This window comes from Sphingomonas populi (assembly GCF_004208535.1).
GTDB classification, from domain to species: domain Bacteria; phylum Pseudomonadota; class Alphaproteobacteria; order Sphingomonadales; family Sphingomonadaceae; genus Sphingomonas; species Sphingomonas populi.
The window spans coordinates 111126-168310 of the sequence record NZ_SGIS01000004.1 but is presented as its reverse complement, the minus strand read 5'-3'; the positions used below and the strand labels follow the sequence as shown (position 1 = coordinate 168310).

The following is a 57185-nucleotide window of genomic DNA, read 5'->3' as shown; positions in this document are numbered from 1 at the left end:
GGTAGTGGACGATCTTGACGATGCTGACGAGGGCGAAGTCCGCGCCGCGCCTCGCGGGCAACGCTCGATCACGACGAATTACATTCGTGACCTCTGCGGTCGATCGGACGATTATTCGCGGTCGTTCGAGCGTCAATTGATCGAGGATCACGCCCGCGAGCCGTTCTCGCGTCGTGAACTTGAGCAGCGTTGCCGGGATGAGCTTTACCGCGTTCGGCAACGCGGAAGCGTCAGCAGCCGCACGGGCGGCGAGTTCGACGCGGTACTCGCCGACCAGCAGGTTGGACAGTCCAGCCTGATGGCGCGGATGGAGAACGCCCTATATGCGCGTATGAGCGGTCGCGCCCCAACCGACGACGCGCGCGAGTTCATGGGCGCGCGCATGGTCGATCTAGCTCGCGGGTTGATGGAAGCGCGCGGGGAAACGGCGCGGTGGGACAGCCCGAGCAAGATCGTTCAGCGCCTCGGGCAGCACACGACCAGCGATTTCCCGATCATCCTCGGCAATGCCGCCGCGCGGTATCTGCTCGACGTTTTTCAGGGCTATCCCTCTCCCCTGAAGGTCCTGGCGAAGCCGCGTAGCGCCAACGACTTCAAGGCGCTCACCATCGCGCGTCTCTCGGCGAACCCGGCCTTGCTGCTTGTGCCGGAAAACGCCGAGTTCAAGCGCGGCACCGTCGTAGAGGCGGCAGAAAGCTACGCCCTGCAAACCTATGGCCGTATTTTCTCGATCAGTCGGCAGGCGATCATCAATGATGACCTCGCAGGCTTCACATCGGTGTTCAGTGCGTGGGGCCGAGCGGCAGGCGAGTTGGAGGCGAATTTGCTGGCTGGCTTCATCAACGGAAACGGCCCGGTCATGCATGACGGGAATTGGCTCTACAGCGCAGCGCATGGCAACCTTGCCCCGGCTGGATTGCCGATCACAGTCGGCTCCCTTTCGGCCGGCCGGCAGGCCATGCGCCAGCAGACCGATATCGACGGCGCAACCCCGCTCAACATCGCGCCGAAGTATCTGGTGGTCGGCGCAGCGAAGGAGACGGAAGCCGAGCAGGTTCTCGCGCAGCTCGCGGCGGCGACGACTGCGGACGTTAACCCGTTCAGCGGCAAGCTTGAGCTAGTCGTCGATTCTCGCCTCACCGGCAACGCGTGGCGTCTCTTCGCTGATCCATCGGCATGGCCTACGCTGGAAATCGCGCGGCTGGCCGGACAGGAAGATGTCTATGTCGAGACGCGGGCGGGGTTCGACGTCGATGGCGTGGACACGAAAGCACGGCTTGATATCGGTGCCGCCGCGATCGACTGGCGTGGCACCTACCAGAACCCCGGCCAATAAAGAGAAGCGAAGCGCGGATGTCCGCGATCAAACAGGACCGCGCTCGGTTGGTTGACCGGCATCATCCTGTCGCGGCGGCTTAGGGATGCCGTAGCCCCTCCGACGATCCTCTCGTCGGAGGGGCGCCCATAGCGCACCGCAACCAATCTGAACCTGCATGCTCCCAATTAGGAAACAGAGGGAGGTGCATTGTTCCTTCCGGAAGGTGTTGAAAATGAATAAAGCCAAATTGTCAGATGATCACATTGCCGGCGCTATCGCGGCATCGATGATCGATTCTCTCGGCAATGATCTCGGCGCTGAGCGCCTTTCCGTCGTGATGATGAAAGCCGCGCTAAAACTGGCCGAAGATGCCACCGACAAGCACAAAGCTTGGTTGCAGCTTCAAAAGGTCGCCGACCTAGCTGCCGATAACGCTCGGCGATTGGCCCATCCCGGCCCTTGGGGCGTGTCTTGATCCTGTCCCACCTCCTTATCAATGCGCCACCTGTCGGCAACGAATAGGATATACCATGCTTGGAATGCTCGCCTCGCTCACCGTGTCGCTTGCTGTGAAAGACGCGGCCTTCAAGTCGGGCATGGGGGCGGCAAGGGATGAAGCGCGCCGAACAGGGCAGGACTTCGACAAGGCCGGTCGCACCATGTCGGACGCGATGAACCGCGCTGCGGAGCAAGCCAACTTGGCGCTGGTGAGCATCGCGGCTACGGCGACCGAAACCGCGCACAAGATTCAAATGGCTGGCCTTGCGATGTCGGCGGCGATGCTAGCTCCACTGACAGTGATCGGTAAGAAATCGAACGACGCCGCCTCGGACTTCGAGAAGGCGATGAACGACGTTCATGCGGCTATGCTCGACGCCTCGCCGGACCAGTTGAACAAGCTGCGCGTCGCGGCGATGGCGCTCGGCCCCGCATTTGGACGCAGCGCGATGGAGGCGGCCGGGGGCATCGCCGCGCTGGCGCGCAACGGCATGTCGGCGGCGGACATTCTCGACGGTGGCTTGGTCGCGTCGCTGAAGCTCGCCGCCCTGGGGCAGACCGATCTTTCGTCAGCGGTGGACGTCACGAGCGACATCCTCCAGCAATTCCACCTCCCGGTTTCGCAGTTGCCGACCCTCGTCAACAAGGTGAGCGGCTCGCTCGATGCTTCCAAGCTGTCGTTCGACGACTTCCGCGACGCTATCGCACAGGTGGGCGGCGTTGCCGGTGGCCTTGGCTACAGCTTCGACGATATGAACACGGCGCTTGCCACGCTCATTCCCCTGATGGGGGGTGGTTCAGACGCTGGAACGAGCTTCAAGACTTTCCTGCTCTCGCTAAATCCGTCGTCGGACCAAGCAAAGCGAGATTTGGACACTCTCGGGATTTCGTTCTTTAACGTGGCACAGAATGGCGACAAGAGCGCCAAATCGCTATCCGAAATCGCCGATATCTTGAATCAAAAAGTCGCCAACCTCAACGATATGAAGAAGCGGCAATTCCTCACGGATGTATTCGGCACTGATGGGATGCGTGCAGCTATTGCCCTGATGGATGCGGGCGCAAAAAAAGTCGGCGAGATGCGCAGCCAGATCGACAAGGCATCTGCCGATCAGAAGTTGTCAGCGCTGATGCAGGGCGAGGCAAATGCCACGATGCGAGTGGCGAATGCTTGGGAGAAGCTCAAGATTGTTATCGGCGACTCGGGGCTGATACAGGCAATGACTTGGATCAAAAACACCTTTGCCGATGCGATCAACTGGCTCGCCAGCTTCCCGCCTTGGGTCTATATCACGGCGGCGGCGGTACAAACTCTCGGCGCGGCCTTCTTCGCGCTGGTGCCGTTCATGGCGAAGGTCGTGGCAACGGGCATCCTGATGCGGTTTGGGCCAATCGCTACCGCTCTCGCCGCGCTGGTAAACCCGATCGGCGTCGCGATCCGGCTATTCGGGGCGTTGGCGCTACAGATGGGGGCCACGCGCCTTGCGGCGATGGCGATGAATGCAGCGATCATGTCGAATTGGGCGCTCGCATTGGCGGCGGGGGTCTACCTCGTCTACCAGCAATATTCGAAGGTTCCCGAGGCGTCCGACGCGGCAAAGGCTTCTTTGGACGCGGCGACCGCAGCGAACAAAGAAGCAACGGATTCGACGTACCAGTTAATCACCGCGACCGGAAAGCTGCGGGTGGAATTACTCGCAAAGGCCAAGCTGGATCGAGCGGCGGCAGCCGACGCGCTCAAGAAGGCCGATGCGGACCTAGAGGCCGCGCACGCCGCGTATACCCGCGCGAAGGCGGAGAGCAGAGACCCTGGCAACTACCCCGCGATCGGTGGTTCAGCCATGTCCGTCGGTAGCGCGGTATATGGCACCGGAAAGAAGCTTGCGCAGGCGCGCGCCGACCTTGAGGCGAACATCAAGACGGTCGGGCAGCGCATCGAGAAGCTGAACACGATCCGTCACAACATCGGGATCGCCGAAGCGCCGGTAGGACCGAAGCTAGACCCGAATTTTGACAGGCCGGAGAGAACGAGGAACGGCCCCAAGGGCCGCGATACCTCAGCCGACGCCTATGACTATGCTGCGAAGCTCGCGGATGCCCGGCAGGACGTTCTCGATGCCAATGCTGATATGACCGACAATCCCCGCGCCCGGTACAAAGCCGACATGGGCGCGATCGAGAAGGAGCGCGCCGAATACGCTCACCAGCTTGCCACCGACCAAGCCATTACCAGCGCGCAGGCCGACAAGCTCATAGCCATAAAAGAGCAGGCCTTTGAATACAGAAAGGGCATCGCCAACCAGCGTCTATCCGATGCCGTCAATCAGCAAGAATATGACCTCGCCATCGCCGTGAACGATGCCGAACAGACGCACCTCTCCGCGATGCTCGACCTGGCGCAATCGACGGAGGAACGGCGCAAGCTGAGTGACCAGATCCTCGCCAAGCAGAAAGAGGCGGAGCTAAAGAAGCTCGACCTCACTCTCGCGACCGCGCCGACCAGCTCGGCCGAATGGACAAACGCGGCGCGCGCGAAAGACCGCCTCGATGCGGTCTATGCCGACAAGCAGGCGAAGCAGGACCGGGAGAACGAAAGCCCGGCGGCGAGCTACATGCGCTCGCTCAACCAGACATCGGGCCAGATCGCGGACACGGTGCAGAGCGGCGCCGTTGACGCGCTGAAGGATTTGAACACCGGGCTTTCCGACGCCATCCTCGGCGCGAAGTCTCTGGGCGATGCGTTCGCCGACATGGGCAAGCGCATCATCGCGTCGCTGCTCGACATCGCGATTCAACAAGCGCTCATCAAGCCGCTCGCCAACACACTGTTTGGCGGCATGGGCGGCGGCGGTGGCCTGATTGGCAGCATCAGTGGCTTCCTCGGCCAAACGTTCGGCGGCGGGCGTGCGACCGGCGGCAGTATTCAGGCGGATCGCTGGTACACTGTCGGCGAGCGGGGACCGGAACGGTTCTATCCCGGCATCAGCGGGACCGTCGTGCCGAACGGTGGTCGCGGCGCTGGGCCGTCCTCGACGCCATCGGTGGTGCAACTGGTGGTCGGGCCGGGCCAGCTATTCGAGCCAACTGTCCAAGCGATCTCGGGCAACGTCTCGGTGCAGACGGTCAGTGGTTATGCGGGGAAGGTGGCGACCCGGCAGGCACGGACCCTGCGCGGGTGAGCTTAGGGTCCTAGGTGAACATACCCTTGGTCGGTTTACTACTGCCTGAGAACCCGCCTGAGAGCCGCCGTGTTACAAGGCGGCTCTCAGGCGGGTGTGGTTCGACGCGTCACAACCGATCCTTCCAAAGATCGAAGTCGTTCAAGGGTTTTTGCTGAGCGCCAGCCACCAAGCGAACCGCTTCTATCAAGTCCTCGCCCCGCTTGTCGAAGACCCGGATTGCGCCCTCTGCTGAAATCTCGAAACCGCCGACGTCGATGCCGCATTCACGCGCCGCTTCCACGGCACGTTTTATGTGAAACTTCGACGGATATGACACGACCGATTCTCAGTCCGTCTTGGGTTCGAAATGCGCCGCGACGATCTGCCGTATCGCTTCGGGGCGGGACAGACCACCTGGCTGCGCCGCAATCCAAGCGTCGACCGTGGCCAACAAATCGGGTTGAAGCCGCACCGTTATCGGCGCTCCCTTTCCGGTCGCCGGACGGCCCCGCGATTTTATGACGTCACGATTTGACATGTGTAATTTATGGTGTCACACAAACGACGACCCGAAGCAAGGCGGCAACCTCACTCCGGGCCTAACCGAATCGCAAGGAACTAACCCATGCAACAGGCTGAAGGGGCGGATAGCACCCGCCACCCGCATTCGTCAGCGGGAAAAGCTGACCCGGTTTCCCCTACTACCGTGTACATCGTCGATCTGCCGTTGGAGGACGTCGCCGAGCCGATCCACGCAGTGCATTGCGGGCTCGATAATGTCGCCGCGCTGATCGTCGCCATTCAGAACGCCTGCGATTGTGTCCCAGATTTGCCGGGCGCGTTGTTCTTCAAACCGCATTTCGCCCATATCCGTTCGCTGGCTTCGATCGCCGACGGTGAGATCGAGCGGATGGCGGAGAACGTCACCGTGGTTGATGATACCACGCATAGCCATTCGTACCCGAGGCGGGCAGCATGAGCCGCCGTGTAACACGGCGGCTCATGCTCGCTGGCGGCATGGCCGCTTCCGCCGCCGCTGTGATGCCGGCGATTGCTGCGCCGAAATGGGACGCTGCGGACTGGATACGGCGTTGGAACAGGCTGGGGTGCGGCTTGACGGTCGGCGGCAACGCTTTGAGCCTCAAGGGGCGGCTCAACGGCGACCGAGCCGCGATCGGTGCGATGCTGATTGAGATCGCGCCGGCGGACCGGCAAACAGCGGTAATTGATTTGTGGGAACGAGAGCTTGCTTGGACGCAACCGGCGGAAGACGCAGCTCTCGTCGCCGTTCGCCGCCTCGAACAGGTGGATCGCGAGTTTGTGAGCGAGGCAAACGATCCTGCAGGTAACGCAGCGTGGCTAGATCGCCGGGATGCGGAGGTGCGAAAGCTGCGCTGGACGCCCGCTAGCACGAAAAAGGGGATCGTGGCTAAGATACGGCACGGCATCGATATCCAATCGGATCTGGGCGATGAGATTGTCAAAACGACGCTTGCGCAATTGGAGCGGATGTCATGACCGCGATTTCGTCGTTGCCAACACGAAATGCATGCGTCATATCGTGTTGGGCAACTCGAAAGGTCGTCATGATATCCTCCAGCAGCTTTCGCAACCTCCGTGTCGGCCCTGTGGCGGAAGCCGCGGCGATGAACGACGGCACGCTGCGCACATGGGTCAAGGTCCACAACCTGAGGATTGGTGATCGAGCAGATCGCGACGCGGGCAATCCGCGCTATGATCTAGCGGATTGCGCGCGCATGGTGATGCTTGACCTTTTGGTGATACAGGCCGGTATGCCTGCGGCCTCGGCTATATGGGCAACCAATGCTGCTTACACGCACATTGCGCTCATCGCCGAGGCTGAGCTTGCAGCGATCGACAGCGGGTGCGCTCCCAAATGCGCTCGCTACATCCTTCGGTTGCCAGTGTCGGCGATGAAGACGCAGACCAATCCAACTATTCGCCGTTTCAACGACCCCGATGAGACATCAGATCGCGAAAGCGCTCGTGGCCTCATGGGTGAATTCCAAATGGACCTCCGCGAAGTCGTGCGAGCGGCCCGCGACCGACTGGCGGGAGTGCTTGGACATTCACCGAGCGAATTGCGGAACGACTTCGCGGACGCGCCTGATTCCGGGTACAAAGCCGGCCCTTCCACAATGGAACCATCAGCCCCGCAACCTCCAAGTGGGTCCGGGGCGCGTCATGGCTGATCCCGCGTCCTTCCCCGATTGGCCTCGACTGATGGCGGTCGAACTCGCTGCGAGCTATCTCGGCGTCAGCGCATCCACATTCCGCACCCTCGGCATCGTACCGCTTAACATCGGCAAGCGCGTTTTGTGGGATCGTATCTCGCTAGATATTTACGTGAACCGCATCTCCGGCCAGCCTCTTTCGGATCACGACACCGAGCGGGCGGCCGCTGAGCAAGAACGCGCTTTCTTAGCGAAGTTCTCCCGTGGCTAGGCAGCACCCCAAATACACATACGCGGTGAAGGGCGGACGCTACTGGCGGTTTCGGCATCGCCTCGTCGGTGACGTCCCCCTGCCCGGCTCGCCCGAAAGCGCCGACTTCCACATCAAGTACGGCCAACTGCTACAGAAAATTGGCCGGCCGACCGTTGAGGTCAATCAACGCAGCTTCACCTGGCTCACCAAGCAATATGCAAAAAGCGTCGAGTTCAAGCGGCTCTCTGATCCTACCCAGATTGATTATCAACGCACGCTAGATCTGATCGCGTTTGAGCTGGGCGACCAAGAGTTCCGCATTACGACGCGCGCGATGATAAAGGCGGTGCGCGACAAATACGCCGCAACCACGCCTCGCAAGGCTCACAAAATCAAGCAGATGGTCAGCCGGCTATACGGTTGGGCTGGTGAAAACAGCTACGTCCCTGACGACTTCAACCCGGCACGCGGCATCAAAGAACTGAAACCAAAGGGCGGCGTGCGCGAAATTACCGTCTGGTCTGATTACGAGATAGACCTGTTCTGCTCGAAATGCCCGCCGCATGTCCTGACGCCGGTATTGCTCGCGCTCTACACCGGTCAGCGCCGTGAGGATGTTGTGCGCATGACGTGGCAGCAGTTTCAGGGGGGCGTCGTGCGAGTGCGTCAGAGCAAGACGCGCACGCTGCTCGATATCGGATGCCATAGCGCGCTCCGACGCCACCTGGAGGCGCTGCGGAGCAATGCCAAGGGCATTGTCATCTGCACGTCGATCGAAGGGCGGGCGTACACGGTAAGCAGTTTGTCACAGGCGCTGCGGCGGGCTGTAACCATGATCGAAGGTATGCCAGCCGATCGCTCCATGCACGGCCTGCGCTACGCCGCCGGCTCGCGCATGGATGAAGCTGGCTGCACGATCGCTGAGATCGAGGCGGTCCTAGGCCACCGCACGCATGCTATGGCGATGAAATACGCATCGCAGCGCCTGCGCGCGAAGTCGGCCGTCGAGAAAACGGAGGCGCGTGATGCATCCTGATTTTCGGAAAACTGCGAACTCGTATTTAAAAAGTGCGAACTCTCGGTTGACGGCGGGCCAAAATCCGCACAAATGCGCGCCTCCGGCCCGATGGCGGAGTGGTGACGTAGAGGACTGCAAATCCTCGCACCCGGGTTCGATTCCCGGTCGGGCCTCCACTTCCACGCGCTGCCCCTGCTGGCGCGCCCCTGACAGAAAGCCCTTCGCGCGAGGGGCTATCGTGTCCTAAGGGTCGGTCGTGACGACGCTCCCGACTGTAACCGCCCTGTACCGCTACCCGGTCAAGAGCCTGCGTGGCCATGCGCTGGATGCGGCGACGATCGGCGCGCGCGGGATCGACGGCGACCGGCGGTGGATGATCGTCGATGCGGACGGGCGCTTCCTCACACGCCGCGAGATGCCTGACATGGCGGTGTTCGACGTGCGGATCGAGGGCGATGCGCTGGTGTTCGATCATCCTCTCGTCGGTACGCATCGGGCGCCCTGCCCCACCGAGACCGCTTTGCGGATCGATGCGCGGATCTGGAACGATAGCGTCAGCGTGCGGATGGCGGATGCGGAGACCAACGATTATCTCTCGCGCGCTTTGGGGAGGCCGGTGCGGGTGGTGTTTCAGGGCAACGAGGGCGTGCGGCCGGTCAGCCCCAAACATGCCGTGCCGGGCGATCATGTCAGCCTGTCGGACGGCTATCCTTTGCTGATCGTGACGCGCGCCTCGCTCGACGCGCTCAACGCCGCGCTGGTGGTGCCGGTGCCGATCGCGCGGTTTCGTCCGAACCTCGTCGTCGATGGCGGTGACGCGTGGGGCGAAGATCGCTGGCGGCGGATTCGCATCGGCGCGGTGACGTTTCGCACACCGAAGCTGTGCTCGCGCTGCGTCATCGTCACCCAGCAGCCTCTGACCGGGGAGCGTCTGGAGGGGAATGAGCCGCTCACTACATTGCGGCGGCTCGGTCGGATGGCGAAGAGCGGCGTGGTGTTCGGGCAAAATGCCATCCCGGAGAACGACGGGGTGATCGTGCCGGGCGACCGGGTCGAGGTGCTGGAGGCGGGCGAGTCGGTGCTGGGTTAGCGCGTTACCAGAGCAGGCGCGCGGCGGTGCCGATCAGCGCCACGCCGATCGCCGGCACGGTTGCGAGCACCAGCCGACGCCGGGGCACGCCCGCATCGACGAGGAACGCGACGGCGAGGCCGGCGGCGAGCATCGTCCAGAGGTGATAGCGCAGGTCCGAGGCGACGCTCAGCACGAGATAGCCGCCGCCATAGAGCGCTGCGGATAGCGCCAGCGGCATCGCCATGCCCGGCACGCCACGGCTTGCGAACACCATGCCGAGCGCGAGCGCGATCCAGCAAATCGGCCAGCCGAGCGGGGTGCGGCAACTCTGCACGGCCAGCCAGTCGAGCGCGCGCTGGAGCGGGTTTTGCGTGATTCGGTAGCCCCAGTCGTTGGGGGCGGATTGGGGTTGCACGGGCCGTTCGATTTCGTGGCCGATCACGAAGCGCATGTTCTGGTTGGCGTGGCGCAGGCGGTGTTCGGCATAAGCGATGGGGTGCGCGGCGATTGCCTTTAGCCAGAAGACATAGGGGCTTTGGTGGTGCGCGGCGAAGGTGTCGCGGATCAGCGCGAAGCCGATCGGGCATGGCTCGGCGACCCACCATGCGTAGCTGTCCCACCGGACCGGGTCGTAGCAGCGATGGTTGACCGCGACCGGTGATGCGACCGGCAGCGGCGGGAAGGCGTCGACGCCGCTGTGTTCGGTGATGCCGCCGAGATCGAAGATCACCAGCGACAGCGCGACGCCGCTGGGTTTTGCGCCGGTCGCGTGGTTGGCGAGCGGCATCGCTGCCGCCAGCGCGAAGCCGCCGACGAGCGTGCAGGCGGCCAATCGCGCGGGCGTGCGTCGCCAGCTCGCCGGCAGCACCGCGACGAGCAGCGGCAGCGCGGCGAGCAAGGCGTTGAAGCGCAAGGTCGCGGCGAACAGCAGCAAGGTGATGGCGGCGATGCGCAGGCCCCAGCGGCCTTCGCGACCGGCCCATGCCGCCAACCCCACCGCCGCGAGCAACGCGCCCGCCATCAGACTGTCCTTGAGCACCGAGCCGAGCGTCGCCAGCGCGAACGGCAGTAGCGCCACCAGCACGACCGGCCATCGCTGCCGGGCGCGCGCGGCGAGCAGGGCGAAGCCGAGCCAGTAGAGCCCGGCTTGCAACAGCAGCATCGGAGCGGGACCGGGATGCAGCGCGATCATTTGCCGCCACACCCATTCCATCGCCGGCGGATGCCAGTCGTCGAAGGCGCCGCTCACCGCCTGGCCGTATTGGCGCACGGCATCCCAATACATGATGCCCGGCCAATAGGCGGCGAGCTGTAGCGCGGCGGCCAGCACCAGCGCGGCCACGACGATGCGGGGGCTGCGGGCGGTCAGGCGGGTTCGACCCGTTTGGCGACGAGCGCGCCGACTTCGCCCGCCTGCCACGCGAGGATCGCCGGCACGCCGATGATGAGATCGCGCGCGCGCTTGAGCAGCGACAGCGCGAGCGCGGTGGTCGGCGGCAAGCCGAACACCGGGCCGATCAGCGCATAAGCGGCTTCCTGAATACCGATCGCGCCGGGGACTGCGAAAGCGACGCTGCGCAGCGTGAAGATCAGCGCCTCGATCGTCAGCGCCGCCCACAGCGGCACATGCGACCCCATGAACCACAGCGCCACCCACGCCCCCGCCGCACTGCCGATCCACGCGAGCAGGTTGAGCGCGAAGGCGGCGAGAATCCGCCTGGGTTCGCGGTAGACCGCGTCGAGTTGCAAGCGCACCGCATCGACCGCCTCGACCGAACCGGGGATCATCCGTGCGCCCACCGCGCCGACCAGCCTGAGCACCGGGCGCTGCCCGGCGATGAAGGCGATCATCAGCACCGCCATCACGCCCAGCCCACCGATCGCGAGCGACACCAGCCCGGCGTGGACCGGGCCGCTGGTCAGCACGACGAGCAGGGTCGCGACCCCGGCGATGGTGAACAGCAATTGCGCCGCCATTTCGGTGGTCATGTCAGCGACCATCGAGGCGTAGATCAGCGAATCGGGCACGCCGCGCGCCGCGAGCGTACGCGCGCCGACGACGAGGCCGCCGAGTTGCGAGAAAGGCAGCACGTCGGTCGCCGCCTCGCGGGTGGTGCGCGCCCAGACGAACAACGGCAGCCGACGCAGTGGCTCGCCAGGCGCGGTGACGAGCCACGCGCCGCCGAGCAGCAGCAGCACGCCCACCGAGCAGAGCAGGAACGCGCCCATGCCGAGCCAGCCGATCGCCGCCATGCCCGCGAACACCTGCCGCGCGCCGACCGCCCCGACCGTCCAGCCAGCGACCGCGATGCCGATCAGGGTGGCGGCGAGCAGGCCGGCGCGCGCGAAGCGGTTCATGCGGTGGCCGGGGTCTTCTTCCGCATCAGCCTCAGCACGAGCCGGATCGCGCCGGGCACGAATTTGGGGCGGATCAGCCGCGCGTCATACGGCGCGAGCCGGCGGTCGTTCTCGGCGAGGCAAATCGCGGCGAGTTCGGGAAATTCGATCTCGACGCCCAATTCCTTCGATCCGTTGAGCGTGAAGTTGTTTTCCTGCGCCTTGGTGTTCTCGCCCATGCCCTTGGCCATGTCCAGCCGCTCCCAAATCAGGAAACACCAGACCGCCCAGACCTTGAGTTCGAAATAGGGCCGCCGCCACCACGGCATGTTGCGCCGCCACCACGCCACCCAGTTGACGAAGAACAGGATGTGCCGCCCCTCCTCGCGCATCACCGGCTCGAACGTGTCGATCAGTTCGGGCGGGAAGAAGCCGGTGTCCTTGGCGATCTTAAACAGGCCGAAGCCGAAGAAGCTGTCGATACATTCGGAGAAGCCCGAACGCATGAACGCCCATTCGGCGTCCTTGGGCTTGATGTAGGGCGGCTCGGGTTCGAGCACGATACCGTAATGCTGGACCATGTCGGCGAGCACGATCTTGTGGCGCTTCTCCTCGAAGGCATCCATTTCGAGCGCGGTCTTGAGTTCGGGATCACGCACGAAATCGGCGAAAGTCTGGACGAACAGCCCCGTCCTGCCCTCGGTTTGAACCGCCATGTCCCAGATCGGCAGCGACACGATCTTGGCGCGCACGTCGTCTTCCAGCACCGGCCAGTCGATCAGCGCGGGCGTGTAGGGATCGTGGGTATCGAGCAAAGCGCGACAGAACAGGATCTTGTGCGCGTGGCTGCCGAGCCTGACGCGCTCACCGAGCGCGGGGCCGGCGGCTTCGATTCTGCCGGGGATATAGTTCATACGCGGGTTCCGTCTACAGATCGGCGAAGCGCGCCAGCCGGATGCCGCCGCGCGCGATGATGTCGCGTGCAACCGGATCGAGCAGCGCCGCCAATTCTTCCTGATAGTGATACCCCGGTGCGGCGAGCGGATAGTCGCCCGTGGCGGGGTGAAGATAGATTTCGCTGACCCCGTCGGGCAGATGCCGGAGGATGCCGCGCAGCCGGTCCGGCGTCATCCCGCCCGACCAGGCGAGGCCGAAGACGTGATCGGGCGCCTTCATGCCGGCACGGCGCAGCTTGGTGCGGACGCGGCGCGCGAAGGGCGCGGCGATATCCATGCCCTTGACCGGCTCGACCTTGCGCAGCACCGCGCGCGGCTCGATTGGCGCACGCCCGGCGCGCATCCCGAAGCGCTGGCCGACGGCGATGACGGTCGATGCGATCGCCGGGTGCATGTGCATGTGCTTGTGCGAATCGACATGGTCGAGCGGTAGCCCGGTCGCGACGAACAGGCGGAACTGCGCCTCGATCTCGGCGGTGAGCTGGCGCCGCACCGCCGGGCGCAGCAGGATCGCGAGGCTGGTGGCGAGCGCCTCGATACGGAACATGCCGCCCGCATCGACGAGATCGGGAATGCGCTCGGGCGGGAGCGCGGGCGGCACCTCGGCGAGCGCGATGTGCAGGCCGACGCCGAGATGCGGCATCGTTCGCGTCCTCGCTACCGCATCCGCGTACGCCTCGCCCGTCACCATCAGGCTGGTGGTGGTGAGGATGCCGTCGCGGTGCGCCTGCTCGATTGCATCGTTGACCGGGACCGACACGCCGAAATCATCGGCATTGAGAATGACCGTCTTCACGTATCCGCCTCACACCGCGCCGACGCCGTAGAAGGCGGGATCGGCGAGCACGATATCGGCGACGCGCGGCGCGTTGGGGATGCCGATCCGGCGCAGCAACAGCACCATCGTCGCGCGGTCGCCCGCGCGCACCGCGCGTTCCCAATCCTCGAACAGCCCGCGCGCGGCGAGCCGTTCGTTGACCGTCATATCCGAAGCCGTGCTCACGACAAACGCCTTGTCATCAGGGGTTTACGCGGCCTCTTTGCGGCGGCGCAGGAAGTCGAAGAACTCGACGCCCTCGCGCAGACGGCGCTTCATCATGTCCCAATCACGCAGCATTTCCCACACGATCGAGCCGATCTTGGAGGGGCGGAAGTAGAAGCGCTTGTAGAATTCCTCGACCTTGTCGAAGATCACCGTCGCATTGAGATGCGGGTAGGATAGCTGCGCGATCTGGTTGCCGTCGTCGGTCAACAGGCTGTTGCTGTTGTCGAACCAGCCGTTCTCGGTCGCCTGCTTGTAGAGGAAGGTGCCGGGATAGGGCGCCGCCAGCGACACCTGGATGGTGTGCGGGTTGATCTCCTTGGCGTAGTTGATCGTCTCCTCGATCGTCTCTTCGGTCTCGCCCGGCAGGCCGAGGATGAAGGTGCCGTGGATGACGATGCCGAGCTCATGGCAGTCCTTGGTGAACTGCTTGGCGACGTCGACGCGCAGGCCCTTCTTGATGTTGTGGAGGATCTGCTGGTTGCCACTCTCATAGCCGACGAGCAGCAGGCGCAGGCCGTTCGCCTTGAGGATTTCCAAGGTCTTGCGCGGCACATTGGCCTTCGCGTTGCAGCTCCACGTCATCGGGAAGCCGGGCTTGCCGAAACCCAGCTCGCCGAGCGCGACGGCGATTTCCTCGACGCGCGAGTGGATGTCGGTCAGCGTGTCGTCGTCGAAGAAAATCTCCTTGGTCTCGGGGATGTTCTCGATGATGTACTTCACTTCCTCGACCACCTTGGCGACCGAGCGGCCACGGTAGTTGTGCCCGCCGATGGTCTGCGGCCACAGGCAGAAGGTGCAGCGGCTCTTGCAGCCACGGCCGGTATAGAAGCTGACATACGGGTGCTTGAGGTAGCCGCCGAAATATTTCTCGATCTGGAGGTCACGCTTGTAGATCGGCGAGACCATCGGCAGGTCGTCCATGTTCTCGATCATCGCGCGGTCCTTGTTGCGGACGAACGATCCGTCGGGCGCGCGCCAGGTGATGCCGTCGACTTCGGCAAGCGGCTTGCCCTCGGCGATATCGAGGATCGTGAAATCATATTCCTCGCGCGCGACGAAATCGACCGAGGCGGTGGCGGCGAGGCTCTTGTCCGGCTCGACCGCGACCTTGGCACCGACGAGACCGATCAGCGCGGTAGGGTTGCGCGCGCGGATCAGCTCGGCGCACTTCACGTCCTGCGCGAAGCTCGGCGTCGAGGTGTGCAGGACGATCAGCTCCATGCCATCGACCTCGTGCTTGATGTCGTCCCACGACTGGTCATGCGCGGGCGCGTCGATCAGCTTCGATCCGGGCACCATCGCGGCGGGCTGCGCGAGCCAGGTCGGATACCAGAACGACTTGACCTCGCGCTTCATCTGATAGCGCGCGCCGGCCCCGCCGTCATATCCGTCGAACGAGGGGCCTTGCAGGAAAAGCGAACGCATCATGGTAAAGTCTCCGGGGCCGCAGCGATGCGGCCGTGTGGTCCTATTCTAAGCGTCGCGCCGCGCCAATCAACCGAGCGGACGCAGAAGCTGGCGCAATAGACCGCAAATCCGAAAGTGTCGCGTATCGGCAACACCCAGAGCGGCGCAGCCTGCGCGCCAGCGATCCGTTCCACCGAAATTGCGGCGAAAAGGCGGACGGCGAGCGCGATTCCGGCGAGCGTTAGCCCTGCGGTGGGCCACCACAAAGCGGCGAGCAGCGCGATCGGCAGCGGGAAGGTCACGATCAACCCGAGGTACGGCGCGAGGCCGAGATCGCGTACCGTGACGCCCCAGCGCAGTTCGTGCCGCCACAGCGCGCGAGCGGAGCGTTCGTCGAAGGCGTGCGTCACCAGCAGCGGTGGCACCAAGACGGCGAGGCCGAGATCGCGCACCGCCGCGCCGATCGCATAATCATCGGCGAGCACGTCGGCGAAGCGCGCGAAGCCGCCGATCCGCTCCAGCGTGTCGCGGCGCATCGCGATGGTGGAACCCATGCACGGTGTCGCGAGGCGATTGGCGACACCGAAGATCAGTCCGAGCAGGAATTGCCAGTCGATTCCGGCCGCGCCGAGGCGCGACCAGAAGCCGGCGTCGCCGCGCCCGTGATAGGCGCAGGTGACGATACCGACATTGGGCTGGTCGAGCGCCGCCAGCACTTGCCGGATGTAATCGCGGCCGACCGCGATGTCGCTGTCGCTGAGCATCACCACCGGATGGCGGATGTGCGGTTCGAGATTGGCGAGGTTGGAGATCTTGCCGCTCGATCCGTGACGGGTCGAGTCGATGACGAGATCGATCACGGCTTCGGGGTGGCGGCGGCGCAGCGCGTCGATCGCGCGAATCGCTGGGTCATCGGCGCGCTGCACGCCGCACAGGAACTGGACCGGGCCGGTGTGCGACTGGGTGAGGAAGCTCGCGAGCGTGTCGAGGAAGCGCGGTTCGGTGCCGTGGAGCGGTTTGAGGATGGTGACGCCGACGATCGCGTCGGCCGCCGGCGCGGGGTGCGCGAAGAAGCGGCGCAGCACGAAGGTCGCCGCAAGCATCCAGCCGATGCCGATCGCGGCAAGTAGCACCGCGAGCGAGCCGAGGATTGCGGTGATGTACCCCACGTCAGAACGTCCCAATCGCCGCGCGCCGCAAACGCCCCAGCCGTTCGTCCCGAGCGAAGTCGAGGGACACGCGGTTACGTCTCGCCATGTGCCTCGACTTCGCTCGGCACGAACGGCTGGGGAGCGTTCGATCCGTGCCGCCCCCTACCCGCCTCACGCGCGAATGTCAGCGCCTTCCTTCCGCCATGACTTTGGGTAAAGGGGCGCGGATGGACAGCAGCGATCTGGTTCTCGTCACCGGCGTCTCGGGGTTCGTCGGCTCCGCGGTGGCGCGGCGGCTGGCGGCACAGGGTCGCAGCGTGCGCGGAGTCGTGCGCGCGAGCAGCGCGCGCGCCAATCTCGTCGATTTTCCGGGCGAACTGGTCGAGGGCGATGCGCGTGACCCGCACGCGATGGCGCGCGCGATGGCGGGGGTGCGGCACCTGTTCCACGTCGCCGCCGATTACCGGATCTGGGCGCCCGACCCGGAGGAGATCGTCCGCAACAATCTCGCCAGCACGCGTGCCGTCATGGAAGCGGCGCGCGATGCCGGGGTCGAGCGGATCGTCTATACCAGCAGCGTCGCCACCCTCCTGCCCGACCCTGCCCGTCCCGCCGACGAAACCCGGCCCGCCACGCCCGAACAGGCGGTCGGCGCGTACAAGCGCAGCAAGGTGGTCGCCGAGCGGCTGGTCGAGGCGATGGCGGCGGCGGGGCTGCCGGTGGTGATCGTCAACCCCTCCACCCCGATCGGCCCGCGCGACGTGCGGCCGACGCCGACCGGGCGGATCATCGTCGAGGCGGCGTCGGGCAAGATGCCGGCGTTCGTCGATAGCGGGCTGAACCTCGTTCACGTCGATGACGTGGCGGAGGGGCATTTGCTCGCGCTGGCGAAGGGGCGGATCGGCGAGCGCTATATTCTGGGCGGGCAGGACGTGTCGCTGGGGGCGATGCTCGGCGAGATCGCGGCGTTGGTTGGGCGCAAGGCGCCGACCGTGGCGCTGCCGCGTGGGCCGCTGTACCCGCTGGCGTGGGCGAACGAGTTGCTCGCGCGGGTGACGGGCAAGGAGCCGTTCCTGACGATCGATTCGCTCAAGATGGCGGGGCATGCGATGTATTATTCGAGTGCGCGCGCGGAGGCCGAGCTTGGCTACCATGCGCGGCCGCATGTCGAGGCTTTGCGCGATGCGATCGACTGGTTCCGGGGCGCGGGGATGATCCGGTGATCTGGCTGGGCGCGCTGACGGTGGCGATCTGGCTGGGCATCGCGCTCGGGCGCGGTGGGTTCTGGCTGGCGCGCGAGCGGGATACGCAACCTGTCCCCGTGCGTGACCGCACTCCCCTCCCTGAAAGGGAGGGGTTGGGGGTGGGTTCCTCTCGTGGGAACGCGGCGCTCGCCCCATACCCACCCACCCCCGGCCCCTCCCTTCCAGGGAGGGGTGAAGAAGCAGGCTGGCCCACCGTCGTCGCGGTTGTCCCCGCGCGGGACGAAGCCGAGGTGATCGCCGAGTCGATCGGCAGCCTTGTCGCGCAGGACTATCCGGGCGACTTCCGCATCATCCTCGTCGATGACGGCAGCGGCGATGGCACCGCCGCCATCGCCCGCGCCGCCGCGCGAGGGTCGGATCGGCTCACCATCCTGCGGGGTGCTCCGCTCGCGCGGGGGTGGACGGGCAAATTGTGGGCGGTGTCGCAGGGGATCGCGGCGGCGGGGGATGCCGAGTATCTGCTGCTCACCGACGCCGATATCGCACATGCGCCCGATACGCTCGCCAGCCTCGTCGCCCGCGCCGAGGGCGACGACCGGGTGCTGGTGTCGCTGATGGCGCGGCTGCGGTGCAAGAGTTTCGCCGAGCGCGCGCTGATCCCCGCCTTCGTGTGGTTCTTCCAGATGCTCTACCCGTTCGCCACGGTGAACGCACGCGGGCGCGGACTTGGCGGGGCGGCGGGCGGCGTGATGCTGGTGCGGCGTACCGCGCTCGAAGCGGCGGGCGGGATCGGCGCGGTGCGCGGCGCGCTGATCGACGATTGCGCGTTCGGCGCGCTGATGAAGCGCCACGGCGCGATCTGGCTCGGGCTGACCAACCGCGCGCGCAGCATCCGCGTCTACGACACCGCCGAGTCGGTCGCGGCGATGATCTCCCGATCGGCTTACGCACAACTACGCTATTCGCTTTGGCTGCTGGCAGGCACAACGATCGGCCTCGCGCTTACCTATCTCGCGCCGCCATTGCTTGCGGTGTTCGCGCGAGGCTATGCGCAGACGCTCGGGATGATGGCTTGGATTTTGATGGCGATACTGTTTCAGCCGATGTTGCGATTCTACCGCCGTTCGCCGTTGTGGGGCGCGGCGCTGCCCGGCATCGCGAGCTTCTACGCCGGCTGCACCTTGCTGTCGGCGTGGCAACATGCGCGCGGGCGCGGCGGCATGTGGAAAGGCCGCGCTCAGGCGGACTTGCACGCATGAGCAAAGCAACCGATCTCGCGTCCGGCAAGGGGCATAAGGACGAGAATTTCCCAGTCGCGTCACTGCTCAAGCCGCAGCACCGTGCGCCGATCCTGGCGTTCTACCGCTTCGCGCGCGCCGCCGATGATGTCGCCGACAATGCAGCCGCCAGCGCGGACGAGAAGCTGGCTTTGCTCGGCGCGATGCGGGCGAGCATACAGGGCACGAGCGACGCCGACGCGGTTTCGGTCGAGCTGCGCGGCGTGATGGCGGCGCACCGGCTCGATCCGGTCCATGCGCTCGACCTGCTCACCGCGTTCGAGCGCGACTGCACGATCGACCGCTATCAGAGCTGGGATGATCTGATCGACTATTGCCGCTATTCGGCGATGCCGGTCGGGCGCTACGTGCTCGACGTCCACGGCGAGGACCGCGCGTTGTGGCCCGCGAATGACGCCCTGTGCGCAGCGTTGCAGGTCATCAACCATTTGCAGGATTGCGGGAAGGATTACCGCGCGATCGGCCGCGTCTATATCCCGCTCGCGGCGCTGGCGCGGCGCGGCGCGCCGGTGAGCGATCTCGGGCACGACGCCTCGACGCCCGCATTGCACGGCACGATCATAGACATCGGCAACCAGACGCTCGGCCTGCTCGCCGAATCGAAGCGGTTCGCGCGCGGCATCCGCGACCGGCGGCTCGGCATGGAGGTGGCGATCATTCAACGGCTGGCCGAAGACCTTACGCGGCGGGTGAAAAAGCGCGATCCGCTGTGCGACAAGGTTCACCACGGCAAGATCGAGATGGCGCGGATCGCCGGCGGCGCAATGCTGTCCTATCTGGTGGGCCGGGCATGAACCCCAAGGCGACACCCGCTTCGCTCCAGGCGCAAGTCTCGGGCAGCAGCTTTTATGCCGGCATGCGCGTACTGCCCAAGGCAGAGCGCGAGGCGATGTACGCGGTGTATGCGTTCTGCCGCGCGGTCGACGACATCGCCGACGACCAGCAGGGCGAGCGAGCCGGCCGGGCGGTCGCGCTCGAACAGTGGCGCGACGATATCGAGGCTTTGTATGCGGGCCGCGATCCCGGCCAGGCGGCGCTGGTGGCGGATGCGGTGCGGCGGTTCGATCTGCAAAAGGACGATTTCGTCGCGGTGATCGACGGCATGGCGATGGATGTCGCCGGCGATGTCCGCTGGCCGCCGTTCGAGACGCTCGATGTGTATTGCGACCGGGTGGCGTCAGCAGTGGGGCGGCTGTCGGTCAACATTTTCGGGATGGAGCGCGCGACCGGCGTCACGCTGTCGCACCACCTTGGCCGGGCGCTGCAATTCACCAACATCCTGCGCGATATCGACGAGGATGCCGAAATCGGCCGGGTCTATCTGGCCGGCGAGCATCTCGGTGCGGCGGGCATCGCCTTCACCACGCCCCGGCAAGTGGTCGACGATCCGCGCATCGACGCCGCCTGCCGCCCGTTGGCGGCGATCGCGCATGACCATTATGCCAAGGCCAACGCGATCCTCGCCACGCGCCCGCATGGCCATCTGATCGCGCCGCGACTGATGGCAGCGGTCTATGCGCCGATCCTGTCGCGCATGGAGACAGCCGGCTGGACCGCACCCCGCACGCGAATCCGCACCAACAAGCCCGCGCTGATCCTGACCGCGCTGCGGCTCTGGCTGTTCCGATGAGCCGGCGCGCGCGCGTAATCGGCGCCGGCATGGCCGGACTGTCGGCAGCGGTGGAACTGACCCGCGCCGGCTTCGCCGTGTCGATCTCCGAAGGCGCGGCGCAGGCGGGCGGGCGCTGCCGCAGCTACCACGATCCGCAGCTTGGCCAGATGATCGACAATGGCAACCATCTCGTCCTGTCGGGCAACGACGCGGTCGAGCATTTTCTGGCGACGATCGGCGCCGGCGACCGGCTGGCCGGGCCGGACGAGGCTGAATTCGTCTTCGCCGACCGCCGCACCGGCGAGCGCTGGAGCTTCCGGCCCAATGACGGGCGGCTGCCGTGGTGGATCTTCTCCAAGGCGCGGCGCGTGCCAGGCACGCGCGCGCGCGACTATCTGCGGCTCGCCGGGCTGACCTCGGGCAGGGCCGGGCAGACCGTCGCCGACCGGATCGACACGGGCGGGCTGCTGTGGGAGCGGCTGCTGGAGCCGGTGCTGCTCGCGGCGCTCAACACCGCTCCGCATGGCGGCGACGCGACGCTGACCGCCGCGATCATCAACCAGACGCTCGGGCGCGGCGGGCGAGCGATGAAGCCGCGGATCGCCGAGCCGACGCTCGCCGCCGCGTTCGTCGATCCGGCGACCGAATGGCTCGACGCGCAAGGCGCGAGCCTCACGCTCGGCCAACGGTTGCGCGCGATCGGCTTCGAGGGTGACCGCGTGACGACGCTCGATTTCGGCAGGGGTGCGGAAGCGGTCGCGCCCGATGAGACAGTGGTCCTCGCGGTGCCGCCGTGGATCGCCGAGACGCTGGTCCCCGATCTCGTCGTACCGTTCGATTTCCGGGCGATCGTCAACGCGCATTTCGCGTTCACGCCGCCGCCGGGCACGCCGTCGATGATCTGCGTGGTCGGTGGCGCGGCGGAGTGGATCTTCGCTTTTCCCGATCGCCTGTCGGTGACGGTGAGCGGCGCCGACCGGCTGATCGATGCCGATCGCGCCGAACTTGCCGCCGCGTTCTGGGCCGATATCGCCGCGATCCACAACCTGCCGCCCGAGCTGCCGCGCTGGCAGATCGTCAAGGAAAAGCGCGCGACCTTCGCCGCGACGCCGGCGCAGGAACGCCGCCGCCCGCCGTCGCGCACGCGTTGGCGCAACCTGTTCCTCGCCGGAGACTGGACGCAAACCGGCCTGCCCGCGACGATCGAGGGGGCATTGCGGTCTGGCGCGACCGCCGCGCGCTTGGCGCGGGACGCACGGCTGGTATAGGCGCGGCGATGGCCACCCTGCTGGAAACCCCCGATCTCGTCGCGCTTGCCGACGCCGCCACCACCCGCGCCGCCGCCGCGCTCGCCGATGCGCAGCGGCCCGACGGGCATTGGGTGTTCGAGCTTGAGGCCGATGCCACCATCCCGGCCGAATATGTGCTGCTGCGCCACTATCTCGGCGAGCCGCGCGCGGTGGAGCTGGAGGCGAAGATTGGCCGTTACCTGCGCCGCATCCAGGGCGCGCATCATGGCTGGCCGCTGTTCCACGGCGGCGCATTCGACATCAGCGCGAGCGTGAAGGCCTATTATGCGCTCAAGATGATCGGCGACGATGTCGATGCGCCGCATATGGCGGCGGCGCGCCGCGCGATCCTCGCGGCGGGTGGGGCGGAGGCGGCGAACGTCTTCACGCGAATCCAGCTCGCGCTGTTTGGCGCGGGGCCGTGGAAGGCGGTGCCGACGCTGCCGGTCGAACTGATCCTGCTGCCGCGCTGGTTCCCGGTGCATCTGTCGAAGATGTCATACTGGGCGCGCACGGTGATCGTGCCGCTGCTGGTGCTTGCCGCCAAGCAGCCGGTGGCGCGCAATCCGCTCGGCATCACGGTGGATGAGTTGTACACCGGGCGCGCCAAGCCGCCCGAGAGCAAGGCCGCCGACACCAAGCGCGGCTGGACGATGTTTTTCAACGGCCTCGACGTGGTGCTGAAGGGCGTCGAGGGGCTTTGGCCGAAGCGGCTGCGGGCGCGGGCGATTCAGCGTTGCGTCGATTTCACCGTCGAGCGGCTGAACGGCGAGGATGGCCTCGGCGCGATCTATCCGGCGATGGCGAACAGCGTGATGATGTTCGATTGCCTCGGCTATGCCGAGGACCATCCGCACCGGGCGATCGCGCGCAAATCGGTCGAGAACCTGTTGGTCGTGAAAGACGACGAGGCCTATTGCCAGCCCTGCGTCTCGCCAGTGTGGGACACCGCGCTCGCCGCGCACGCGATGCTGGAGGCAGGCGGCGTGGAGAATGAGGCGCGTGCCGATGCCGCGCTTGAATGGCTGCGGCCGTTGCAAGTGCTCGACGTGAAGGGCGACTGGGCCGAGCAGCGCCCCGACGTGCGGCCGGGCGGCTGGGCGTTCCAGTACAACAACGCGCATTACCCCGATCTGGACGATACCGCCGTGGTGGTGATGGCGATGGACCGCGCCGCGCCGCGATCGGGCGCGGATTATCGCGCGGCGGTGGAGCGCGCGGTCGAGTGGACAATGGGATTGCAGAGCAAGGGCGGCGGCTGGGGCGCGTTCGATGCCGACAACCACCACCATTACCTCAACAACATCCCGTTCGCCGATCATGGCGCGTTGCTCGATCCCGCGACCAGCGACGTGTCGGCGCGGGTGGTGTCGATGCTCGGGCAATTGGGCGAGCCGCTCGATAGCCCACGGATGCGCGAGGCGCTCGGCTTTCTCGAGCGCGAGCAGACGGCGGACGGAAGCTGGTTCGGGCGCTGGGGGGTGAATTACATCTACGGCACCTGGTCGGTGCTGTGTGCGCTCAACGCTGCCGGCGTGGATGCGCAGTCGGCGATGGTGCGCAAGGCGGTGGCATGGCTGGTCGCGATCCAGAACAAGGATGGCGGCTGGGGCGAGGATTGCGACAGCTACGACCTTGCCTACACAGGCCACACCCCTGCCCCATCGACCGCATCGCAGACCGGCTGGGCGTTGCTCGCGCTGATGGCGGCGGGCGAAGTCGATTTGCCCGCTGTGGAGCGCGGCGTGCGCTATCTCGCCGAGACGCAGGCCGAGGACGGGCTGTGGGGGCAGGAGATGTACACCGGCGGCGGTTTCCCGCGCGTGTTCTACCTGCGCTATCACGGCTATCCGAAGTATTTCCCGCTTTGGGCGCTGGCGCGGTATCGCAATCTGAAGCGCTCGAACGACCGGCGGGTTACGGTGGGAATGTGACCTTGCTCGTCGCCTGCGGGCTGACGCGCGAGGCGCGGATTTTCGCGCGGGATGGTGTGATGGCGGTCGCTGGTGGTGGCGATGCGGCGCGGCTCGAGGCCGGGCTTGAGGTGGCGGTCGCAGCGGGCGGGGTGCGCGCAATCCTGTCGGGCGGCATCGCCGGCGCGCTCGACCCGGCGCTCAGGCCGGGCGATGTGGTGATCGGCACCCTGTTCTCCCGCGAAAGCGGGAGTCCAGAGCAACTAGACGCAGCGTTCGCGGCCCTGGACTCCCGCTTTCGCGGGAGAACACGGGAGTCGCTGCCGGACGCGCATTTCGGCTGCATCGTCGGCAGCGACACGATCGTCGCCACGCTCGCCCAGAAGCGCGCGCTTTACGAAGCCACCGGCGCGCTCGCGGTGGATATGGAATCGCACATCGCCGCGCGCGTCGCGGCGCGCCACGCCCTGCCCTTCGCGATCCTGCGCACGATCTCCGACGGCGCCGACCACGTCCTGCCGCCGGCCGCGCTGGTCGGCATGAAGCCAGACGGCGGCATGGCGCTCGGCGCGGTGCTCGGCTCGCTCGCGCGGCATCCGGGGCAGTTGCCAGCGTTGATCCGCACCGGGCGTGATGCGGGCCGGGCGTTCACGGCGCTGAAGCGGGCATGCCGGGCTTTCGACTCCGGCTCGACTGGAACTAGGTAGGTTGGTACGGGAAACGCTGCGCCCACACGTCGTTTTGCCAATCAGTGTAACCCAACAGACTACCGAACTCGCGTTCACGCGCGGGCGACCATCCTCCCGCCCGTTGCATCAGCGCCATCATCTCATCGACACGCCACTCTTCGCCGGGCAATGTGTAATAAATGCGATGGATCCCACGCACCTCAGGTCGGTTCGGAATGGCAAGCGGGATTACAAAATCGCGCTTGGTCAATCGCCCCGCCAACACACATCGATCGAAACATCGAAGATATCGAACTACAACATCTGGGAAATTTTCATAAACATCTGCGAAGATCGCGAGCGGCTTGATGCCCTTCAGCATCAGGCCAAGTTCGCTATTCGTGTGAACCTTATAGGGTAGCCCTCGCAGATCGTCGGGCAGAGGCACCTAGCTCAGCTTCAGGCCGCCCGCTGCGTCCGACGGAAGCCGTCCGGGTCCGCCGCCTTGATCTTGGCCAGTTCGCGTTCGACGTGAGTCGAATGCACGTCCTCGGCCTTGCGCGCGTTGGACAGGTCGATGTCGGGCGCCATCGGCCCCTCCGTCCGCACGCCCTTGCGGCCGACATTGAACATCGCGAGCGGGTTGCGGATCGACTCGCTCGCCGCCGTGCCCTCGAAGCCGCAATGGACCATGCAGTTCGAGCATTTCTCGTACTTGCCGACACCGTACTGGTCCCAGTCAGTGCCCTCCATCAGTTCGGTGAAGGTTTCGACATAGCCTTCGCCGACGAGGTAGCACGGCTTCTGCCAGCCGAAGACGGTGCGCAGCGGCATCGACCAGGGCGTGCATTCGTAGCTGCGGTTGCCGGCGAGGAAATCGAGGAACAGCGGCGAGTTGGTGAAGGTCCACGCCTTGCCGCCGTTGCCGCGCCGGAACACGTCGCGGAAGAAGGTCTTGGTGCGTTCGCGCGTCAGGAAATGCTCCTGATCGGCGGCGCGTTCGTAGGAGTAACCAGGCGACAGCGTGATCTCGACGCCGCGCTTCTCCATCTCGTCGAAGAACGACGCCAGCCGCACCGGATCGGCGCCGTCGAACACGGTGCAATTGACCTGGACGCGGAAGCCCTTGGACTTGGCGAGTTCGATCGCCTCGATCGCGACCTCATAGGTGCCGTCCTGATCGACCGCGTGATCGTGCATGCCCTTGTCGCCATCGAGATGGATCGACCAGGTGAAGAAGTTCGACGGCTTGTAGTCGTCGATCTTCTTCTTGAGCAGCAGCGCGTTGGTACACAGGATCACGAACTTCTTCTTCGCGATATAGCCCTCGACGATCCTGGGCATGTCGCGGTGGAGCAGCGGCTCGCCACCGGCGATCGACACGGCGGGCGCGCCGCATTCGTCGATCGCTTCCATGCACTGATCGTAGCTCAGCCGCTGGTTGAGGATCGCGTCGGGATAATCGATCTTGCCGCAGCCGGGGCAGGCGAGATTGCAGCGCAGCAGCGGTTCGAGCATCAGCACGAGCGGATATTTGCCGCCGCCGATATGCTTGCGCAGCGTATAGCTGCCGATGCGGGCGAGCGCGGGAAGCGGAAGGCTCATGGTCTGTACGTCCTAGTTCGCCATCGCGCGCGGCGCGGCAGTGATCGGCCCTCTTAGCTCACGCGGCAGGGCGAATTCCAGTGTCTCTTCAATCCCGTCGAGCTGGCTGACCTCGACCGGGCCGATCCGGCGCAGCGCCGCGATGACATCATCGACCAGCGCGTCGGGTGCGGACGCGCCGGCGGTCAGGCCGACCGTCATCACCCCATCGAACCAGGCGGGATCGATCGCGCTGCCATCGGCGACGAGATAGCTCGGCAGCCCCTCGTCCACGCCGAGATCGCGCAGGCGGCTCGAATTGGAGCTGTTCGCTGCGCCGACCACCAGCAACAGGTCGGCGACGCGGCACAGGTCGCGCACGGCGGTCTGGCGGTTCTGCGTGGCGTAGCAGATTTCCGACACGTCGGGGCCGATCAGGTTGCGGAAGCGCGCCTTCAACGCGGCGATGATCGACCGCGTATCGTCGACGCTGAGCGTCGTCTGGGTGATATAGGCGATCTCGCCATCGTCGGGCAGATCGAGATCGGCCACCGCCGCCGCCGAGGAGACGAGATGCACCGGCGCATCGACCTGGCCGACCGTACCGACCACTTCGGCATGGCCCTCATGCCCGATCAGCACGAGCGCACGACCGGCCTGAGCATAGCGGCGCCCCTGCACATGCACCTTGGTGACGAGCGGGCACGTCGCGTCGAGCACTGGCAGACCGCGCGCCGCAGCCTCTTCCTCGACGGTGCGAGCGACGCCGTGTGCGCTGAACACCGTCATCGCGCCGGCCGGCACGTCCGACAGTTCCTCGACGAACACCGCGCCCTTGCGGCGCAGTGTATCGACGACATGCTTGTTGTGGACGATTTCGTGGCGCACATAGACCGGTGCGCCATAGCGCTCGATCGCCCGTTCGACGATCTCGATCGCCCGCACCACGCCCGCGCAAAATCCGCGCGGGTTCGCCAAGATCACGCGCAAGGCGCCGTCCTTTCCGAATTGGACCATTTCATGCGACGAGACAGGCGGTCTGAAATCCCGCATCGCCGCCCCTGTACGCTGCATATGCGAAGGGATGCCCGAAAAATGAAGCGGAAAAAGGGCAGACCGTACCGATCGGTACTGAACTGTGCCCGTTCAGCCACGCGTCAGCGGTTTGTGCTTATCGATGGTGGTTGGTATCGGGCCACGGCGTCCCTATCTGACGGCCCATTATGATGGAGTATCGCATGATCCGCGTTTCCGGCCTGGCGGCGCTGCTGCTCGCAGCCTCGATCACAGCCCCCGCCACCGCGCAGACCAGCGACCCCGCTGGCGCGACCGTGCAGACGCTCGACGACGGTCTTCTCGCGATCATGAAGGGCGGCAAGGCGCTCGGCATATCGGGGCGTTCGGCCAAGATCGCGCCGGTCGTCGATCGCGCGTTCGACATTCCGCTGATGACGCGGCTGTCGGTCGGCCCCGCCTGGACGACGACCGCGCCGGCTGACCAGACCGCCCTGGTCGCCGCGATCCGCAAGCTGACGATCGCGCAATATGCCGGCAATTTCGATGGCTGGTCGGGCGAGAGCTTCAAGATCGCCCCGCAAGTCGAGACGCGCGGCACCGACAAGCTGGTTCGCACGACATTGGTCGCGCCGAAGGGCGAGCCGACCGCGATCGCCTATCGCCTGCGTGCAAGCGGCGGGCAGTGGAAGATCATCGACGTGTTCTACCAGAATTCGGTCAGCCAGCTCGCCACGCGCCGGTCGGACTTTGCCGGCATTCTCGCCAAGGGCGGCGCCAAGGCGCTGGTGACTCACCTCGACCAACTCTCCGCCAAAGCGGCGAACTGATCCGCATGAGGATTTTCGGGGGGGCGAGCGGGCTGGCGCTCGCCGCATCGCTGATGACGCCGGTCATGGCGGGCGCGCAGCAGCACGCCCCGCCGGCGGGGGTGATCGCGCCCAAGCCGCTCGCGCCGACCGCCGTGTCGCCTGCGGTAAAGGCGGCGCGGCCAGCGCACTTCAAGGGCGATCCGCTCGAAGGCCTCAACCGCAAGCTGTTCTCGATCCATAATTTTTTCGATCGTATCCTCTTCCGTCCGGTCGCGATGGCATACAAGGCGGTGGTTCCCAGGATCATCCGGGGCGGCATCCGCCACGTCTTTTCGAACATCGGCGAGCCGGTGGTGTTCGTGAACGACATGCTGCAATTGAAGCCCAAGCGGGCGGTGCGGACGGTGGCGCGCTTCGCGATCAACACGACGATCGGCGTCGGCGGGCTGGTCGATGTCGCCAAGACCGACGGGTTCAAGCTGCCGCACCATTCCAACGGCTTCGGCAACACGCTCGGCCGCTATGGGGTCGGGCCGGGGCCGTACCTGTTCCTGCCGTTCCTCGGGCCGACCGACTTCCGCGATCTCGGCGCCGCGCCGGTCGACGGCGCGGTTCTGCCGGTCGGGATCGGTTTTCCGTTCAACCGGGTGGAATATCAGATCCCGCAGGGGGTGCTGGTCGGGCTGGACTTGCGCGCTGAATCGGATTCCGATCTCAACGCGCTGCTCGGCGGCGCGGTCGATCCGTATGCGACGCTACGATCGGCGTTTTTGCAGACGCGCGCGGCGGAAGTGTATGCGCTGCGCCACGGCGGCGGCGCGAGCGCCAATCCACTCGACGATCCGCTGGCCGATCCAGCCGCCGGCGGTGGGACATCGCCGGAGATGATCGATCCGCTTACCGATCCGGCGGCGCCGGCTGGCGAGCAGGCGGCGCCGTCACCGGCGTTGAGCGACCCGCTGGTCGATCCAGCCGCGCCCTCCGCTGCACCGGCCGCGAAGCCGGCCACGCCGGATTTTAGCGATCCGTTGGTGGACCCCGCCGCCAAACCTTGAGCAGGTCGTGGTTTCGCCTGCGCCGTTGACGTATATGCCACTGGCATATAAAATCTATCCGTGCCGCTTCAAACCGTCGTCGAACTGGAGTCGTTCCTGAAGCGCGCCCGCGCGATCATGTCCGATGATGAACGGATCGCGCTCGTTACGTTTCTGGCCGCCAACCCCGAGGCCGGCGTTTCGCTGGGCGGGGGTTTGCGCAAGGTTCGGATCGCGCGCGAAGGCGGCGGAAAGAGCGGGGGATATCGCACGCTCTACGTGTTTGGTGGGACCACGATGCCGCTGTTCCTGCTGACGGTGTTCGCGAAGAACGAAAAGGCAAATTTGACCAAGGCCGAGCAGGCAGCGGCGGTGGCGCTGAGCAAGGCGTTGCTCGCCGCATACGGAGACGCATCATGAGCGAAGCATATGACCGCATCGTCGAGGGGCTGAACGAGGCGCTGGCGTTCACACGCGGCGAAACGACGAGTGCCGTCGTCCACAATGTCGAGGTTCCCGTGGTGGATGTCGCGGCGATCCGGGCCAGCACCGGATTGTCGCAAGGCGCGTTCGCACGCAGCATCGGTGTCGCCAAGGGCACTCTGCTCAACTGGGAACATGGCCGTCGGCAGCCGACCGGCCCGGCACAGGTGTTGCTGGCGATGCTGGCGAAGCGGCCTTCTCTGGTCAGCGAATTGCTGCGCTGACCCGTTACGCCTTCTTCGTCTTCCTCGGCGGGCCAAGCAAAGCCGGCTCGAAGATCAGCGCGCACACCAATGTCCACGCCAGCGAGATCATCAGGATCTTGCCCATGCTCGCGGTGCCGGGGTGGTGCGACAGCCACAGGCTGCCGAACGCGCTGCCGGTGGCGAGTGCGCTGAACAGCACCGCGCGCGCTAAGCTCGATTGCAGCAGGTCGGTCGCCCCTGCCCGCCATGCCATCACGAAATAGATGTGGAAGGCGACGCCGACGCCGAACAGCAGCGGAAAGGCGATGATGTTGGCGAAGTTGATCGGCTGGCCGATCAGCACGCAACTGCCCAGCGTCAGGAAGCCCGATAGCACTACCGGCGCGAGCGTGAAGGCGACTTCGCGGGCATCGCGCAGCACGATGAACAGCAAGCCACTGATGAGCACCAACGCGAGCACGCCCGCCTCGATGAACGCCCAGGCAATCGTGCCCGCCGCTTCCTGAGTCGCGACCGGCAGGCCGGAGGCGTCGGGCGCGACGGTGCGGACGGCTTTGGTGAAGCGGCGCAACACGGCGTTGTCGTTGCTGTCGCCGCGCGGGAAGACCTGGATCAGCGCGCGGCCGTCCTTGGCGACCCAATTGCCGGCGATCTCGGGCGGCAAGGTTGCGCGGGTGACGGGCTCGGCCTGCAAGGTGGCGCGGACCTGATCGAGCATCACGCCGAGCGGCGTCACCAGCACGTCATGCGCGCGGGCGCGGGTTTGCGGCGGTGCGGAGGCGAGTCGCGCGAACAGACCGGCGAGTCGGCGTGCGTCCTGCGCAGGCGTATCCGCTGTCGTGCCGGCGACCTTGCGGAGTTGCGCGGCGGTGGTGTTGAGCGCGGCGACGTTCTCCGCATCGGAGGGCGCGGGCGCCATGTCGAACGGGTTGATCGTCGCATCGAGCAGCAGCGATGCGTCCTGAAGCAGCGCGAGTTTTTGCGGCTGGTCCTCGGGGACGAAGCCATCGACCGTCACCGCCGCGTCGACTTCGGGCAGCTTCGCGAGCCGCGCGGCGAGCGCCTTCGCCGCATCCGGGTTGGCGGCGAGCAGGTTGATTGTGTTGGGTGTGCGCAGCGGATCGTGCATCAGATCGGCGAGCGCGCGCATCGCCGGGCCGTTCGGGTTGCGCAGGTGGAGCGGGTTGAAGTCGAACCGCACGAACGGCAGCAACGCGATGCTGACCAGCATCGACAGCGCGAACGCCCATAGCACGGCCTTGCGATGGGTATGCAGCCAGCGATCGAGCGGGGCTGCTTCACGGAACCCGACCTCGCGGCGTGGCGTGCCCGGCTTGAGCAAGGTGAGCAGCGCGGGCAGCAAGGTGATCGACAGCAGCAGCGCGATCACCATGCCGATGCCGGCGATGATGCCGAGTTCGGAGATGCCGATATAGTCGGTCGGCAGGAACGCGCCGAAGCCGAGGAACACCGCGCCGGCCGCCAGCGCCAGCGGCGCGGACAAAGCGGTGGCGGCGCGGCGCAGCGCCTCGGGCGTGGCGTGGCCGTCGAGCCGTTCGGCGTTGAAGCGCACGCTGATCTGGATGCCGAAATCGACGCCCAGCCCGACGAACAACGGGATGAACGCGACCGAGATCAGATTGAGCGTGTGAACCGCGAGCATCCCCGCCGCCGTGGTGATGATGAGGCCGGCGATGATGGTAACGACGATCGCCGCGACGATCTTCACCGATCGCGTCGCGAGCCAGAGCGTGACCAGCATCGCCAGCGCCATGATGAGGCCGACGATGCCGATATTCTCTTCAAGCGTGGCGAACTCCTCGTCGGCGAGCGGCACTTCGCCGGTGGTCCGCACCGAGACGCCATGCGCCGCGTCGAGCCCGAGCTTCACCGCCTGCTGGTTGATCGCCGCGACCGCATCCTCGCCGGGCTGGAGCGCGCCGTAATCGAGCTTGGGCTGGGCGAGGATCAGGCGGCGGCGTGGCGGCGCCTGCCCGCTGCCGGGCGCGGCCATCAACTCCTGCCACGAGAAATAGGAGGGCTTGCCGGCGAGCGTCGCGTCGAGCGCGTCGCTGAGCGAGCGCATCGGCTTATCGAAATCGCCGAGCTTGGCGGCGCCCTGCTCCACCCCCATCAGCGCGGTGCCGAACGCACCAGCGACGCCGCGCAACGACGGATCGCGCGCGAGCGGGCCGAGCAGCGGCTGCGCCTTGATGAGCGCGTCGGTGGCGGTCTTCACCTCGGCGACCGAGCCGAACATCAGGCCCTGTTTGGCGAAATAGGCGCCACCGTCGGGGCGTTCGGCGCGGCGGAAGTGTTTGGTGTCGGCGGCGAGCGCGTCGGTGAGTTTGGCGGCACCGGCTTCGGCGAGTTCGGGGGTTTTGCCGTCAACGATGACGAGCAGCACGTCGGTCAGGTTCGGGAAGGCGGTCTCGACCGCTTTCTCGTTCTGCCGCCACGCCACCTTAGGCGAGATCAGCGCCGCCGTGTCGGTGGTCATCGAAAAGCCGGTCGCCGCATAGGCGAGCGCGACTCCGGCCAGCACGAGGCAGGCCAGCGCGGCGAGCACGGGGCGGCGCACGCTGGCCGCGACCAGCCGCTGGATCAGGGTGGCGATCAACGCTTTGCGTCGCCGCCGAGGAAATAGCGCAGGTTGAACCTGATCGTCTGTTCACCGCCAGTCGTATCGAACATCGCATCCGTCCATTTCGGCGGACCAAGCCTGATCCGCGCATCGTTCGAAAAGCCGACGCCTTCCTTGGGAATGCCGAACAACGCCTGATCGACCTTGCCGTTGCCATTCTCATCGAGAAAAGCCTGAACCGCGTAGCGCCCCGGCGGCAGGCCGGTGAGCGACACCGTGGTGATACCCACGCGCGCGGGCGCTTCGGCGGAGATCGGACAGTCCTTGAGGAACTGCGCCTGCGTGCAGACGTCGATATGGACGCGGCCGTGCGCGGTGCGGACGTTGCCGATCTGGACATGCAAAATGCCCGTGCCGGTCGCGCCGCCGGCCAGCGCCGGCGTGCCTAACATCGCCAAGACCGCCAAGGTCGCCCACGCGCGCACTGTGCCGAAACCCGAAGTCACGTTCGATCCTGTTCCATGATCCGCATTCAAGCGCACGCCTTTCGCGCCCCAGCAATGAATGCGGCGTGTATCGACACCGCAGATACGGTCCAGCCTTTTCCGTCCGATCTGGCCAGACTCCGCGAAGACCGGTGGCCGGGATTGGGTATGCCGCCGTTGCCCGATTTGGTGAAACTGCCAGCAGGTTAAGGGATAACTCACCTTTTTTTGGTTTGGTGCGCGCAACCTGGGGAGATACCAATGCGCGACCTGCCGGCGACGACTATCCTGTCGCATCCTATCAGCCTGCGAGTGCGCGAGATCGCGCGTCGCGCTGGCGCCGCCGTGGCGATCGATTCGGCCGGCGTGTCACTCAGCTATGCCGACCTCGATGCGCGCGCCGCAGCACTCGCCGGTGCGCTCGCGTCGCGCGGCGTGACGCCGGGCGCGACCGTCGCGGTGTGCTTGCCGCGTTCGGCCGAGCAGATCGTCGCCTTGCTGGCCGTCTGGTATGCGGGCGCGGCGTATCTGCCGCTCGATCCGGCGTGGCCGGAGGCGCGGCTGGCGTCGTTCGTCGAGCGCGCCGGCTGTGCGGCGGTGATCGCACCGCGCGGCTCGCCCATCGGCACGGTGGCGCCGGATGATGCGGGCGACGTCGCGCCGGTCGCGGCGGGTGATCTCGCCTATGTCATCTTCACTTCGGGTTCGACCGGGGAGCCGAAGGCAGTCGAGGTCGGGCACGACAATCTCGCCGCGTTGGTCGATTGGCATCTGGCCGCATTCGCGGTCAGCGCGGGCACGCGCACCGCGCACCTCGCCGGATTGGGCTTCGACGCGGCGGCATGGGAGGTGTGGCCGACGCTGGCGGCGGGCGGCACGCTCTGCCTCGCCGACGATGCGGTGCGACTCGATCCTGTCGCGTTGCGCGACTGGCTGGTGGGTGAGCGCATCGAAGTGGCGTTCGCGCCGACCGCGCTCGCCGAGCCGCTCGCGACGATGGACTGGCCAGCCGACGCCCGCTTGCGCGTCCTGCTTACCGGCGCGGACAAGCTGACGGTGCGCCCCAAGCCGGGCCAGCCGTTCGTCTTCGTCAACAATTACGGCCCGACCGAATGCACCGTCGTCGCGACATCGGGCGTGGTCGCGGCGGAGGGCAGCGCGCTGCCCTCGATCGGCACGGCGATCGCCGGGACCACGATCCATCTGCTCGATCCGAGCGGCGACGCGGTCATGCCCGGCGCGCCCGGCGAAGTCTGCATCGGCGGCGCGCAGGTCGCGCGCGGCTATCGCGGCGACCCGGCGCTGACCGAGGCGCGCTTCGTCACGCATCCGCAGTACGGCCGGCTGTATCGCACCGGCGATCTCGCGCTGCGGCTGGAGGATGGCGAATACGCCTTCCTCGGCCGTGTCGATGGACAGGTGAAGGTGCGCGGCCACCGCATCGAGCCCGCCGAAGTCGCCGCCGCGCTCAACCGCCTGCCCGAGATCGCCGCGAGCCATGTGCTGGTGCGCGATGGCGACCTCGTCGCCTATGTCACGCTCAACGGCGAGGCGACCGCCGGCGCGCTCCGCGCCGCGCTCGGCGAGACACTGCCGGATTATATGGTTCCAGCGCATTTCGCGCGGCTCGAGGCGATGCCGCTCACCGCCAACGGCAAGATCGACGTGCGCGCACTGCCCGATCCGGCCAGCGTCGCGATGGCGGAAAGCACCGGCGCGCGCGCGCCGAGCACGCCGACCGAGTTGCGGCTGTTCGAGATCGTCGGCGACGTACTTGGCCACCGCGACTTCGGGGTGGACGACGATTTCTTCCTGCTCGGCGGGCATTCGCTGCTCGGCACACAGGTCATCATCCGCGCGCGGGATGCGTTCGGCGTCGATCTGTCGCTGTTCCATCTGTTCGAGGCGGCGACCGTCGCCAAGCTCGCCGAAGTCGTCGAGACTTTGATCTTCGCGAAGATCGAAGCGATGAGCGATGCAGATATCGAGAGGCTGTCGGCATAATGGCGACGCGCCCCGTATCCGATCCGTCGCTCAGCCTGTTCCGGCTGCTCGACCCGAATGTGCTGGCCGATCCATATCCGCTCTACGCGCGGCTGCGGAGCGAAGACCCGGTCTATTGGGACCCGTATCTGCATAGCTGGGTGGTGACGCGCTACAGCGACGTCCATGCCGTGCTGCACCGCTTCTCGGCGGATCGCACCCCCTCGCCCGACCTGATGCGGTCGCTCGGGCTCGGCTCGATCGAGCCGATCGCGGCGGTGATGGTCAAGCAGATGCTGTTCCTCGATCCGCCCAACCACACGATCCTGCGCAAGCTTTGCTCGACCGCGTTCACGCCGCGCCGGGTCGAGGCGCTTGAGGAGCGCGTGGTGTCGGTCGCCAATCGGCTGATCGACGCCGCGCTCGCGAAGGGCGAGATGGATGTGATGGCCGATTTCGCCGAGCCATTCCCGTCGATCGTGTTCGCGCATCTGATGGGCGTGCCCGAGGAGGATCACCTTCAACTGAAGAAATGGTCGGCTGATTACGCGCAGATGCTCGGCAATTTCTCGCACAACCCCGACGGGATCGCGCAGGTGCTGAAAAGCACCGCCGACATGATCGCCTATTTCCAGCATGCCATCCACAGCGGCTCGCTCAAGGACGGCCTCGTAAAATCCCTGGTCGAGGCCGAGATCGACGGCCAGAAACTGACCGAGGAAGAGGTGATCGCCAACGCGATCGTCACGATGGTGGGGGGCCAGGAAACCACCACCAACCTGATCGGCTGCGGGCTGCTCACGTTGCTGCGCCAGCCCGACAAGCTCGCCGAATTGCGTGACCGGCCCGAGATCATGGAGAGCGCGATCGAGGAACTGCTGCGCTACGAAAGCCCGTCGCAGCACACCTCGCGGATCGCCACCGAAGATACGCTGATGGGCGGCAAGCTCATCAAGAAGGGCACGCCAGTGATGGCGGTGATGGCCGCCGCCAACCGCGACCCCGAACGCTTCGCCGATCCCGACGCGCTCGATTTCGAGCGCAAGGACAACCGCCATATGGCGTTCGGCTGGGCGGCGCATTTCTGTTTCGGCGCGCCGCTCGCGCGGATGGAGGGACGCATCGCGTTCCGCCTGCTGCTCGACCGGCTCAAGAACCTCTCGCTCCCTGAGCAAAAGCTCGAATGGCGCGAGAACCTCGGCCTGCGTGGCCTCAAGGCTCTACGGGTGACCTTCGCATGAACATGCCTGCCAAGATCGATGCCGCCCAGGCGCGTCGCGACCTGCTCGCCAGGATGCTCGCCGGCAATGCCGCGACCGCAGCGTCGGTGCCCGAGCCGATCCGCCCGCGCGACCCGGCGCGGACCATCCCGCTCACCGCCGAGCAGAACCAGCTCTGGCTGCACGCGCAGATGGCGCCGGAGATGCCGCTCTACAACGAGTCGATCACGATCCACCGGCTCGGCCGGTACGATCATGCCGCGATGGAGCGCGCGCTGACCGAGATCGTGCGCCGCCATGCGATCTGGCGCTCGGCGATCGTCGAGGTCGAGGGCGATTACGTGATGCAAGTCGCGCCCTCGACGCCGATCTCGCTGGCGATCATCGACATCAGCCACTTCCCGCAAGCCGAGCGTGAGGCCGAGGCAGTGCGGCTCGCCACCGAGGATGCCCGCGCGCCGATCGCGCCCGACGTGGCGCCGCTGTTCCGCGCACGCGTCGTCAAGCTGGGCGATCAGGAGCATCGGCTGTATCTGACGCTGCACCACGTCATTTTCGACGGCGTCTCGATCTACAAGACATTGGTGCCCGAGCTGGCCGCGCTGGTCGATGCCTATGAGGCGGGCCGGCCTTCGCCGCTGCCCGAGCCGGCGCTGCAATATGCCGATTACGCCGTGTGGCAGGCCGACCGCGAGCAGGGCGACGAATATCGCCGCCAGCTCGATTTCTGGCGTGAGCTGCTCGCCGCGCCGATCCCGCGCCTCGAAGTGGTCGGCGACCGGCCTCGCGCGGCGCTGCCGACCTATGCCGGATCGATGGAGGTGTTCGAGCTCGACACGCCGCTGGTCGAGCGGTTGAAGGAGATCGCGCGCGCGGAAAACGCCACGCTCTATTCGGTGCTGCTCGCCGGCTACAAGGCGATGCTGTTCCGCTATACCGGCGACGAGGACATCATCGTCGGCGGTGTTACCGACACGCGGCGGCGGCCCGAGCTTCAGCCGCTGATGGGCTATTTTCTCAACACGATGGCAATCCGCAGCCGACCGCTGGGCAGCACGCCGTTCCGCGACTATCTCGCCGAGGTGAAGCGTAGCGTGATCGGCGCGCTGGGGGCGAGCGACATTCCGTTCGACAAGCTCGTCCGCGCGCTCGACATCAAGCGCGGCACCGGCACGCATCCGCTTTTCAACACCTTGTTCTCGATCGAGCCGCCGGTCGATCCGTTCCCGGCGGGCTGGGATCTGACCCAGATGGACGTGACCGTCGGCGCGGCGAAATACGATCTGTACCTCGAACTCGACGAGCGGCCCGAGGGCGGCATGGCCGGGCGCTTCCTCTATTCGAGCGAATTGTTCGACGCCGCGACGATCCGCCGCATGGCCGACCATTGGGTGCGGCTGCTGGAGGGCGTCGCCACCGATCCCGAGACGCCGCTCGCCAAGCTGCCGATGCTGGCGGCGGACGAGCAGGACCGACTTGCGGCCGAGTGGAACCAGACGACGCGCGCGCTGCCCTATGCGAGCGTGGTCAATTGGGTGGCGGCGAAGGCCGCCGCCGAGCCGGACATGGTGGTGATCGAGCAGGCCGGCGAAAGCTGGACCTATGCCGAACTCGCGCATTCGTCGGATGCGATCGCCGCCGAACTGGTGTCGCGCGGCGTCGGGCCGGGCGCGTTGGTCGGGCTGTCGCTCGAACGCACGCCGTATATGATCGCGGCGATGCTCGGCGTGGTGAAGGCGGGTGCGGCGTATCTGCCGCTTGACCCCGGCTTTCCGCAAGCGCGGCTGGCGATGATCGTCGAGAGCGCGCAGCCGGTGCTGATCCTCGTCGAGCCCACCACCGAACACGCGCTGCCACAGGATGCCGCGCCGCTGGTGCGGCTCGACCGGCATTGGCCGCACCGCGCGTTCGTGGCGCCGGCGATCGATCCCGAGGCGCCGGCTTACGTGCTGTACACGTCGGGATCGACCGGCAAGCCCAAGGGCGTCGAAATTCCCCACGCGGCTCTGGTCAATTTCCTCGTCGGCATGGAGGACAGCCTCGGCCTCGCGCCACGCCAGTCGATCCTCGCGATCACCACTTTGTCGTTCGACATCGCCGAGCTGGAAATCTGGCTGCCGCTGGTGACGGGCGGCAAGGTCCACCTCGCCACGCGCGAGACCGCGACCGACATGATCGCGCTCGCCGAGGATGTCGCGCGGCTCAAGCCCGATATCCTTCAGGCGACCCCGGCGACCTGGCGCGGGCTGATCGAGGCGGGCTGGGAAGGTTCGCCGACCCTCACCGCTTTGTGCGGCGGCGAGAAATTGCCGCGCGCGCTCGCCGACCAATTGCTGCCGCGTGTCGGCGTTTTGTGGAACATGTACGGCCCGACCGAGACGACGATCTGGTCGACCGTCGCCAAAGTCGAGCGCGGCCCGATCACGATCGGCCGGCCGATCGCCAACACCACGATCCGCATCCTCGACAGCCACGGCAACGATCGCCCGCTCGGCGCGGTCGGCGAATTGTGCATCGGCGGGCGCGGCGTCGCGATCGGCTATCGCGGGCGGCCCGATCTGACCCGAGACAAGTTCATCGATCATGCGGGAGAGCGGCTGTACAAGACCGGCGACCTCGCGCGCTGGCGGCCCGACGGGATGCTCGAATGCCTCGGCCGCACCGATCATGAGGAGAAAATCCGCGGCTTCCGCGTCGCGATCGAGGAAGTCGAAGGCGCGCTGGCCGCGTTGCCCGGCGTCTCGGCGGCGGTGGTGAAGGCGTGGCCCGATCCGAGCGGGGAGCGTGCCCTGGTCGGCTATCTGGTCGGCACCGGCGAAGTCGCGGAATGGCGCGAACTGCTCGGCGCCACCCTGCCCGATTATATGATCCCGACGCGGTTCGTGGTGCTGGAAGACCTGCCGCAGACCCCCAACGGCAAGATCGATCGCAACGCGCTGCCCGAGCCGGGCAAGGCCTCGATCACCGACGACGCGCCGCTGGAGACGCCCGAACAAGCGAGGCTCGCCGCGATCTGGAGCGACGTGCTCAAGGCGGATGTGACATCGCGCAACGCCGATTTCTTCGAACTCGGCGGGCATTCGCTGCTGATCGCGCGGCTGATCCGGCGGATCGCCAAGGATTATGGCGTCAAGCTGCCGATGGCGGCGCTGTTCCAGGCGCCGCGCCTTGCCGACATGGCCGAGATCATCTCGGGCGGCAAAGGCATCGAGAACCCTGCGGTCGCGCAGATCCAGCCGAATGGTTCACAACCGCCGATCATCTGGCTCGACGGCGGCTCGACCTTCCGCCCGCTCGCCGAGCGGCTCGGAAGAGACCAGCCGTTCTACGGCGTCTCGACCGCTGCGATCATCGAGGCGGCGGGCGGCACGCCGAGCAAGGATTTCCGCAAGACCGCCGATCTCATCATCGCGACGCTGCGGCAGATCCAGCCGAACGGGCCGTACCGGATCGGCGGCTGGTGTACCTCGGGCATCCTCGCCTATGCGGTCGCGACGCAGCTTGAGGCGGCGGGCGACGAGGTGCGATTGCTGATGCTCGCGCATCCATTCCATCCGGTGCGCGCGCGGCAGCTTGGGGCGGCGCGGTTCTTCCTCAGCAAGTTCAAATATCACCTCGACAAGACGTTCGCGCAGCCCAAGGGCAAGCGCTGGCATTATTTCCTCGATCGCTTGCGCGGCCTGTCCGACGCGGCGGCGCTGGCGGGCGGGCGCGAGGCGGTGTTGCAGCCGAAGATCCAGTCGCGGCTCGATTATGCCGCGAGCCACTACACGCCGCCCGCGTATCATGGCGACGCGATCCTGTTCCAGCCCGACGACCATCCGGGTGTGCTCGATTTCGTCGAGGATTGGCGGGCGCAGGTGCGCGGCCAGTTCGACGCGCACATCATCCCCGGCGGGCACCGCACGATGCTCGAACCGCCCAATGTCGATACCTTCGCCGATCTGCTGCGCGCGCGGCTGGCGCGGGCGAATGCCGAGGCGGCGCTCCAGCGCAGCGCCTGAGCGGGTGGCGGTTGCCGACCTATATTTCGGCAGCCTCGATGTCGCGGAGGATGAGCTCGAGCGGCTGGCGAAGCTGCTCGATCCGGCCGAGCGCGCGCGCGCGGCGCGCTTCGCCTTCGCGCGCGACCGGCGGCGCTTCATCGTGCGGCGCGCGCGGTTGCGCGAGACATTGGCGATGGCGACCGGGGCGGCGGCGGAGCGTCTCGTTTACACCGAGAATGCCTATGGCAAGCCGGCGCTGGCAGGTGGGCCGAAATTCAGCGCCTCGCACTCGCATGAGTTGTGGGTGGTCGCGGTGTCCGATCGCGAACTGGGTGTGGACCTGGAATATCATCAACCCGAAATCGACTGGCGCGATCTCGCGGCGGGGCTGTTCGGAGCGGGCGAATGCGCGGCGCTTGATGCGCTTGCAGAGGATGACGCGATACGCGGCTTTTTCGATTGCTGGGCGCGCAAGGAGGCATTCGTCAAGGCGATCGGGATGGGATTGTCGTATCCGCTCGACGCGTTCGCGGTTTCGGTGACGCCCGAGGCGCGGTTGCTCGCGGGAGCGGAAGGGTGGCGTATCGCTGGCTTTGCGTTGGCGGAAGGCTATTCGGGCGCGCTGGTGATTGCGGATGATGGCGCGCCGGTTCGGATCGCCACGCCCCCGCACCGTTCGCCTTAAGCTTGTCGAAGGGCGAACGGGTTCAGGATGTCCTCACTGCCAGCCGTTCACGCCGAGCGTAGTAGGGGACGGGAGCGCAGGTGTCTCGACTACGCTCGACACGAACGGTTAGAGGTGGACGGACAATCCCAATCCGTTCTTGTCGAGCGACGTCGAGACACCATGCGTATCGCGTGCCCCTCGACGCGCTCGGGACGAACGGATTGGTCGAACTTACGCCACCTCTTCTACCTGCGGCAGATAGTCGCCATAGCCCTGCGCGACCATGTCGTCGCGGTGGACGAAGCGGAGCGACGCCGAGTTGATGCAGTAGCGCAAACCGCCGCGATCGCGCGGGCCGTCGTCGAAGACGTGGCCGAGGTGGCTGTCGCCGTTCGCCGAGCGGACTTCGGTGCGGACCATGCCATGCGTCGCGTCGCGCAGTTCGGCCACGTTGGCGGGCTCGATCGGCTTGGTGAAGCTCGGCCAGCCGCAGCCGGATTCGAACTTGTCCGACGAGGCGAACAACGGCTCGCCCGAAACGATGTCGACGTAGATGCCCGGCTCCTTGTTGTAGAGCAACGGGCCGGTGCCGGGGCGTTCGGTGCCCGATTGCTGAGTCACGCGGAACTGCTCGGGCGTTAGCGCCGCGACGGCGGCGTCGGTCTTTTCATAACGTGCCATGATGAATCTCCGTTCGTCGCCAAATATAGGGTCAGGTCAGGCCGGCTTCCAGTCGAACGGTAGCGGTGCCTCGCGGAAGGCGAAGCGGTCGACGTGGCGCGCGACCGCGCCCTTCAACCCTTCGAGCTGTTCGTCCGAACTCGCATCGATCCGCACGTCGAGGCCGGCGTCGCGCGCATCGAACGTCACCAGCGCATCGGCCGGCCAGTCGGCGCCGCGCGCATCCTTGGGGAAGACGATCGTACCGTGATCGGGGGTGAATTCGACCGCGAGATTGTGCTGCCAGTGCTTGCACACCTGTTGCAGATATTTGCTCGCGCTCTCGGTCGGCACGGTGGCGGTTGCGCTGATGGTCATGTTCAAGTCCTTTCTCGCCGGGGCGTCATGCCCCGGCGTAACGATCGCGAGCCGCTTGCGCAGCATCTGCAACCGGGTCATTTTTAGAGGCGCTCGATCTTCTGCGCGGCCTCGTCGAGCAGCGCGGTGATGCGGTGGAGCGTCTCGGTATCGACCTCCTCCGCCGTCAGCCGGTTTTGCAAAGCCATGCGGAGATTGCCCATCGCCCGGCGGATCGGCGCGCCATCGGTGCGGGCGCTGTGCTTGCCGACTTCGGCGAGCCGCGCGAACAGGATTTCGACCAGTTCGGCGTTCTCTGCGAGGTGGGCGATGCCCGCCTCGGTGGCGGTGAACAGCTTCTTGGCGCCCTCGCTCTTGCCGGCTTCGATCAGCCCCATGTCGTCGAGCAGCGTCAGCGTGGGATAGACCACGCCGGGGCTGGGCGCATAGGCGCCGCCGGTGATCTCCTCGATCTGGCGGATCAGATCATAGCCGTGGCGCGGTGAGTCCGCGATCAGCTTCAATAGCACGAGCTTGAGCTCGCCGCCGTCGAACATGCGGCGCGCACGCCCGCCGCCCATTCCACCGCCGCGACCGTCGCCCCAGCCGCCCCCGAAACCACCCCGGCCGATGCCGTGATGGTGATGATGGCCGTGGCCAAAGCCCCCGGCGCGTTTGTTAAAACCAAACATATCGTTCCTTTTCTATAACACGATGCCTCTAAGATATATCTTGAGTCGTTTTACGCAAGAGCCGTCGTGCATTTTTTTCCGCGCGCCCTATCTTGGGCGGATGGCCGACCTCTTCGCCGCTTATGATCCCCCCGCCACGACGGACGTGCCCGACACCGCGCCGCTCGCCGACCGGCTGCGCCCGCAGCGGCTGGCGGATGTCGTCGGGCAGGATCACCTGACCGGCCCCGAGGGCGCGATCGGGCGGATGGTGGCGGCGGGGCGGCTCTCGTCGATGATCCTGTGGGGGCCGCCCGGCACCGGCAAGACGACGATCGCGCGGCTGCTCGCCGATGCGGTGGGCTTACGCTTCGTCGCGATCTCGGCGGTGTTCTCGGGCGTGGCCGATCTCAAGAAGGCGTTCGCCGAGGCGCGCGAGCATGCCCGGATCGGCAAACGCACGCTGTTGTTCGTGGACGAGATCCACCGCTTCAACCGCGCGCAGCAGGACGGCTTCCTGCCTTATGTCGAGGACGGCACGGTCACTTTGGTCGGCGCGACCACCGAGAATCCGTCGTTCGAGCTCAACGCCGCGTTGCTCAGTCGCGCGCAGGTGCTGATCCTGCGCCGGCTCGACGCCGCCGCGCTCGAACTCTTGCTGTCGCGTGGCGAAGCGCTGGAGGAACGGCCCCTGCCCCTCACCCCGGACGCGCGCGAGGCGATCGTCGCCAGCGCCGATGGCGACGGGCGGTTCCTGCTCAACCAGGCGGAGACCCTGTTCTCGGTCGATCTGCCCGAACCGCTGGACGCGGCCGGGCTGTCGGCGTTCCTGCAACGCCGCGTCGCTGTCTACGACAAGGATCGCGAGGGGCATTACAACCTCATCTCCGCGCTGCATAAATCGTTGCGCGGGAGCGATCCGCAGGCGGCGCTCTATTATCTCGCGCGGATGCTCACCGCCGGCGAGGAGCCGCTGTACGTGCTGCGGCGGATCGTGCGCTTCGCCTCGGAGGATATCGGCCTCGCCGATTCGAATGCGCTGGTGGTGTGCCTCGCCGCCAAGGATTCGTATGAGTTCCTCGGCAGCCCGGAGGGCGAACTCGCGATCGCGCAGGCGTGCCTGTATTGCGCAACCGCGCCCAAATCCAACGCGGCCTACACCGCGCAGAAGGCGGCGTGGCGGGTGGCGAAGGAGACCGGCTCGCTGATGCCGCCCCAGAACATCCTCAACGCGCCGACCAAGCTGATGAAGGACATCGGCTACGGCAAGGATTACGCCTACGATCACGATACCGACGCCGGCTATTCGGGATCGAACTACTGGCCCGAGGAGATGGCGCCGCAGACCTTCTACACGCCGACCGATCGCGGCCTGGAAAAGCGTATCGCCGAGCGGATGGCATGGTGGGCGGAGTTGAAGGGCAAGCCGTGAGCGTCGGAACGTTCGATAGCTGGGAGCAGGTCGTGGCGTTCGCGTTGACTTTGCCCGACAGCTCTATGGACCCGTATTACGGCACGCCCTGCCCCAAGGTGAACAAGAAGGCGTTCGTCTCGCCGGGGCATGAGGCAGGGAGCTTTCACGTTCCCAGCCCGCATGACGAGAAGGCGGTGTTGCTCGACACCGATCCCGAGACGTTCTGGCAGACCAAACATTACGAGGGCTGGCCGGGGTTGCTGGTGCGCTACGGCAGCGCCGATCCCGAGCGTGTCGCGACCGTCATTCGCCGCGCGTGGTGGGACAAGGCGAGCAAGGCGCAGCGCAAGGGTTTCGGGGCGCGGCCGTGAGCCCTACCCATTTCACCACATTCGCCGCGATCGACTGGTCGGGCGCGAAGGGCGCGCGGCATCCCGGGATCGCGCTGGCGGTGTGCGCGGCGAGCGATGCCGCGCCGGTGCTGGTCGATCCGCCGGGCAGCGCGTGGTCGCGCGCCGAAATCCTCGCGTGGTTGAAGGCGCATGCTGAGAAGCCGATGCTGATCGGCTTCGACTTCAGCTTCGCGCCGCCGTTCGTCGAACGCCGCGCCTATCTGCCTGGCGAAGACACCCCCGTCACCGCGCGCGCCTTTTGGGGCTATGTCGATTCGCACAGCCCGGATGCGGACCTGGGCGCGGCCTCATTCCTCGAAAGCCGGCGCGGAACGCATTTCTACCTCGGCGCGGCGGACGGGCCGAAGGCGCAGTTCCTGCACCATCGCCGCTGCGAGATGGCGTATAAGGCGCAGGGCGGCGGCAAGCTCTCGACTCTGTACGACGCGATCGGCGCATCGCAGGTCGCCAAGGCGAGCTTCGCGGGGATGCGGTTGCTCCACCATCTCGGCCCCGCGATTCCGGTGTGGCCGTTCGATCCGGTGCCCAGGAGCGGCGCGCTCGTCGTCGAAATCTACACCACGATCGCGGCGCGCGCGGCGGGGATGCGTAAAGGACTGAGCAAGCTGCGCGACGCCGCCGCGCTCGATACCGCGCTTGCGGCGATCGGGTCACGCCCGCACGCGGCGCTCACGCGCTATACCGATCATGCCACGGACGCGATCCTCGCTTCCGCGTGGTTGCGCGCGCAGGCCGGGCGTGCAGAGCTGTGGCGACCGGCCGCGCTCACCCCGCTGATCGCGCGCACCGAGGGCTGGACGTTCGGCGTCGGTTGACGTCAGGACGCGCGGTCAAGCTTGGTGGGGGGCGCCGGCGATGTCGCCGGTGACGAAACGAGGCGACGCATGCCGCCCGTTTCGTCACCCGGGAAGCCGTCGATCAGCCGACGATTTCTTCCGGCTTGAAGAAGAACGCGATCTCGGTGGCGGCGTTTTCGTCGCTGTCCGAACCGTGGACCGAGTTCGCCTCGATCGATTCGGCGAGTTCCTTGCGGATCGTGCCGGCATCGGCATTGGCGGGGTTGGTCGCGCCCATGATGTCGCGGTTGCGCTGCACGGCGTTCTCGCCTTCGAGCACCTGCACGACGACCGGGCCAGAAATCATGAACGTCACCAGATCGTTGAAGAACGGGCGCTCGCGGTGGACGCCGTAGAATTCCTCGGCCTGCTCGCGGCTCATGTGGATACGCTTCGAGGCGACGACGCGCAGGCCGGCTTCCTCCAGCATCTTGGTGACGGCGCCGGTCAGGTTGCGGCGGGTGGCGTCGGGCTTGATGATCGAGAAAGTGCGGTTCGCGGCCATGACCGTGAAGCTCCTGTGTTTGAATAGCGGGAAGTCGCGGCTCCCTAGTCGGGTGGGGAAACCAGCGCAAGGCCGCGCGTTACGCGGCCTGTTCCCAGCGGCCCGAGTCGTTCTGCTTCCAGTAGCGCCGCTCGACCCCGGCATGGTCACCGAGCGCACGCCAGGCGGCGCGGGCTTCGACGATGCGGTCCTCGTCGAAGAAGTGGAACGCGCGATCGAACCCGAGCGCGGCGTCGCGCCACACGCCGTCCACGATGGCGACGTTGCGCGCGGCGTTGGCGGGTTCGGGCACGGGTACGATCAGCACCGGCTGCGCGGCATCATCGCCCGCGCCGGCCTGCGCGTGGGGAAGGAAGCTCTCGGGCGTATACGTCCACAAAAGCCGATCGAGCGCGGCGCGCTGCGCCTCGCTGTCGGAGACGATCAGCAGCCGGCCGCCGCTCGCCAGCACCTTCTCCGCGATCTGCGGCAGCGCGCGTTCGAGCGGGGTGACGGTGAGATGGTAGAAATCGACCTTCATAACCCTCGTCGCCCCGGCGCAGGCCGGGGCCGCTGCGTAAATTGGCGAACCGAGCGCATCAAACCCAGCGGCCCCGGCCTGCGCCGGGGCGACGAATTACGCTTCGAAGTTATCGGCCACAAACCGATCGAGCAACCGCACGCCATATCCGGTCGCGCCCTTGTCGAAGGTCGCACCGGCCTTGTCGGCCCACACCATGCCGGCGATGTCGAGGTGCGACCAGCGCACGCCGGCGTCGATATAGCGCTGGATGAACTGCGCGGCGGTGATCGAGCCGCCACCGCGCGGGCCGACGTTCTTCATATCGGCGATCGGCGAATCAATCAGCTTGTTGTACGCATCGCTGAGCGGAAAGCGCCACAGCAGGTCGCCCGATGCCTTGCCGGCGGCGAGCAACTGATCGGCCAGCGCATCGTCGTTGGCGAAGCAGCCGGCATGTTCGGTGCCGAGGCTGATGATGATCGCGCCGGTCAGGGTGGCGAGGTCGACGATCGTCTTGGGCCGATGCGTGCGCTGCACCCAGGTCAGCACGTCACACAGCACCAGCCGCCCCTCGGCATCGGTGTTGATGACCTCGATCGTCTGCCCCGACATCGACGTCACCACATCGCCGGGGCGCTGCGCGGCCGCGTCGGGCATGTTCTCGACGAGCCCGCAGACGCCGATCACATTGGCCTTGGCCTTGCGCAAAGCGAGCGCTTTCATCGCGCCGACGACGGCGCCCGCGCCGCCCATGTCCCACTTCATGTCTTCCATGCCCGCGCCGGGCTTGATCGAGATGCCGCCGGTATCGAAGGTCACGCCCTTGCCGACCAGGGCGAGCGCGGGATCGCCGTCCCCTGCCCCGTTCCATTTGAGCGCGAGCAATTTGGCCTCGCGCACCGACCCCTGGCTGACACCGAGCAGCGCGCCCATGCCGAGGTCTGTCATCTCCGCCTCGCCGAGCACGGTGACGTCGAGGCCGAGACCTTCCACCGACGCGAGCACGCGATCGACGAAGCTCTCCGGGTAGATGATGTTGGCCGGCTCGGCGACCAAAGTGCGGGTCAGTTCGAGCCCCTGCGTCACCGCATCCTGCCGCGCCCAGGCGGCGGCGGTGCCGTCCGGCGCATTGTGCAGCGTGATCGCGGCGAGCGTCGGCTTGGCCTTGTCGCTGAGCTTGGTGCGGTACACGTCGAACCGCCACGCGCGCTGCGCCGCCGCCGCCGCGAACCGCGCGGCCGCAATCGCAGTCGGTGCAGAGCCGCCGAGATCGACCGAGACGTGCGTCGCGCCCGAGGTCAGCAGCTTGGCGGTCAGCGCGCCGCCGGCACGCTCGTAATCGGTCTCGCTGCCCGCACCGACGCCGAGCAGCAGCACGCGGCGCGCCTCGGCGCCTACGAACAGTTCGACCACGCTACCGGCCTCGCCCTCGAACCGGCTGGCGCGCGCCACCGCCTGCGCAAGCGCGATCCCCGCCGCGTCGAGCGCTGGCGAGGCGAGCCGCGCGAGCGCATCCTTCTCGACCGTGAGGGCGAGCGGCGCGGCCACATCGGGCACGGCGGCGGAAAATTCGATCTTCATCGGGAATGGCCCTCGGGTTCGTTCAAATGCGGTGAGTCGGGCGTATCTAGGCCAGCCGCGCGGTGCTGGCAAAGCAGCGCCGTTGCAGCATCGCCTCGCCAGTGCGATAGGGCGGCATTCAGCCACCGCCTTTCGCGCGGACTCCGGGGTGCAGTGCCGACGTGAAGCGTTCCTTGTTCCTAGCATCCTGCGTGCTACCGTTCGCCTGTTCGGTCGGCGCGGCGCACGCGCAGGATCTCCAGACCCCCGATGTCGCGCTGCCGCCGCCCTCCTCGGCGCCCGCCGTCGGCGACGATCAGGTGCAGTTCAGCGCCGATTCGCTCGATTACGAGGTGAACGGCGAGACCGTCACCGCGACCGGCGATGTCCGCATGTACCGCTCGGGCGACCGGTTGCGCGCAAACAAGGTGGTGTGGAACCGCAAGACCGGCAAGGTGATGGCGATCGGCAGCATCGTCGTCACCAATCCGGGCGGCGACACCGCCTATGGCGATTCGATCGAACTGACCGATTCGCTCAAGGACGGCATGATCGACAACATGCTGATCGTGCTCGAACACGGCGGCCGCCTTGCCGCACGCAAGGGCACGCGCGCGCTCGACGAAACCGTGACGATGGAAGACGCCGCCTACACGCCATGCGCGGTGTCGAGCGCTGCCGGCTGCCCCAAGGAGCCGTCGTGGAAGATCACGGCGGTGCGCGTCACCTACCGGCCCGACAAGCAGCGCATCTATTACAAGGGCGCGCGGATCAACCTGTTCGGCCTGCCGACGCTGCCCTTGCCGGCCTTCTCCAACCCGGTTGGCGGCAGCAACCAGAGCGGCCTGCTCAGCCCCGATTTCCGCTACGACCGCGTCAACGGCTTCGAGTTCGCGCAGCCCTATAACGTCGCGCTCGGCCCCAATCGCAGCCTCATCGTCACGCCGATGCTGTTCACGGCCACGTCGCCGATGCTGCACACCGATTTCCGCGCGCTGACCGATGCCGGCGCGTACCGGATCGGCGGCTATGTGACGGTCAGCCGCCAAAGCGACGATCTCCAGTCGGCGACGCCGGTGCCCACCGAGAATGCGTTGCGCGGCTATGTCGATGGCGTCGCGCACTTCCAGCTCAGCCCGAACTGGAGCCTTGGCGGCTCGCTGCGCTACGCCAGCGACAAGACCTTCCTGCGGCGTTACGACCTCTCGCGCGACGCGCGTTTGCGCTCGACCGTCAGCCTGGAGCGGATCAGCCAGAACGCGTATTTCGCGATCAGCGGCTGGTACGTTCAGACATTGCGCGTCACCGACAAGCAGGGCCTCCAGCCGATCGCGCTGCCCGAGATCGACTGGCGCTACCGCTTCGACGACGGCATCCTCGGCGGCAAGGTGCAGTTGCAGGCGAACAGCCTCGCGATTTCCAGGACCGAGGGCCAGGATACCCAGCGCGCCTTCGCCAGCTTCCAATGGGATTTGCGCCGGCTGACGCCGTGGGGCCAGGAAGTGACGTTCACCGCCTACGGCCGCGGCGATGTCTACCATGCGAGCGACGTGGGCGCGACCGACGTGGCGAGCTATCGCGGCCTCGAAGGGTGGCAGACGCGTGCGATCGGTGCGCTGGCGGTCGATGTGAAATGGCCGTTCATCGGCACCTTCCTCAGCGGAACGCAGCGGTTCACGCCGCGCGTGCAGATCGTCGCGTCGCCGCACATCGCCAACATCAACATCCCCAACGAGGATGCCCGCGCGATCGATCTCGACGATTCGAACCTGTTCGCGCTCAACCGCTTCTCCGGCTACGACCGATTCGAGGATTCGAGCCGCGTCACCTACGGGGCGGACTGGGCAGTCGACTTGCCCGGCATCTCGATCAAAACCAACATCGGCCAGAGCTACCGGCTCGACGCACGCCCGAGCCTGTTCCTCAACGGCACCGGCCTGACCGACCGATTCTCCGACATCGTCGGCCGCACCGAAGTCCGCTTCCACGATTTCGTGTCGCTGACACACCGCTACCGGCTCGACAAGGACACTTTGACGGTGCGCCGCAACGAGCTCGATGCGACGGTCGGCTCGCGTGCCACCTATCTGCTGGTCGGCTACCTCCGGCTCAACCGCGACATCACGCCGATCCTAGAGGATCTGCAGGATCGCGAGGAATTGCGTGTCGGCGGGCGCGTCCAGATCAAGCGCTTCTGGTCGGTGTTCGGATCGACCGTGATCGACCTGACCGATCGCGCGGAAGATCCGCTGTCGCGCGCCGACGGTTTCAGCCCCGTGCGGCACCGGCTCGGCGTGCAATATGAAGACGATTGCCTCCGCCTCGGATTGACGTGGAAGCGCGATTACCAGAACACCGGCGACGCACAGGCGGGCAACAGCTACCTGTTGACGCTGGCGTTCAAGAATCTCGGCCGCTAAGCGATGGTTCAGGTGCGTACCGGCATTTCGGGGTACGTTCGGGGTTGCGCGGCTACGCGCGGGATGGGAATTTTGACCAGGTGAAGATGAAGTCGATCAAGTCAAAGTCCGTCGGGGTGGCCCGGTTCGGCCGCATCATGGCTCTTGCCGGCACCGGTCTCGCGGCGGTGTCGATGACGGCATCCTCGATCGCGCAGACGGTTGGCGACGACAGCACGCCGCAGACCTCGCTCGACCTTCCCAACAACCTCCAGATCTTCGGCAAGGTCGATCCCAACGTCCGCAAGGCGACCGCGATCGTCAACGACAGCGTCATCACCGGCACCGATGTGGACCAGCGCGTCGGGCTGATCATGGCCGCGAACCAGCTCAACCTCAGCGCGGAGGACAAGGAACGCCTGAAGCTCCAGGTGCTGCGCTCGCTGATCGACGAGACGCTCCAGATTCAGGACGCCAAGGCCAATGAGGTCTCGATCACGCAGGACGAGATCACGCAGGCATTCAACCGCGTCGCCGGCAATTTCGGCAAGTCGCCCACCGATTTCCGCGCCTATCTGCGCCAGTCGGGATCGTCGGATCGGTCGCTCAAGCGCCAGATCGAGGCGGAACTGGCGTGGAGCCGCTACCTGCGCCGCAAGGTCGAACCGCAGGTCAACGTCGGTGATGAAGAGATCAAGATCATCATGGACCGCATGACCAAGTCCAAGGGTAGCGAGGAATATCACCTCAAGGAAATCTATCTCTCGGCCGGGCCGGATCGCACGCAGCAGGTGTTCGACCAGGAAAAGCAGATGATCGCCGAGATTCAGAAGGGCACCAAGCCGTTCGAATATTACGCGCAATATTCCGAAGCGACGACGCGCAGCACCGGCGGCGATCTCGATTGGGTGAGCGCGAGCCAGCTTGGCGCGCTCCCCACCAGCCTGGCCGAAGCCGCGCGGCAGATGAGCGTCGGCCAGATCGCCGGGCCGATCGAAGTGCCCGGCGGCTTCTCGATCCTGTACCTCGTCGACAAGCGCAAGGTACTCGAAGCCGATCCGCGCGACGCCAAACTGTCGCTCAAGCAGATCAGCGTGAAGTTCGCGCCCAATCTGACGCAGGCCGACGCCAATGCCCGCGTCGCGCTGTTTGCCAAGGAAATCCAGGGCATCCACGGCTGCGGCGGCGTCGCCAAGGTCGCAGCGACGATCGGCGCCGACGTGGTCGACAACGATGCGGTCAAGATCCGCGACCTGCCGCCGCAGTTGCAGGAGATTCTGCTCAAGCTCCAGGTCGGCGAATCCACGCCCCCGTTCGGCTCGCAGAAGGATGGCGTGCGCGCGCTGGTGATGTGCGGTCGTGACGACCCCAAGGACAGCAGCCTGCCCGGCGTCGACCAGATCCGCAACCAGATGGAGCAGCAGCGCGTCAACCGGCGCGCCCAGCAGATGCTGCGCGATCTGCGGCGCGACGCCGTGATCGAATATCGCTGATCGAAGGGAACCGGGGATGATCCAGCCGCTCGCCGTCTCGATGGGCGATCCGGCCGGGATCGGCCCGGAGATCATCGCCAAGGCCTGGGAGCGGCGCGCGGCGCGCGGCCTGCCACCGTTCTTCGCGGTGGGCGATGCGCGCGCGGTGACGAAGGTGTGGCAGGGGCCGGTTCGCGTCATCCGCGATCCCGCCGAGGCCGCCGGTGCGTTCGACGAGGGCCTACCCGTGCTCGGTGTCGCCGATGGCGGCGAGATCACGCCCGGCACCCCCGATGTCGAAGGCGCGCGCTGTGCGCTTCGCGCGCTGGAGATGTCGGTCGGGCTGGTTCGGTCGGGTGCGGCGGGCGCGATCGTCACCGCGCCGGTGTCCAAGGCGCAGCTCTATCAGATCGGCTTCAGCCATCCCGGCCAAACCGAGTTCGTCGCGGAACGCTGCGGCATCTCCGGCGAGAATGCGGTGATGATGCTCGCCGGCCCGGACCTGCGCGTTGTGCCGATCACCACGCATGTGCCGCTGGCGAGCGTGGCGGGGCTGCTATCGATCGAGCTGGTCGCCGCCAAGGGCCGCGCCACCGCACGCGGGCTCGCGCGCAACTTCGGCATCCTGAACCCGCGCCTCGCCTTCGCCGGCTTCAACCCGCATGCCGGCGAGAGCGGCAAGATCGGTCGCGAGGAGATCGACGTCATCCTGCCCGCGATCGAGCAGCTTCGCGCCGAGGGGGTGGATGCGAGCGGGCCGTTCGCCGCCGACACGATGTTCCACGGCCGCGCGCGCACCGGCTATGACGTCGCCTTGTGCTGCTACCACGATCAGGCGCTGATCCCGATCAAGACGCTGCACTTCGACGACGGCGTGAACATCACGCTCGGCCTGCCGATCGTGCGGACCTCGCCCGATCACGGTACGGCGTTCGGCATCGCCGGCAAGGACGTCGCCGAGCCGGGCGCGATGATCGCGGCGATCGCAATGGCGGGCGAAGCGGCGACGCGGCGCGCTGTACGCGCGTGACACCCGTCCACGACCTGCCGCCACTGCGCGAGGTGATCGCGCGCCACGGGCTCGCCGCGAGCAAGGCGCTGGGGCAGAATTTCCTGCTCGACGCGCAATTGCTGGCGCGGATCGCGCGGGTGCCGGGCGATCTTACCGATGCCGAGGTGCTGGAGATCGGCCCTGGCCCCGGCGGGCTGACGCGTGCCTTGCTCGGCGCCGGTGCGCGGGTGACCGCGATCGAGCGCGACCATCGCTGCATCCCCGCGCTCGCCGAACTCGGTGAGGCGTTTCCTGGGCGGTTACGCGTGATCGAGGGCGATGCGCTGGAGATCGACGCGCCCGCCCTGTTCGAGGGCAAGCCGCACATCGCCTCCAACCTGCCCTATAATATCGGCACCGCCTTGCTGGTGCGGTGGCTGAGCGCCCCGTGGGAGCCGTGGTGGCAGAGCCTGACGTTGATGTTCCAGCGCGAAGTCGCCGACCGCATCGTCGCGAGCGCGGGCGATGACGCTTACGGGCGGCTCGCGATCCTTTCGCAGTGGCGCAGCACCGCAAGGCTCGCCATGCCGGTGCATCGCTCGGCCTTCACACCGCCGCCCAAGGTGATGTCGGCGGTGGTGCATATCGTGCCCGGCGACGCGCCCGAGGGCGTCGATCTCGGTATTCTCGAACGGCTGACGGCGGCGGCGTTCGGGCAGCGCCGCAAGATGCTACGCCAGAGCCTCAAGCCCGTGCCCGGCGCGCTCGCGGCGCTCGACACGATCGGCATCGACCCGGCCCGGCGCGCGGAGACCGTGTCGGTCGCCGATTTCGTCGCTCTGGCGCGGGCGGTCGGGGCCGCCAAATAACTCCGTCGCGCCGGCGCAGGCCGGGGCCGTCATGTTTGGGGCAGCCGGCCCACCAGATTACACAGCGGCCCCGGCCTGCGCCGGGGCGACGCTTAGCCCCTCAGACCGCGCCGTGGCAGTGCTTGTACTTCAGCCCCGACCCGCACGGACATGGCGCGTTGCGGCTGACGTTGCCGACCCACTGCGCCGGGTCCTGGCCGATTTCGTGGCCGTCCGGGCGCGGGATCGACAAGGTCGGGATCGCGCTCGTCACCATGCCGGCGCCGTCAAAATCGTAGGTGTCGTCCTCGCCGGTGAACGGGTCGAAGTGCGTGGTGATGAAGTCAGGCAGTTGGGGCAGTTCAGGCGGCGCCTGGAACTGGAACTCGGCATAAGCGATCGTCCGCGTCACTTCCTCGCGGATCATATCGAGCATGCGCTGGAAGAGCTGGAAAGCCTCCTGCTTATACTCGTTGATCGGCGTCTTCTGCGCATAGGCGCGCAAGTGGACGACCTGACGCAGCGCCTCGACGGTGGCGAGATGCTCTTTCCAGTGATGGTCGAGGTTCTGGAGCAGGATCGACTTCTCGATCTGCACCCACGTCTCCGGCTCAAGCCCCTCGGCCTTGGCGGCGACATGCGCGTCGGCGGCGGCGCGGGCGCGCTCCACGACGATCTCGGGATCGATCGCTTCCTCGGCGAGCCAGTCATCGATCGGCGGCGCGATGTTGAGCTGGGTCTGGAGCTTCTCCTTCATGCCGGCGATATCCCATTGTTCGGGATAGGTGCCGGGCGGGCACGCCTCTCCGACGATCGCGTTGACCGTCTCGGCGCGCATGTCCTCGACGACATCGCCGACGGTGTCGGCATCCATGATGTCGGCGCGCTGCTCGTAGATCACCTTGCGCTGATCGTTCATCACGTCATCATATTCGACGACCTGCTTGCGGATATCGTAGTTGCGCGCTTCGACCTTTTTCTGCGCGGTCTCGATCGCCTTCGACAGCCACTTCGAGCCGATCGCCTCGCCGTCGCCGATGTTCGAACGCATCATGCGGGCGAACAGCGTGTCCGGCCCGAAGATGCGCAGCAGATCGTCGTCGAGGCTGAGGTAGAAGCGCGACAAGCCGGGATCGCCCTGACGACCCGACCGGCCGCGAAGCTGGTTGTCGATGCGGCGGCTCTCGTGGCGCTCGGTGCCGAGCACGAACAGACCGCCCGCATCGAGCACCGCCTGCTTCTCGGCGGCGATCTCCTGCTTGATGCGCGCGGCGGCCGCGTCAAATTCGGGCGTGCCTTCGACGAGGTCGGGATGTTCGTCGAGCATGCGGAATTCGAGGTTGCCGCCGAGCTGAATGTCGGTGCCGCGCCCCGCCATGTTGGTCGCGATCGTCACCGCCGACTTGCGGCCGGCCTGTGCGACGATATGCGCCTCCATCTCGTGGAAGCGCGCGTTCAGAACCTTGTGCGGCACCTGCTCCTGCACGAGGAATTCGCTCAGCAGTTCGGACTTTTCGATCGACACGGTGCCGACCAGCACCGGCTGGCCGAGTTCGGCATGGACGCGGATCTTCTTGGCGATCGCCTGGAACTTGTCCTGCGTATCCTTGTAGAATTCGTCCTCCTCATCGACCCGCTTCACAGCGACGTTGGTCGGAATCGTCACGACGTTCATCTTGTAGATGTCGTAGAATTCCGCCGCCTCGGTCGCCGCCGTGCCGGTCATGCCGGCGAGCTTGGGATACATGCGGAAATAGTTCTGGAAGGTGATCGAGGCCATCGTCTGGTTCTCGGGCTCGATATCGACACCTTCCTTCGCCTCGACCGCCTGATGCAAACCGTCCGACCAGCGTCGGCCGTCCATCATGCGGCCGGTGAATTCGTCGATGATGACGACCTTGCCGTCCTTGACGATATAATCGGTGTCGGCCTTGAACATCATGTTCGCGCGCAGCGACTGGTTGACGTGGTGGACGACCTGCGTGTTCTCAAAATCGTAGAGGTTCGCACCTTCGAGCAGCCCGGCGTTTTCGAGCATCCGCTCGACCTTCTCGGTGCCGTCTTCGGTCAGGATGATCGACTTCTGCTTCTCGTCCTTCTCATAATCCTCAGCGGTGAGCTGCTTCACGACGAGATCGACGCTGCGGTACAGATCGGTCTTGTCGTCGGTCGGGCCGGAGATGATGAGCGGGGTGCGCGCCTCGTCGATCAGCACAGAATCGACCTCGTCGACGATCGCCATGTTGAACGGCCGCTGCACCATCGATGCGCGATCATACTTCATGTTGTCGCGCAGGTAATCGAAGCCGAATTCGTTGTTGGTGCCGTAGGTGATGTCCGAGGCATAGGCATCGCGGCGCTGCTGGTCGCTGAGGTTGGGGATGATGACGCCGGTGGTCAGCCCGAGGAAGCTGTAGACCTGCGACATCCAGCCGGCATCGCGCGCGGCGAGATAATCGTTGACGGTGATGACGTGGACGCCGGTGCCGGGCAGCGCGTTGAGATAGGTGGCGAGCGTCGCGACGAGCGTCTTGCCCTCGCCGGTACGCATCTCGGCGATCTCGCCGCGATGGAGGACGATGCCGCCGACCATCTGCACGTCGTAATGGCGCTGGCCGAGCGTGCGCTTGGCCGCCTCACGGACGGTCGCGAACGCTTCGGGGAGGATGCTGTCGAGCGCCTCGCCATTACCGAGCCGCTCACGGAAGGCGACGGTCTGCGCGGCGAGTTGATCGTCCGACATGGCCGAGATCGTCGGCTCGAAACCGTTGATCTTGTTGACGATCGATCCGAGCGATTTGACGTAGCGTTCGTTCGAGGAACCGAACAGGGATTTGGCAAGGCCGCCGAGCATGGGGATGTCCTGTATATTCAAGAGGATCGCGCGCGGACATCAGCCCGGCTGCGGTACTGTCGGAGAAAAGATGGTGGCGCGCCGCCAGAAATACGAGCGGGCGCCGGTCGGCGCGGTTATTCGCGCCGACGCTCGCCGCGAACGGGAATCGCCGCGCTCAGCACGAACGGGCGTGCGGCGATGTAGGCGAGCACGGCGCTGATCGCAGGCGGACGCTGCGCCCGAACGATCGCCGCGACCGCGCGCGTGGTGACCGGCGCCGCGATGCTGCCACGGGCCGAAACGCGCTCGATCTGAACCGCGATATCCGGCGCGCGCGTACCGGTGATGGCACCGGTCAGCGCCGACAGCGCGGCACAGAGGAAAAGCACGAACTCCATAGTCGATGTGCGCTGTAATGCGGTTCGTCGCACCCGTCCATCCATTCGACGAAGCGCGCGACGAGCCGTTACGCCGCCTCTTTAACCGCAGGGAAGCTCGGCGCGGTCGCGGCGGGCTCCGCAAGGGCGGCCAGCCGCTTCTCGCTCAGCCATGCCATCAGTGGCGCGCACAGGAAGCGGATGCCCGAGGCGGCGGCGGCCATCGCCACCAGCAGCCCGACATCGTCCTCACTGCTCTTGCGCAGCGCCAGCGCGGCGACAATCAGGACGATGTGCGCGAGGCCGATCAGCGTCTCCGGCAGGGTCTCCTTCAGAGCGCGCACGCCGGCGGCCTTGCCCTGGAACTTGGGCGTGCGGCGCCAGCCGAGCGGGCGCGGCGACAGGCCGGCGATGCCGCCGAGCATCTGAATCCAGGTGAGCGAGCTGCGCGCGATCTCGCCCAGCACCATGTCGCGGATGCTGTGACAATCGCTTAGCCGGTAGCGGAACCAAGTGCTCGCCAGCGTACCGACCAGCGCGAGCCAGGCGGCGACCCAGAACGGCGTCGGCAGGTTGAGCGTCGGCACCTCGCCGAGCGCGATCAGCGTGACGCTGACCACCGCGCTGCCGAAACCGAAGATCGTGCCGAACGCGCCCAGCAAAGGCTCGACCCCGCGCTGGAATTCGAGCAGCTTCGACCACCAGTTGATCTTGGGCGAGCCGCCCCAGCGGATCGGCAGATACAGCCGCCAGTGGCGGCGCAACTGCTGCACCGGACCGGCGATCCAGCGGAAGCGCTGCTTCTTGTAATCCTCGAAGGTCTCGGGGATGAGCCCGCGCCCGAAGGTCTCGCGCAGATAGATGCCGTCATAGCCGAGCGCGCGAATCCG

The 57185-nt window shown here is 66.4% G+C and carries 54 protein-coding genes and 1 tRNA gene (2 of these 55 cut by a window edge); 33 read left to right on the top strand and 22 right to left on the bottom strand.

The window, feature by feature from the left end:
• The 3 genes from EWE75_RS04240 to EWE75_RS04230 all read left to right on the top strand — a co-directional run.
• Positions 1–1336 carry the 3' portion of a prohead protease/major capsid protein fusion protein gene (locus EWE75_RS04240; protein ID WP_130155443.1) on the top strand. Its footprint begins 647 nt before the window's first position, so only the last 1336 of its 1983 coding nucleotides appear in the window; its start codon lies off the left edge, out of view; the stop codon is at positions 1334–1336.
• 214 nt (positions 1337–1550) lie between these two features.
• Complete coding sequence (locus tag EWE75_RS04235) at positions 1551–1793, top strand: hypothetical protein (protein WP_130155442.1); 243 nt, start codon at positions 1551–1553, stop codon at positions 1791–1793.
• A gap of 55 nt (positions 1794–1848) precedes the next feature.
• Positions 1849–4995 carry a phage tail tape measure protein gene (locus tag EWE75_RS04230; RefSeq protein WP_130155441.1) on the top strand — a complete coding sequence of 1049 codons (3147 nt, stop codon included), beginning with the start codon at positions 1849–1851 and terminating at the stop codon, positions 4993–4995.
• Positions 4996–5104: 109 nt separating this feature from the next.
• Here the strand turns inward: EWE75_RS04230 and EWE75_RS04225 are convergent, their stop codons facing one another.
• Positions 5105–5314: a hypothetical protein gene (locus EWE75_RS04225; protein ID WP_130155440.1), complete on the bottom strand. Its 210-nt coding sequence runs from the start codon at positions 5312–5314 to the stop codon at positions 5105–5107.
• Positions 5315–5344: 30 nt separating this feature from the next.
• Between EWE75_RS04225 and EWE75_RS26425 the strand changes: the two genes are divergently transcribed.
• The 8 genes from EWE75_RS26425 to EWE75_RS04185 all read left to right on the top strand — a co-directional run bounded on the left by EWE75_RS26425 (position 5345) and on the right by EWE75_RS04185 (position 9533).
• Complete coding sequence (locus EWE75_RS26425; RefSeq protein ID WP_165388263.1) at positions 5345–5512, top strand: hypothetical protein; 168 nt, start codon at positions 5345–5347, stop codon at positions 5510–5512.
• Between the two features lie 90 nt (positions 5513–5602).
• The gene (locus EWE75_RS04215) at positions 5603–5956 is read left to right on the top strand and encodes a hypothetical protein (RefSeq protein WP_130155438.1); all 354 of its coding nucleotides are present in this window, start codon (positions 5603–5605) and stop codon (positions 5954–5956) included.
• Positions 5953–6495 carry a hypothetical protein gene (locus EWE75_RS04210; protein WP_130155437.1) on the top strand — a complete coding sequence of 181 codons (543 nt, stop codon included), beginning with the start codon at positions 5953–5955 and terminating at the stop codon, positions 6493–6495. The genes EWE75_RS04215 and EWE75_RS04210 overlap by 4 nt, the downstream gene beginning before the upstream one ends.
• A 128-nt stretch (positions 6496–6623) precedes the next feature.
• On the top strand, positions 6624–7190 hold the full coding sequence (locus tag EWE75_RS04205; protein WP_130155436.1) for a hypothetical protein: 567 nt from the start codon (positions 6624–6626) through the stop codon (positions 7188–7190).
• Positions 7183–7443 carry a DNA-binding protein gene (locus EWE75_RS04200; protein WP_130155435.1) on the top strand — a complete coding sequence of 87 codons (261 nt, stop codon included), beginning with the start codon at positions 7183–7185 and terminating at the stop codon, positions 7441–7443. Before EWE75_RS04205 ends, EWE75_RS04200 begins: the two co-directional genes overlap by 8 nt.
• A 25-nt stretch (positions 7444–7468) precedes the next feature.
• Entirely contained in the window at positions 7469–8461 is a 993-nt protein-coding gene (locus tag EWE75_RS04195; RefSeq protein WP_130155434.1) for a tyrosine-type recombinase/integrase, read from the top strand.
• Positions 8462–8545: 84 nt separating this feature from the next.
• A tRNA-Cys gene (locus tag EWE75_RS04190) sits at positions 8546–8619 on the top strand.
• Between the two features lie 80 nt (positions 8620–8699).
• Positions 8700–9533, top strand: a complete 834-nt coding sequence (locus EWE75_RS04185; RefSeq protein ID WP_130155433.1) for an MOSC domain-containing protein — start codon at positions 8700–8702, stop codon at positions 9531–9533.
• Positions 9534–9537: 4 nt separating this feature from the next.
• Here EWE75_RS04185 and EWE75_RS04180 read toward each other — a convergent pair whose 3' ends face one another.
• From EWE75_RS04180 to hpnI, 7 genes are read right to left on the bottom strand one after another with little or no spacing between them, the layout of a single operon-like run.
• Positions 9538–10857, bottom strand: a complete 1320-nt coding sequence (locus EWE75_RS04180) for a hypothetical protein (RefSeq protein ID WP_231708207.1) — start codon at positions 10855–10857, stop codon at positions 9538–9540.
• A 23-nt stretch (positions 10858–10880) separates the two neighbouring features.
• Positions 10881–11873, bottom strand: coding sequence for a lysylphosphatidylglycerol synthase domain-containing protein (locus EWE75_RS04175; RefSeq protein WP_130155432.1), 993 nt, complete (start codon positions 11871–11873; stop codon positions 10881–10883).
• Complete coding sequence (locus tag EWE75_RS04170) at positions 11870–12766, bottom strand: ferritin-like domain-containing protein (RefSeq protein WP_130155431.1); 897 nt, start codon at positions 12764–12766, stop codon at positions 11870–11872. The genes EWE75_RS04175 and EWE75_RS04170 overlap by 4 nt, the downstream gene beginning before the upstream one ends.
• Positions 12767–12779: 13 nt before the next feature.
• Positions 12780–13604: a hopanoid biosynthesis-associated protein HpnK gene (gene hpnK, locus EWE75_RS04165; protein ID WP_130155430.1), complete on the bottom strand. Its 825-nt coding sequence runs from the start codon at positions 13602–13604 to the stop codon at positions 12780–12782.
• Positions 13605–13613: 9 nt separating this feature from the next.
• Positions 13614–13811 (bottom strand): hypothetical protein, encoded by a 198-nt coding sequence (locus EWE75_RS04160; protein WP_130155429.1) that lies wholly within the window; start codon positions 13809–13811, stop codon positions 13614–13616.
• Positions 13812–13835: 24 nt separating this feature from the next.
• Complete coding sequence (gene hpnJ / locus EWE75_RS04155; protein WP_130155428.1) at positions 13836–15281, bottom strand: hopanoid biosynthesis associated radical SAM protein HpnJ; 1446 nt, start codon at positions 15279–15281, stop codon at positions 13836–13838.
• A complete protein-coding gene (gene hpnI / locus EWE75_RS04150; RefSeq protein ID WP_130155427.1) occupies positions 15278–16429 on the bottom strand; it encodes a bacteriohopanetetrol glucosamine biosynthesis glycosyltransferase HpnI in 1152 nt (383 codons plus the stop codon). The genes hpnJ and hpnI overlap by 4 nt, the downstream gene beginning before the upstream one ends.
• 209 nt (positions 16430–16638) lie before the next feature.
• On the opposite strand from hpnI, the gene hpnA reads away from it, so the two are divergent.
• Genes hpnA through EWE75_RS04115 form a run of 7 tightly spaced genes read left to right on the top strand, consistent with a single transcriptional unit; the run spans position 16639 to position 24435 of the window.
• Positions 16639–17634, top strand: coding sequence for a hopanoid-associated sugar epimerase (hpnA, locus tag EWE75_RS04145; RefSeq protein WP_130155426.1), 996 nt, complete (start codon positions 16639–16641; stop codon positions 17632–17634).
• On the top strand, positions 17631–18875 hold the full coding sequence (locus EWE75_RS04140) for a glycosyltransferase (protein WP_231708206.1): 1245 nt from the start codon (positions 17631–17633) through the stop codon (positions 18873–18875). Before hpnA ends, EWE75_RS04140 begins: the two co-directional genes overlap by 4 nt.
• Entirely contained in the window at positions 18872–19708 is an 837-nt protein-coding gene (hpnC, locus tag EWE75_RS04135) for a squalene synthase HpnC (protein ID WP_130155425.1), read from the top strand. Before EWE75_RS04140 ends, hpnC begins: the two co-directional genes overlap by 4 nt.
• On the top strand, positions 19705–20544 hold the full coding sequence (hpnD, locus tag EWE75_RS04130) for a presqualene diphosphate synthase HpnD (RefSeq protein WP_130155424.1): 840 nt from the start codon (positions 19705–19707) through the stop codon (positions 20542–20544). The genes hpnC and hpnD overlap by 4 nt, the downstream gene beginning before the upstream one ends.
• The gene (gene hpnE, locus EWE75_RS04125; RefSeq protein WP_231708205.1) at positions 20541–21794 is read left to right on the top strand and encodes a hydroxysqualene dehydroxylase HpnE; all 1254 of its coding nucleotides are present in this window, start codon (positions 20541–20543) and stop codon (positions 21792–21794) included. Before hpnD ends, hpnE begins: the two co-directional genes overlap by 4 nt.
• 8 nt (positions 21795–21802) lie before the next feature.
• Positions 21803–23749: a squalene--hopene cyclase gene (gene shc / locus EWE75_RS04120; RefSeq protein WP_130155423.1), complete on the top strand. Its 1947-nt coding sequence runs from the start codon at positions 21803–21805 to the stop codon at positions 23747–23749.
• Entirely contained in the window at positions 23746–24435 is a 690-nt protein-coding gene (locus EWE75_RS04115) for a phosphorylase family protein (protein ID WP_130155422.1), read from the top strand. The genes shc and EWE75_RS04115 overlap by 4 nt, the downstream gene beginning before the upstream one ends.
• Here the strand turns inward: EWE75_RS04115 and EWE75_RS04110 are convergent.
• From EWE75_RS04110 to ispH, 3 genes are all read right to left on the bottom strand, one after another.
• On the bottom strand, positions 24428–24778 hold the full coding sequence (locus tag EWE75_RS04110) for a hypothetical protein (RefSeq protein WP_206364671.1): 351 nt from the start codon (positions 24776–24778) through the stop codon (positions 24428–24430). The genes EWE75_RS04115 and EWE75_RS04110 overlap by 8 nt on opposite strands.
• A gap of 77 nt (positions 24779–24855) precedes the next feature.
• A complete protein-coding gene (hpnH, locus tag EWE75_RS04105) occupies positions 24856–26001 on the bottom strand; it encodes an adenosyl-hopene transferase HpnH (protein WP_130155420.1) in 1146 nt (381 codons plus the stop codon).
• 12 nt (positions 26002–26013) lie between these two features.
• Entirely contained in the window at positions 26014–26997 is a 984-nt protein-coding gene (gene ispH, locus EWE75_RS04100; RefSeq protein ID WP_165388262.1) for a 4-hydroxy-3-methylbut-2-enyl diphosphate reductase, read from the bottom strand.
• Positions 26998–27218: 221 nt separating this feature from the next.
• Between ispH and EWE75_RS04095 the strand changes: the two genes are divergently transcribed.
• The 4 genes from EWE75_RS04095 to EWE75_RS04080 are packed head-to-tail and all read left to right on the top strand — an operon-like array spanning position 27219 to position 29547.
• Complete coding sequence (locus EWE75_RS04095) at positions 27219–27824, top strand: ABC transporter substrate-binding protein (protein ID WP_231708204.1); 606 nt, start codon at positions 27219–27221, stop codon at positions 27822–27824.
• Positions 27825–27829: 5 nt separating this feature from the next.
• Entirely contained in the window at positions 27830–28861 is a 1032-nt protein-coding gene (locus EWE75_RS04090) for an MlaA family lipoprotein (protein ID WP_130155419.1), read from the top strand.
• A gap of 60 nt (positions 28862–28921) precedes the next feature.
• Positions 28922–29260, top strand: a complete 339-nt coding sequence (locus EWE75_RS04085; protein ID WP_130155418.1) for a type II toxin-antitoxin system RelE/ParE family toxin — start codon at positions 28922–28924, stop codon at positions 29258–29260.
• The gene (locus EWE75_RS04080; RefSeq protein ID WP_130155417.1) at positions 29257–29547 is read left to right on the top strand and encodes a helix-turn-helix domain-containing protein; all 291 of its coding nucleotides are present in this window, start codon (positions 29257–29259) and stop codon (positions 29545–29547) included. Before EWE75_RS04085 ends, EWE75_RS04080 begins: the two co-directional genes overlap by 4 nt.
• 4 nt (positions 29548–29551) lie before the next feature.
• Here EWE75_RS04080 and hpnN read toward each other — a convergent pair whose 3' ends face one another.
• The gene (hpnN, locus tag EWE75_RS04075; RefSeq protein WP_130155416.1) at positions 29552–32149 is read right to left on the bottom strand and encodes a hopanoid transporter HpnN; all 2598 of its coding nucleotides are present in this window, start codon (positions 32147–32149) and stop codon (positions 29552–29554) included.
• Positions 32146–32619, bottom strand: coding sequence for a DUF2141 domain-containing protein (locus EWE75_RS04070; protein ID WP_231708203.1), 474 nt, complete (start codon positions 32617–32619; stop codon positions 32146–32148). Before EWE75_RS04070 ends, hpnN begins: the two co-directional genes overlap by 4 nt.
• Before the next feature lie 240 nt (positions 32620–32859).
• On the opposite strand from EWE75_RS04070, the gene EWE75_RS04065 reads away from it, so the two are divergent.
• Genes EWE75_RS04065 through EWE75_RS04050 form a run of 4 tightly spaced genes read left to right on the top strand, consistent with a single transcriptional unit; the run spans position 32860 to position 40472 of the window.
• Positions 32860–34602 (top strand): non-ribosomal peptide synthetase, encoded by a 1743-nt coding sequence (locus EWE75_RS04065; protein WP_130155415.1) that lies wholly within the window; start codon positions 32860–32862, stop codon positions 34600–34602.
• A complete protein-coding gene (locus EWE75_RS04060; protein ID WP_130155414.1) occupies positions 34602–35822 on the top strand; it encodes a cytochrome P450 in 1221 nt (406 codons plus the stop codon). Before EWE75_RS04065 ends, EWE75_RS04060 begins: the two co-directional genes overlap by 1 nt.
• Positions 35819–39805 (top strand): non-ribosomal peptide synthetase, encoded by a 3987-nt coding sequence (locus tag EWE75_RS04055; protein WP_165388261.1) that lies wholly within the window; start codon positions 35819–35821, stop codon positions 39803–39805. The genes EWE75_RS04060 and EWE75_RS04055 overlap by 4 nt, the downstream gene beginning before the upstream one ends.
• On the top strand, positions 39774–40472 hold the full coding sequence (locus tag EWE75_RS04050; protein WP_165388260.1) for a 4'-phosphopantetheinyl transferase family protein: 699 nt from the start codon (positions 39774–39776) through the stop codon (positions 40470–40472). Before EWE75_RS04055 ends, EWE75_RS04050 begins: the two co-directional genes overlap by 32 nt.
• A 213-nt stretch (positions 40473–40685) precedes the next feature.
• Here EWE75_RS04050 and msrB read toward each other — a convergent pair whose 3' ends face one another.
• From msrB to EWE75_RS04035, 3 genes are all read right to left on the bottom strand, one after another.
• Positions 40686–41135 carry a peptide-methionine (R)-S-oxide reductase MsrB gene (gene msrB, locus EWE75_RS04045; protein ID WP_130155411.1) on the bottom strand — a complete coding sequence of 150 codons (450 nt, stop codon included), beginning with the start codon at positions 41133–41135 and terminating at the stop codon, positions 40686–40688.
• A 36-nt stretch (positions 41136–41171) separates the two neighbouring features.
• The gene (locus tag EWE75_RS04040) at positions 41172–41492 is read right to left on the bottom strand and encodes a DUF2218 domain-containing protein (RefSeq protein WP_130155410.1); all 321 of its coding nucleotides are present in this window, start codon (positions 41490–41492) and stop codon (positions 41172–41174) included.
• Positions 41493–41575: 83 nt separating this feature from the next.
• Positions 41576–42163, bottom strand: coding sequence for a PadR family transcriptional regulator (locus EWE75_RS04035; protein WP_130155409.1), 588 nt, complete (start codon positions 42161–42163; stop codon positions 41576–41578).
• 100 nt (positions 42164–42263) lie between these two features.
• On the opposite strand from EWE75_RS04035, the gene EWE75_RS04030 reads away from it, so the two are divergent.
• Genes EWE75_RS04030 through EWE75_RS04020 form a run of 3 tightly spaced genes read left to right on the top strand, consistent with a single transcriptional unit; the run spans position 42264 to position 44784 of the window.
• On the top strand, positions 42264–43574 hold the full coding sequence (locus tag EWE75_RS04030) for a replication-associated recombination protein A (protein ID WP_130155408.1): 1311 nt from the start codon (positions 42264–42266) through the stop codon (positions 43572–43574).
• Positions 43571–43927: an MmcQ/YjbR family DNA-binding protein gene (locus EWE75_RS04025; RefSeq protein WP_231708202.1), complete on the top strand. Its 357-nt coding sequence runs from the start codon at positions 43571–43573 to the stop codon at positions 43925–43927. The genes EWE75_RS04030 and EWE75_RS04025 overlap by 4 nt, the downstream gene beginning before the upstream one ends.
• Positions 43924–44784, top strand: a complete 861-nt coding sequence (locus EWE75_RS04020) for a hypothetical protein (protein WP_130155406.1) — start codon at positions 43924–43926, stop codon at positions 44782–44784. The genes EWE75_RS04025 and EWE75_RS04020 overlap by 4 nt, the downstream gene beginning before the upstream one ends.
• 103 nt (positions 44785–44887) lie before the next feature.
• Here the strand turns inward: EWE75_RS04020 and ndk are convergent, their stop codons facing one another.
• The 3 genes from ndk to EWE75_RS04005 form a co-directional block, all read right to left on the bottom strand.
• The gene (gene ndk / locus EWE75_RS04015) at positions 44888–45310 is read right to left on the bottom strand and encodes a nucleoside-diphosphate kinase (RefSeq protein WP_069206651.1); all 423 of its coding nucleotides are present in this window, start codon (positions 45308–45310) and stop codon (positions 44888–44890) included.
• A gap of 79 nt (positions 45311–45389) precedes the next feature.
• Positions 45390–45830: a DNA polymerase III subunit chi gene (locus EWE75_RS04010; RefSeq protein WP_130155405.1), complete on the bottom strand. Its 441-nt coding sequence runs from the start codon at positions 45828–45830 to the stop codon at positions 45390–45392.
• Positions 45831–45926: 96 nt separating this feature from the next.
• Positions 45927–47393, bottom strand: coding sequence for a leucyl aminopeptidase (locus EWE75_RS04005; protein ID WP_130155404.1), 1467 nt, complete (start codon positions 47391–47393; stop codon positions 45927–45929).
• Between the two features lie 161 nt (positions 47394–47554).
• Here EWE75_RS04005 and EWE75_RS04000 point away from each other — a divergent pair, with 161 nt between their 5' ends.
• From EWE75_RS04000 to rsmA, 4 genes are all read left to right on the top strand, one after another.
• Positions 47555–49792 carry an LPS-assembly protein LptD gene (locus EWE75_RS04000; RefSeq protein ID WP_130155403.1) on the top strand — a complete coding sequence of 746 codons (2238 nt, stop codon included), beginning with the start codon at positions 47555–47557 and terminating at the stop codon, positions 49790–49792.
• Between the two features lie 86 nt (positions 49793–49878).
• Positions 49879–51264, top strand: coding sequence for a peptidylprolyl isomerase (locus EWE75_RS03995; protein WP_130155402.1), 1386 nt, complete (start codon positions 49879–49881; stop codon positions 51262–51264).
• 16 nt (positions 51265–51280) lie between these two features.
• The gene (pdxA, locus tag EWE75_RS03990; protein ID WP_130155401.1) at positions 51281–52273 is read left to right on the top strand and encodes a 4-hydroxythreonine-4-phosphate dehydrogenase PdxA; all 993 of its coding nucleotides are present in this window, start codon (positions 51281–51283) and stop codon (positions 52271–52273) included.
• The gene (gene rsmA / locus EWE75_RS03985; RefSeq protein ID WP_130155400.1) at positions 52270–53103 is read left to right on the top strand and encodes a 16S rRNA (adenine(1518)-N(6)/adenine(1519)-N(6))-dimethyltransferase RsmA; all 834 of its coding nucleotides are present in this window, start codon (positions 52270–52272) and stop codon (positions 53101–53103) included. Before pdxA ends, rsmA begins: the two co-directional genes overlap by 4 nt.
• A gap of 100 nt (positions 53104–53203) precedes the next feature.
• Here the strand turns inward: rsmA and secA are convergent, their stop codons facing one another.
• The 3 genes from secA to EWE75_RS03970 all read right to left on the bottom strand — a co-directional run.
• Positions 53204–55936 (bottom strand): preprotein translocase subunit SecA, encoded by a 2733-nt coding sequence (secA, locus tag EWE75_RS03980; RefSeq protein WP_130155399.1) that lies wholly within the window; start codon positions 55934–55936, stop codon positions 53204–53206.
• Positions 55937–56052: 116 nt separating this feature from the next.
• Complete coding sequence (locus EWE75_RS03975) at positions 56053–56316, bottom strand: hypothetical protein (RefSeq protein WP_130155398.1); 264 nt, start codon at positions 56314–56316, stop codon at positions 56053–56055.
• 68 nt (positions 56317–56384) lie between these two features.
• Positions 56385–57185, bottom strand: the final stretch of a protein-coding gene (locus EWE75_RS03970; RefSeq protein WP_130155397.1) for a glycosyltransferase. 1116 nt of this gene lie beyond the right edge of the window; 801 of the gene's 1917 nt are visible here — the last part of the coding sequence; the start codon falls outside the window, past its right edge; it ends in the stop codon at positions 56385–56387.

Excerpts from the sequence above, each read along its gene's own strand:
- EWE75_RS04235 (WP_130155442.1), top strand. The coding sequence starts at position 1,551 with ATGAATAAAGCCAAATTGTCAGATGATCACATTGCCGGCGCTATCGCG.
- EWE75_RS04230 (WP_130155441.1), top strand. The coding sequence starts at position 1,849 with ATGCTTGGAATGCTCGCCTCGCTCACCGTGTCGCTTGCTGTGAAAGAC.
- EWE75_RS26425 (WP_165388263.1), top strand. The coding sequence starts at position 5,345 with ATGCGCCGCGACGATCTGCCGTATCGCTTCGGGGCGGGACAGACCACC.
- EWE75_RS04215 (WP_130155438.1), top strand. The coding sequence starts at position 5,603 with ATGCAACAGGCTGAAGGGGCGGATAGCACCCGCCACCCGCATTCGTCA.
- EWE75_RS04210 (WP_130155437.1), top strand. The coding sequence starts at position 5,953 with ATGAGCCGCCGTGTAACACGGCGGCTCATGCTCGCTGGCGGCATGGCC.
- EWE75_RS04205 (WP_130155436.1), top strand. The coding sequence starts at position 6,624 with ATGAACGACGGCACGCTGCGCACATGGGTCAAGGTCCACAACCTGAGG.
- EWE75_RS04200 (WP_130155435.1), top strand. The coding sequence starts at position 7,183 with ATGGCTGATCCCGCGTCCTTCCCCGATTGGCCTCGACTGATGGCGGTC.
- EWE75_RS04175 (WP_130155432.1), bottom strand. The coding sequence starts at position 11,873 with ATGAACCGCTTCGCGCGCGCCGGCCTGCTCGCCGCCACCCTGATCGGC.
- EWE75_RS04170 (WP_130155431.1), bottom strand. The coding sequence starts at position 12,766 with ATGAACTATATCCCCGGCAGAATCGAAGCCGCCGGCCCCGCGCTCGGT.
- hpnJ (WP_130155428.1), bottom strand. The coding sequence starts at position 15,281 with ATGATGCGTTCGCTTTTCCTGCAAGGCCCCTCGTTCGACGGATATGAC.
- hpnA (WP_130155426.1), top strand. The coding sequence starts at position 16,639 with ATGGACAGCAGCGATCTGGTTCTCGTCACCGGCGTCTCGGGGTTCGTC.
- hpnC (WP_130155425.1), top strand. The coding sequence starts at position 18,872 with ATGAGCAAAGCAACCGATCTCGCGTCCGGCAAGGGGCATAAGGACGAG.
- hpnD (WP_130155424.1), top strand. The coding sequence starts at position 19,705 with ATGAACCCCAAGGCGACACCCGCTTCGCTCCAGGCGCAAGTCTCGGGC.
- hpnE (WP_231708205.1), top strand. The coding sequence starts at position 20,541 with ATGAGCCGGCGCGCGCGCGTAATCGGCGCCGGCATGGCCGGACTGTCG.
- shc (WP_130155423.1), top strand. The coding sequence starts at position 21,803 with ATGGCCACCCTGCTGGAAACCCCCGATCTCGTCGCGCTTGCCGACGCC.
- EWE75_RS04110 (WP_206364671.1), bottom strand. The coding sequence starts at position 24,778 with ATGCTGAAGGGCATCAAGCCGCTCGCGATCTTCGCAGATGTTTATGAA.
- hpnH (WP_130155420.1), bottom strand. The coding sequence starts at position 26,001 with ATGAGCCTTCCGCTTCCCGCGCTCGCCCGCATCGGCAGCTATACGCTG.
- ispH (WP_165388262.1), bottom strand. The coding sequence starts at position 26,997 with ATGGTCCAATTCGGAAAGGACGGCGCCTTGCGCGTGATCTTGGCGAAC.
- EWE75_RS04095 (WP_231708204.1), top strand. The coding sequence starts at position 27,219 with ATGATCCGCGTTTCCGGCCTGGCGGCGCTGCTGCTCGCAGCCTCGATC.
- EWE75_RS04090 (WP_130155419.1), top strand. The coding sequence starts at position 27,830 with ATGAGGATTTTCGGGGGGGCGAGCGGGCTGGCGCTCGCCGCATCGCTG.
- EWE75_RS04080 (WP_130155417.1), top strand. The coding sequence starts at position 29,257 with ATGAGCGAAGCATATGACCGCATCGTCGAGGGGCTGAACGAGGCGCTG.
- EWE75_RS04065 (WP_130155415.1), top strand. The coding sequence starts at position 32,860 with ATGCGCGACCTGCCGGCGACGACTATCCTGTCGCATCCTATCAGCCTG.
- EWE75_RS04060 (WP_130155414.1), top strand. The coding sequence starts at position 34,602 with ATGGCGACGCGCCCCGTATCCGATCCGTCGCTCAGCCTGTTCCGGCTG.
- EWE75_RS04055 (WP_165388261.1), top strand. The coding sequence starts at position 35,819 with ATGAACATGCCTGCCAAGATCGATGCCGCCCAGGCGCGTCGCGACCTG.
- EWE75_RS04050 (WP_165388260.1), top strand. The coding sequence starts at position 39,774 with ATGCCGAGGCGGCGCTCCAGCGCAGCGCCTGAGCGGGTGGCGGTTGCC.
- msrB (WP_130155411.1), bottom strand. The coding sequence starts at position 41,135 with ATGGCACGTTATGAAAAGACCGACGCCGCCGTCGCGGCGCTAACGCCC.
- EWE75_RS04040 (WP_130155410.1), bottom strand. The coding sequence starts at position 41,492 with ATGACCATCAGCGCAACCGCCACCGTGCCGACCGAGAGCGCGAGCAAA.
- EWE75_RS04035 (WP_130155409.1), bottom strand. The coding sequence starts at position 42,163 with ATGTTTGGTTTTAACAAACGCGCCGGGGGCTTTGGCCACGGCCATCAT.
- EWE75_RS04030 (WP_130155408.1), top strand. The coding sequence starts at position 42,264 with ATGGCCGACCTCTTCGCCGCTTATGATCCCCCCGCCACGACGGACGTG.
- ndk (WP_069206651.1), bottom strand. The coding sequence starts at position 45,310 with ATGGCCGCGAACCGCACTTTCTCGATCATCAAGCCCGACGCCACCCGC.
- EWE75_RS04010 (WP_130155405.1), bottom strand. The coding sequence starts at position 45,830 with ATGAAGGTCGATTTCTACCATCTCACCGTCACCCCGCTCGAACGCGCG.
- EWE75_RS04005 (WP_130155404.1), bottom strand. The coding sequence starts at position 47,393 with ATGAAGATCGAATTTTCCGCCGCCGTGCCCGATGTGGCCGCGCCGCTC.
- EWE75_RS03995 (WP_130155402.1), top strand. The coding sequence starts at position 49,879 with ATGAAGTCGATCAAGTCAAAGTCCGTCGGGGTGGCCCGGTTCGGCCGC.
- pdxA (WP_130155401.1), top strand. The coding sequence starts at position 51,281 with ATGATCCAGCCGCTCGCCGTCTCGATGGGCGATCCGGCCGGGATCGGC.
- secA (WP_130155399.1), bottom strand. The coding sequence starts at position 55,936 with ATGCTCGGCGGCCTTGCCAAATCCCTGTTCGGTTCCTCGAACGAACGC.
- EWE75_RS03975 (WP_130155398.1), bottom strand. The coding sequence starts at position 56,316 with ATGGAGTTCGTGCTTTTCCTCTGTGCCGCGCTGTCGGCGCTGACCGGT.